The organism is Micromonospora sp. R311, from assembly GCF_056780015.1.
The window spans coordinates 1-57,671 of sequence record NZ_JBSWCE010000022.1 but is presented as its reverse complement, the minus strand read 5'-3'; the positions used below and the strand labels follow the sequence as shown (position 1 = coordinate 57,671).

General features: G+C 68.0%; 42 protein-coding genes and 5 pseudogenes (1 of these 47 running past the window's edge). 20 read left to right on the top strand and 27 right to left on the bottom strand.

Annotated elements, in window-relative coordinates:
• Positions 1 to 792 carry the 5' portion of a DUF2637 domain-containing protein gene (locus AC1WTP_RS19600; protein ID WP_481650704.1) on the bottom strand. 147 nt of this gene lie to the left of the window's left edge, so the window shows 792 of its 939 coding nt (coding positions 1-792); it begins with the start codon at positions 790 to 792; its stop codon lies off the left edge, out of view.
• Entirely contained in the window at positions 789 to 3,803 is a 3,015-nt protein-coding gene (locus AC1WTP_RS19595; protein WP_481650703.1) for a BTAD domain-containing putative transcriptional regulator, read from the bottom strand. Before AC1WTP_RS19595 ends, AC1WTP_RS19600 begins: the two co-directional genes overlap by 4 nt.
• Before the next feature lie 492 nt (positions 3,804 to 4,295).
• Between AC1WTP_RS19595 and AC1WTP_RS19590 the strand changes: the two genes are divergently transcribed.
• From AC1WTP_RS19590 to AC1WTP_RS19580, 3 genes are all read left to right on the top strand, one after another.
• Positions 4,296 to 5,120: a hypothetical protein gene (locus AC1WTP_RS19590; protein ID WP_481650702.1), complete on the top strand. Its 825-nt coding sequence runs from the start codon at positions 4,296 to 4,298 to the stop codon at positions 5,118 to 5,120.
• Positions 5,121 to 5,302: 182 nt separating this feature from the next.
• The gene (locus tag AC1WTP_RS19585) at positions 5,303 to 6,022 is read left to right on the top strand and encodes a hypothetical protein (RefSeq protein ID WP_481650701.1); all 720 of its coding nucleotides are present in this window, start codon (positions 5,303 to 5,305) and stop codon (positions 6,020 to 6,022) included.
• A 141-nt stretch (positions 6,023 to 6,163) separates the two neighbouring features.
• Complete coding sequence (locus AC1WTP_RS19580) at positions 6,164 to 6,475, top strand: hypothetical protein (protein ID WP_481650700.1); 312 nt, start codon at positions 6,164 to 6,166, stop codon at positions 6,473 to 6,475.
• A 393-nt stretch (positions 6,476 to 6,868) separates the two neighbouring features.
• Here the strand turns inward: AC1WTP_RS19580 and AC1WTP_RS19575 are convergent, their stop codons facing one another.
• The 7 genes from AC1WTP_RS19575 to AC1WTP_RS19545 form a co-directional block, all read right to left on the bottom strand.
• On the bottom strand, positions 6,869 to 8,980 hold the full coding sequence (locus tag AC1WTP_RS19575; RefSeq protein WP_481650699.1) for an AfsR/SARP family transcriptional regulator: 2,112 nt from the start codon (positions 8,978 to 8,980) through the stop codon (positions 6,869 to 6,871).
• Position 8,981: 1 nt separating this feature from the next.
• Positions 8,982 to 10,880: an Hsp70 family protein gene (locus tag AC1WTP_RS19570; protein ID WP_481650698.1), complete on the bottom strand. Its 1,899-nt coding sequence runs from the start codon at positions 10,878 to 10,880 to the stop codon at positions 8,982 to 8,984.
• A 330-nt stretch (positions 10,881 to 11,210) separates the two neighbouring features.
• On the bottom strand, positions 11,211 to 11,888 hold the full coding sequence (locus AC1WTP_RS19565; protein WP_481650697.1) for a 4Fe-4S single cluster domain-containing protein: 678 nt from the start codon (positions 11,886 to 11,888) through the stop codon (positions 11,211 to 11,213).
• Between the two features lie 824 nt (positions 11,889 to 12,712).
• On the bottom strand, positions 12,713 to 12,901 hold the full coding sequence (locus AC1WTP_RS19560) for a DUF2997 domain-containing protein (RefSeq protein ID WP_481650696.1): 189 nt from the start codon (positions 12,899 to 12,901) through the stop codon (positions 12,713 to 12,715).
• Between the two features lie 26 nt (positions 12,902 to 12,927).
• Positions 12,928 to 13,383: a hypothetical protein gene (locus tag AC1WTP_RS19555; RefSeq protein ID WP_481650695.1), complete on the bottom strand. Its 456-nt coding sequence runs from the start codon at positions 13,381 to 13,383 to the stop codon at positions 12,928 to 12,930.
• Positions 13,384 to 13,414: 31 nt separating this feature from the next.
• Positions 13,415 to 15,076 (bottom strand): AAA family ATPase, encoded by a 1,662-nt coding sequence (locus AC1WTP_RS19550; RefSeq protein ID WP_435125610.1) that lies wholly within the window; start codon positions 15,074 to 15,076, stop codon positions 13,415 to 13,417.
• A gap of 941 nt (positions 15,077 to 16,017) precedes the next feature.
• Positions 16,018 to 16,497: a hypothetical protein gene (locus tag AC1WTP_RS19545; protein WP_435125607.1), complete on the bottom strand. Its 480-nt coding sequence runs from the start codon at positions 16,495 to 16,497 to the stop codon at positions 16,018 to 16,020.
• A gap of 785 nt (positions 16,498 to 17,282) precedes the next feature.
• On the opposite strand from AC1WTP_RS19545, the gene AC1WTP_RS19540 reads away from it, so the two are divergent.
• Both AC1WTP_RS19540 and ggt read left to right on the top strand, forming a co-directional pair.
• Positions 17,283 to 18,998: a golvesin C-terminal-like domain-containing protein gene (locus tag AC1WTP_RS19540; RefSeq protein ID WP_481650694.1), complete on the top strand. Its 1,716-nt coding sequence runs from the start codon at positions 17,283 to 17,285 to the stop codon at positions 18,996 to 18,998.
• A gap of 107 nt (positions 18,999 to 19,105) precedes the next feature.
• Positions 19,106 to 20,947, top strand: a complete 1,842-nt coding sequence (gene ggt / locus AC1WTP_RS19535; RefSeq protein ID WP_481650693.1) for a gamma-glutamyltransferase — start codon at positions 19,106 to 19,108, stop codon at positions 20,945 to 20,947.
• 155 nt (positions 20,948 to 21,102) lie between these two features.
• On the opposite strand, the gene AC1WTP_RS19530 is transcribed toward ggt, so the two are convergent.
• On the bottom strand, positions 21,103 to 21,627 hold the full coding sequence (locus AC1WTP_RS19530; protein ID WP_481650692.1) for a prolyl oligopeptidase family serine peptidase: 525 nt from the start codon (positions 21,625 to 21,627) through the stop codon (positions 21,103 to 21,105).
• A gap of 187 nt (positions 21,628 to 21,814) precedes the next feature.
• On the opposite strand from AC1WTP_RS19530, the gene AC1WTP_RS19525 reads away from it, so the two are divergent.
• From AC1WTP_RS19525 to AC1WTP_RS19500, 6 genes are all read left to right on the top strand, one after another.
• The gene (locus tag AC1WTP_RS19525) at positions 21,815 to 22,819 is read left to right on the top strand and encodes a hypothetical protein (protein WP_481650691.1); all 1,005 of its coding nucleotides are present in this window, start codon (positions 21,815 to 21,817) and stop codon (positions 22,817 to 22,819) included.
• A gap of 71 nt (positions 22,820 to 22,890) precedes the next feature.
• Positions 22,891 to 23,124 carry a hypothetical protein gene (locus tag AC1WTP_RS19520; RefSeq protein ID WP_435125587.1) on the top strand — a complete coding sequence of 78 codons (234 nt, stop codon included), beginning with the start codon at positions 22,891 to 22,893 and terminating at the stop codon, positions 23,122 to 23,124.
• Positions 23,125 to 23,223: 99 nt separating this feature from the next.
• Complete coding sequence (locus AC1WTP_RS19515; protein WP_481650690.1) at positions 23,224 to 24,669, top strand: serine/threonine-protein kinase; 1,446 nt, start codon at positions 23,224 to 23,226, stop codon at positions 24,667 to 24,669.
• 447 nt (positions 24,670 to 25,116) lie between these two features.
• Positions 25,117 to 25,572 carry a hypothetical protein gene (locus tag AC1WTP_RS19510; protein WP_481650689.1) on the top strand — a complete coding sequence of 152 codons (456 nt, stop codon included), beginning with the start codon at positions 25,117 to 25,119 and terminating at the stop codon, positions 25,570 to 25,572.
• A gap of 1,242 nt (positions 25,573 to 26,814) precedes the next feature.
• Entirely contained in the window at positions 26,815 to 27,333 is a 519-nt protein-coding gene (locus AC1WTP_RS19505) for an ATP-binding protein (protein WP_481650688.1), read from the top strand.
• Positions 27,330 to 27,656, top strand: coding sequence for an STAS domain-containing protein (locus AC1WTP_RS19500; protein WP_481650687.1), 327 nt, complete (start codon positions 27,330 to 27,332; stop codon positions 27,654 to 27,656). The genes AC1WTP_RS19505 and AC1WTP_RS19500 overlap by 4 nt, the downstream gene beginning before the upstream one ends.
• Before the next feature lie 899 nt (positions 27,657 to 28,555).
• On the opposite strand, the gene AC1WTP_RS19495 is transcribed toward AC1WTP_RS19500, so the two are convergent.
• The 3 genes from AC1WTP_RS19495 to AC1WTP_RS19485 all read right to left on the bottom strand — a co-directional run bounded on the left by AC1WTP_RS19495 (position 28,556) and on the right by AC1WTP_RS19485 (position 31,505).
• The gene (locus AC1WTP_RS19495; protein ID WP_481650686.1) at positions 28,556 to 30,109 is read right to left on the bottom strand and encodes a hypothetical protein; all 1,554 of its coding nucleotides are present in this window, start codon (positions 30,107 to 30,109) and stop codon (positions 28,556 to 28,558) included.
• 301 nt (positions 30,110 to 30,410) lie between these two features.
• Complete coding sequence (locus tag AC1WTP_RS19490; protein ID WP_481650685.1) at positions 30,411 to 30,725, bottom strand: hypothetical protein; 315 nt, start codon at positions 30,723 to 30,725, stop codon at positions 30,411 to 30,413.
• Positions 30,726 to 31,352: 627 nt separating this feature from the next.
• Positions 31,353 to 31,505 carry a hypothetical protein gene (locus tag AC1WTP_RS19485; protein WP_481650684.1) on the bottom strand — a complete coding sequence of 51 codons (153 nt, stop codon included), beginning with the start codon at positions 31,503 to 31,505 and terminating at the stop codon, positions 31,353 to 31,355.
• A gap of 327 nt (positions 31,506 to 31,832) precedes the next feature.
• Between AC1WTP_RS19485 and AC1WTP_RS19480 the strand changes: the two genes are divergently transcribed.
• Positions 31,833 to 32,909, top strand: a complete 1,077-nt coding sequence (locus AC1WTP_RS19480) for a glycosyltransferase family 2 protein (RefSeq protein WP_481650683.1) — start codon at positions 31,833 to 31,835, stop codon at positions 32,907 to 32,909.
• Entirely contained in the window at positions 32,894 to 33,097 is a 204-nt protein-coding gene (locus tag AC1WTP_RS19475; protein ID WP_481650682.1) for a hypothetical protein, read from the top strand. The genes AC1WTP_RS19480 and AC1WTP_RS19475 overlap by 16 nt, the downstream gene beginning before the upstream one ends.
• A 116-nt stretch (positions 33,098 to 33,213) precedes the next feature.
• Here the strand turns inward: AC1WTP_RS19475 and AC1WTP_RS19470 are convergent, their stop codons facing one another.
• From AC1WTP_RS19470 to AC1WTP_RS19460, 3 genes and pseudogenes are all read right to left on the bottom strand, one after another.
• Positions 33,214 to 33,342 (bottom strand): hypothetical protein, encoded by a 129-nt coding sequence (locus AC1WTP_RS19470; RefSeq protein WP_481650681.1) that lies wholly within the window; start codon positions 33,340 to 33,342, stop codon positions 33,214 to 33,216.
• A 159-nt stretch (positions 33,343 to 33,501) separates the two neighbouring features.
• Positions 33,502 to 33,696 carry a hypothetical protein gene (locus AC1WTP_RS19465; protein WP_481650680.1) on the bottom strand — a complete coding sequence of 65 codons (195 nt, stop codon included), beginning with the start codon at positions 33,694 to 33,696 and terminating at the stop codon, positions 33,502 to 33,504.
• A 99-nt stretch (positions 33,697 to 33,795) separates the two neighbouring features.
• Positions 33,796 to 33,995 (bottom strand): annotated as a pseudogene (locus AC1WTP_RS19460) (IS982 family transposase); the annotation flags it as partial.
• 149 nt (positions 33,996 to 34,144) lie between these two features.
• On the opposite strand from AC1WTP_RS19460, the pseudogene AC1WTP_RS19455 reads away from it, so the two are divergent.
• The 5 genes and pseudogenes from AC1WTP_RS19455 (at position 34,145) to AC1WTP_RS19435 (ending at position 40,238) form a co-directional block, all read left to right on the top strand.
• Positions 34,145 to 35,437 (top strand): annotated as a pseudogene (locus tag AC1WTP_RS19455) (IS701 family transposase).
• Between the two features lie 173 nt (positions 35,438 to 35,610).
• A pseudogene (locus AC1WTP_RS19450) lies at positions 35,611 to 36,195 on the top strand (IS701 family transposase); the annotation flags it as partial.
• 693 nt (positions 36,196 to 36,888) lie between these two features.
• Positions 36,889 to 37,260, top strand: coding sequence for a hypothetical protein (locus tag AC1WTP_RS19445; RefSeq protein WP_481650679.1), 372 nt, complete (start codon positions 36,889 to 36,891; stop codon positions 37,258 to 37,260).
• A gap of 128 nt (positions 37,261 to 37,388) precedes the next feature.
• Positions 37,389 to 37,656, top strand: a pseudogene (locus AC1WTP_RS19440) (integrase core domain-containing protein); the annotation flags it as partial.
• Positions 37,657 to 37,829: 173 nt separating this feature from the next.
• The gene (locus tag AC1WTP_RS19435; RefSeq protein ID WP_481650678.1) at positions 37,830 to 40,238 is read left to right on the top strand and encodes an ATP-dependent nuclease; all 2,409 of its coding nucleotides are present in this window, start codon (positions 37,830 to 37,832) and stop codon (positions 40,236 to 40,238) included.
• Between the two features lie 430 nt (positions 40,239 to 40,668).
• Here AC1WTP_RS19435 and AC1WTP_RS19430 read toward each other — a convergent pair whose 3' ends face one another.
• The 5 genes and pseudogenes from AC1WTP_RS19430 to AC1WTP_RS19410 form a co-directional block, all read right to left on the bottom strand.
• Entirely contained in the window at positions 40,669 to 43,134 is a 2,466-nt protein-coding gene (locus AC1WTP_RS19430; protein WP_481650677.1) for a caspase family protein, read from the bottom strand.
• Positions 43,135 to 43,142: 8 nt separating this feature from the next.
• Positions 43,143 to 43,556: a hypothetical protein gene (locus AC1WTP_RS19425; RefSeq protein ID WP_481650676.1), complete on the bottom strand. Its 414-nt coding sequence runs from the start codon at positions 43,554 to 43,556 to the stop codon at positions 43,143 to 43,145.
• A 1,299-nt stretch (positions 43,557 to 44,855) separates the two neighbouring features.
• A complete protein-coding gene (locus AC1WTP_RS19420; protein WP_481650675.1) occupies positions 44,856 to 45,320 on the bottom strand; it encodes a DUF4396 domain-containing protein in 465 nt (154 codons plus the stop codon).
• A 338-nt stretch (positions 45,321 to 45,658) separates the two neighbouring features.
• Positions 45,659 to 48,454 carry an AfsR/SARP family transcriptional regulator gene (locus tag AC1WTP_RS19415; protein WP_481650766.1) on the bottom strand — a complete coding sequence of 932 codons (2,796 nt, stop codon included), beginning with the start codon at positions 48,452 to 48,454 and terminating at the stop codon, positions 45,659 to 45,661.
• Positions 48,455 to 48,742: 288 nt separating this feature from the next.
• Positions 48,743 to 48,931 (bottom strand): annotated as a pseudogene (locus AC1WTP_RS19410) (helix-turn-helix domain-containing protein); the annotation flags it as partial.
• Positions 48,932 to 49,190: 259 nt separating this feature from the next.
• Here AC1WTP_RS19410 and AC1WTP_RS19405 point away from each other — a divergent pair.
• Complete coding sequence (locus AC1WTP_RS19405) at positions 49,191 to 50,189, top strand: helix-turn-helix domain-containing protein (RefSeq protein ID WP_481650674.1); 999 nt, start codon at positions 49,191 to 49,193, stop codon at positions 50,187 to 50,189.
• Between the two features lie 212 nt (positions 50,190 to 50,401).
• Here the strand turns inward: AC1WTP_RS19405 and AC1WTP_RS19400 are convergent, their stop codons facing one another.
• From AC1WTP_RS19400 to AC1WTP_RS19375, 6 genes are all read right to left on the bottom strand, one after another.
• Complete coding sequence (locus AC1WTP_RS19400; protein ID WP_088994531.1) at positions 50,402 to 51,130, bottom strand: hypothetical protein; 729 nt, start codon at positions 51,128 to 51,130, stop codon at positions 50,402 to 50,404.
• A gap of 58 nt (positions 51,131 to 51,188) precedes the next feature.
• Positions 51,189 to 52,820: an MFS transporter gene (locus tag AC1WTP_RS19395; protein WP_481650673.1), complete on the bottom strand. Its 1,632-nt coding sequence runs from the start codon at positions 52,818 to 52,820 to the stop codon at positions 51,189 to 51,191.
• Positions 52,817 to 53,344: a DoxX family protein gene (locus AC1WTP_RS19390; RefSeq protein WP_481650672.1), complete on the bottom strand. Its 528-nt coding sequence runs from the start codon at positions 53,342 to 53,344 to the stop codon at positions 52,817 to 52,819. The genes AC1WTP_RS19395 and AC1WTP_RS19390 overlap by 4 nt, the downstream gene beginning before the upstream one ends.
• Before the next feature lie 98 nt (positions 53,345 to 53,442).
• Positions 53,443 to 54,105 (bottom strand): hydrolase, encoded by a 663-nt coding sequence (locus AC1WTP_RS19385; RefSeq protein WP_481650671.1) that lies wholly within the window; start codon positions 54,103 to 54,105, stop codon positions 53,443 to 53,445.
• 41 nt (positions 54,106 to 54,146) lie between these two features.
• A complete protein-coding gene (locus AC1WTP_RS19380) occupies positions 54,147 to 56,021 on the bottom strand; it encodes an amidohydrolase (protein WP_481650765.1) in 1,875 nt (624 codons plus the stop codon).
• Between the two features lie 52 nt (positions 56,022 to 56,073).
• Positions 56,074 to 57,141 carry an alpha/beta hydrolase gene (locus AC1WTP_RS19375; RefSeq protein ID WP_481650670.1) on the bottom strand — a complete coding sequence of 356 codons (1,068 nt, stop codon included), beginning with the start codon at positions 57,139 to 57,141 and terminating at the stop codon, positions 56,074 to 56,076.
• A gap of 209 nt (positions 57,142 to 57,350) precedes the next feature.
• On the opposite strand from AC1WTP_RS19375, the gene AC1WTP_RS19370 reads away from it, so the two are divergent.
• The coding region (locus AC1WTP_RS19370) for an LLM class flavin-dependent oxidoreductase (protein WP_481650669.1) at positions 57,351 to 57,671 on the top strand (321 nt) is incomplete at its 3' end.

The window sequence follows — 57,671 nt, the reverse complement described above, 5'->3', positions numbered from 1 at the left end:
GGTGGGGTCGAGGCGGCGCCAGTAGGACACGGCGGCGGCGGTGCCGGGCGGCACGTCGTCCGTCAACGCGATGTTGGGCCGATCGCCCTGGCTATCGCCGGCCCTGCTCGCCGATGACGGCCGAAAGTCGTCGGTTGGTTGCCGGGGCGGGTACTGCGGAGCCGTGTCGTCGGTGTCGGCGCGGCCTCCGCGGCCGCCAGGTGGGGGTTTCCTGACCGGCTCGGGCGCCTGGGTGCCCGAGCCCGAGCCGTCTAAGGCGACGGCCGCTCGGTGATCGAGGTGTTGACCGGCTGGGTGGGCGGTGGGAGCGGCGGCTGCACAGCGATCGTCTGCCGCCGCGGCTGCCGTGGGTGTGGCGGCACGGATCCGAGCGGTGATCTCGACGAGGCTGACGCTGGCGACGATGACGAGTCCGTCGACGGAGATCGGGAGGAGGTAGGCGGCCCCATAGCTGGTTTCGCCGTAGCGGGCGGCGACGCCGACGAGGTGCCAGTAGGACACCCAGCCGGCGATGACGGCGATGGTGGCGGCCGCGGTGATGCGGATCGCGCCAAGGAGCCAGCGGTGGTGGGGGACGCGGGAGATCAGCTCGACGGTGAGGAGCAGCGCGAGCGGCGGCCACGCGGCGATGATCTGGCTGATCGGGTTCGGGCGGGCGTGCAGGACGTTCGCGGCGACCGAGGCGGCGACGCCGAGGGTGAGGGTGGCGCGCACCGCCCACCGTAGCCGCCGCAGTTGTTTGCCAGCGACGACGACGGAGGGTGTGGCCGGGATTTGGGGTGCCGGGCTCATGCGGACGGTCCGTCGTCGGAGGGTCGTTGGCTGTGGCGCCCGGGTCGGGGTTGGCGCAGGTCGGTGATGAGGCGGTCGGCCAAGGTGAGGGTGTCGTCGTCGGGTTCGGCGTCGATCTCGGCGAGGCGGCGGGTCAGGGTGCGGCGTAGCGCGCGGATGGTGTCGACGTGCCCGAGTCGGGCGTGGGCGCGCATTGCGGCCTGGTAGAGGGTTTCGGCGTACGGGTGGTGCTGCAGGGCGTTCTCACAGACGGCGGCCTGCTGGTCGGGGTGGTCGGCGAGTTCCTCGACGAGGGCGGCGACGGCGTTGAGGGCCTCCTGCTGCACGGCGTGCCGGTGGGGTTCGAGCCATTCGTAGTCGCAGCCCTGTGCGAGGGGCCGGTAGGTGTCGACGGCGCGGCGTAGCGCCGTGATGCGTTCGGTACGTGACGCGGCGGTGTCGGCGGCGCGGATCGCTGCGCGCATGCGCCACAGGTCGATGTCGAAGCGGTCGGGGTTGAGCTGGTAGCGGTGGTGGAGGCGGGTGAGGTAGGTGCCGGGGCCGGCGGTGTGGCGCAGCACCGCGCGCAGGTCCGACACGTAGGTGTGCAGCCGGTGGGTGGCTCTGCTGGTCGGGGCGTCGGGCAGCAGGTCGTCGAGGATCGCATCTGTGGAGGCGTCGCCGTCGCACACGGCCAGATACACCAGCAGTTCCAGGGACTTGGCGCGTGGCTTGCGTTGCAGGTCGGCGTCGACGATGGCGGGCGCGCCGAGCACCGTCACCTCGACCCGGTCGCGGCGCGCCGGCAGCGGCGCCTGGTCGCCGGCGAGGCCGACCGGCTCTGCGTCCGCCACGGGCAGGACGGTGGCGCTGCTGCGGGAGGTGCCGCCGGCTGCCGGGGCGGTGTCGTCTCCGCCGACCGGGACGGGGGTAGCGGTCGCGTCCGGTTCGTTGGCGGCGGTGGGAGTGTCAGCGCTGGTCGTGCCCGCTTCCCGCCCGGGTGCTTCGGTCGCCTTGTCCGGGTCGCGTGCGTCGGCGTCGTGCCCGCTGGCCTCACCGGCCGCCGGCGGCGTTGCCGGCTGTTGTTCTGTGCCTGTGGTTGCGGTAGTCGTCGTGTGGGCTGGCGTGGGCCGGGGGTCAGGTGCGGTGTGGGCGGGTGCGGGCGGCTGGCCGGTGTGGGATTCGGCCAGGGTCACAAGGAGGTCGATGGTTTCGGCGGGGTTGAGCACGGTGAGCCGGCCGATGTCGCCCAGGTGGGAGCCATGCTCGGTGTCGCTGTCGGCGGGGGTGGTGCTGCCATCGGCGGCGACATCGACGGTGCCGCCGTCGGGCCACTCGCCGAGCAGCACGCCGTGGATGTCCAGGCGGTGGCCCTGGGTGAGCAGTGCGGCGAGGCGGGCGCGTTCCCGGCGGCCGGTGGCGTCGGCCAGCAGCATGACCGGTGGGAGGGGCTCCTCGTAGGGGTCGACGGCGCGCAGCTGCGTGACGGTGTCGGCGTCGTGCTGGTGCAGCAGCCGGGCGCGGTGCATCACCTGCGCTTCGCAGATCGTGAGCGCCTCGTCCAGGCTGGCGGTGACGGTCAACCGTGGAGTGAGCGGCAGGTCGACCGCGGTGACGTCCAACAGCGCCGCCGCGGCCGCCGCCGGTATGACGACCTCGGCGCGCGCATCCGGGTGATCCGCGCCGCCTGCGGCGAGTGCGGCGATCACGAATCCGCGCGCGGCGGCTTCCGCGCCAGGGCCGGTCAGGCCCAACCCTGCCGAGGGCCACCGCGACACCAGCGGGTTGTTCAGCGCCGGCACCACCGTAAACGGGCCGCCGGCTTCCGTGTCGCCGACGTCGACCGACGTCTGGTTGTGGTGGTCCGGTTTCTGATCATGGGTTCCACCACCAGTGCGGACGCTGCGCCGGTCCGCGCCGGGGGCGGCGGTGACACGGCGTAGTCCGCGGCGGATCTGAGCCACCACTCGCGGCATGGGGGTCAGGGCCGGGCCGTCACGGCGGGGCCGGGCCGACGAGGTACGGGGGACGTAGCGGCGTTGACGGTGGGCCCAGACCAGCGCGACGGCGACGGCGAGCGCGCAGGCCAGGCCGAGGTCGACCCAGCTGCCGCTGGGCAGCAACACCCCGCGCCAGGCATGTCCGGCCGCCCGGCTGGTGTCGTCTGCCCCGGGGCTGACGGTCTCACCTGGTGCGGTGCCGGTCGAGACAGCGCCGCTGTCGGGGGCCGCGGTGGCGGCGGGCCCGGGGGCGGTTGACTGCTGGGGGTTCACCGGCGCCGGAGATGGGGGTGACGTCTCGGAGGCGTCCGGCGCCGCACGTTCGTCGGGTCTGCTGGTCGGCGGTGGTGCCGTGTCTGCGGGCGGGTGTGGCCGCGGTGGTGGGGTGGCGTCGGCGGGCAGGTGCAGGGTCCAGCCGGGGTAGATCAGGTTCGGGTCGCGCAGGGTGCCACCGACGTGGGGGAAACGGGTGCCCCTGTTGAGGGCGAAGATCTCCGGCCAGCGGTCGGCGTCGCCGAGGGTGCGTTCGGCGATCCGGCAGAGGCTGTCACCTCGCCGCACGGTGTAGGTGGATGTTTGCCCGCTTGGTCGCGGATCCGGCTCGGCCTGGTGCCCGGTGGGCGTGGCGGTGGCTGGTTCGGCGGCGGGCAGGCCGCTGGTGGTGGCTGGGCTGGCGTGCGCGGTGGCGGCCGTGGCGGTGGTGGCGGCCGTCGCGCCGAGCAGCGCGGCGGCGAGGCCCTGGAACGGGCCGGGAAGGCGCAGGGTGGCCGTCCAGCGCAGCCGGCGGGCCACTGCGGTGTAGACGTGGGTGAGCACGGCGGTGAACAGCAGCAGCCACAGCATCACCGCTCCCGCTTGCGCGAGAACGATGACGAAACCGGTGCTCATCGGCTCAGCGATCCACCGCCGGGCGGCGGCCGGTGAGGGGACCTGCGGTGCCCACGCGCCGGTCGCGGCGAAGGCAACCGGTACAGCGGCGGTGGACAGGACGGCGGTGGTCATCGCCGCGATACGTGCTGGTCGGGATGTCACCTGGCCTCCCTTCATCTCACGGCCCCGGATGGCGGTGCTGCTGACGCATAGGGCGGGGCAATGCCGTGACGCTATGACCGTCAACGCCATGGTGGGAGGAGACGGCGGCTGACAGCACCTCACACCGCCTTACACGACCTCACAGCCACAGCTCAGCAGGCGTGACGGGGTAGCTGGCAGCTGGGCACGTACAGCGAGACAACCCGCGCTGCGGGTGAGTGAGCGGGACGTTGTGCGCCATTGGCGCATAGTTCGGGTTCGGCTCTTGCCGTCCACTCGGTCGGGCCAGAGGATCCCGGTGTCGAATGTGGCGCCGCGGTTGGTCCGGTCGATGTCGCCGCTTGGCGCGATGGTTGATGGTGTCCCGCTTCAAGACGCGCGGGCCGGGTGGATGACGACACCCGGCCAGCTCGGCGTGACGCTACGTAACGCGCGGATCGCGGCAGATCCGTGCACATGTGAAGCGCCGCGGACTGACCGGAGGATGTTTGCGTGGATTCAACAACGTTGCACTGGGCATCACGCCGGTATTTGACGAGGCGATATGAGGAACTGCAGAGGGAGTACGGCGGGCTGCCCAACGATGGCCGCCAAGCCGATGGGTACCACTACACCACCGAAGCGAAGGGGATCTTCCCCCGCTACAACGTTGCGGACGCCATCCTCATGGAAGTTGAGCGACTCGATCCCGACCGGCTACCCAGCGTCGACGTAGTGGCCAGCATGATGCTTACGGCTGCCGAGCGTGCGCACTGCCCGTTCACCGAGCCCCCGTACGACGACGTCGAGGCACAGGCCATCGCCGATGAGCGCCGGCTGTTCGCTGCAAAGGTACGGCATTGGACTACGCTGCCGGATTTCCGCACCGATCCCGTCCCGTATCGGCGCGTGCTAACGCCCGAGGAGTCATCAGCCTGGCGGACGTCGCTGCAACAGCGATGGGGGGTGCAGAACGGTTGGTGGCACCCGTTGCTGAGTAGTTCGGTTCCGAACGACGTGCTGGTGCTGACTGGAGAGTCGATGTGGGAGGGCGACGGCGTTGATCAGGTTCGCCGAGTGCTGCGAGAGCTGGGCCGGCCGCGTGTAGTCGAGTTGCGCGAGTATGGGGCCGACTACCTGTTGGATGTCGAGATCATGGCCCCGAGGTACACCGGGCCGGAGGGATTCTGGATCGACGAGCGACACGATTGGATTGCCTACGCATCCCACGAGGGAGCCGTGGCATTCGGCGGTGCACTCTCTGCCGGGCTCGTGGCTACCTGGCCTGAGGTCGACAGTTGGCGATGGCCCGGATGGCAGGAACTCGGCCATGGGTGACCCATGTCATCCTCCACGAAGCCGCAAGGTTCACCCCTCTCTGCAATTCAGGATGCCCGAGCGTCGCGAAGCGCCGACCACCCGCAGTGAGGGGCGACGACGGGCGGCTGACGTGCACGGACGGCGGCAGATGAGGGCGGCTCTCCTTGGAGACCGGTGGTCTCTGCTGCAAGGATGATGATGTGATCATTCCCGGCTATTTGGATGGGTACGAGCCCCCCTTTCTGCAGTCACCGCTGGTCGACGGTTCCGAGATGATGTCGAGCCCGCTGTTCTGGCCAGCGTTTCTTTACACCGTGGGCGGATCCGAGTCAGCACCGAACGCCTTCGGTTCCGATCCAGCCGACCTGAGCGAACTCATCGACACCTTCCTCGAACCGCGCCGATGGCCGGTGTTCTCACTACCGCTCGCAGGTCACGATCACCTTCACGTCGTCATGCGTAACTTCGAGGGTGAAGGCGGCGTCGACTACGTCCTTGCGCCTGGCTCCGGCAGCGAGTCGTTGCCACTCGCAGCCTTGGAAGGACACTTTCGCGGGCCCGCGCTCGCGTGGCCGGAACTTGTCGCCGCTGCGCAGCAGTCGGACGAGGATCATACGCCGGCGGAGCGACTGCTCTTACTGTTGCCTGCCTGCGCCGACAGCGACCGCACCAGCTCAGCCGTCGACATGGTGGCAGCGGCCCTCACCTCCATCGGCGCCCGGTCTGGCGCACGTCAGGTGAGCGCCGAGTTGCTCAATAACCGTCGGTACTGGACACCGTGTCAATGGGCCACGGTTGACGAAGTCCTCGTCTGTCTTGGATCGCACGCATACCGTAGTCCGGGAGGCGAACTATCGCCGACCGACCTCCGCCGCATCGCGGACGCGTTCAGATCGCCGGGTGTCGATCGACGCCGGTAGTCAACTGCAGCGCACTCTTCTCGGCAGATCCGCTCACCTGGCGGGCGCGCGGTCGGCGGCATGAGAGCATGCCGCCGGCTACGTGCTCGCCGGGTTGCCCGCTTTCCATCGGGTGGTTGACGTCTCTGTCATGCTCGGCCGGTGAAGATCACCCGACCCATGGTCGCCGGGGCGGTTGTCGCTCTTGCTGGGCACGGCCTTACTCTCGGGGTCACGCTTGCCGTGGCCATTGCCGCTGGCGGCGGCCCGGATGCAGATCTCGATGCCGGTGGCAGGTTCGGGTTGCTCTTCTTCGCCGTATTCACGTACGGCATTGCGCAGCTGGTGTTGCTGGGGACCTGCGTCGCGCTGTCCGGCCGCCTCGGTCGTGGATCATCGTCAGGCCTCGTGGCAGGCTGGGTGCTGGGACTGGCCGCAAGCCTTTCCTACCTGTGTGGCGGGTTCGGCGCATAACATCCGCTAATCGGCATGGGCGGATGCGTTACCAAGGCGGCTCGCAGCAAGGGCGGGCGTGGTGAGCCTAACGTGATCATGTAAGGCATCAGGTGAGGGCGATCCGTCAAGCATCATGCGAGACCAGGCATGCTGCTACGCGGGAGGCCAGTAGGCGAAAGGCCGAGGCCTGGACACGCAGTCGTGATGTGACGAGCGGTACCGGGCACTGCCATCCGGCGTTCGCGTCTTTCCGAACCGGTCGTCGTGGCACTCGGGTGCGCTGGTCGTCTGCCACGGCTCGGGTCGCAGGTGGCTGCTCTCCCCGAGTGTGGAGTCCGCCTGCGGGGTGCCCTAACCGGAAGCGGCTGGGCCCACTTTCTTTGCTCAGGCCGAGACCAGCGGCGGGTTGGTCTATCGGGAGGTGGTGGCGTCGCTCATGCTTGTGGCGGCGGTGCCGTCGTCGTTGTCGGGATGCAGGCCCGCTTCGGTGAGGCGGCGGGAGTGGCTGGCACGGAGCTCGTTGGCCGCGTGGTGGTCACCGAGAGCGGTGAGGGCGGCGCGGGCGCGGGTGTGCAGGTCGGTGTTGTAGGGGTCGATGCGGATGCTGGCTTGCAGCAGGGTGAGCGCGTGGTGGGGGTTGGGCGTGGCGTCGGCGAGGGCCGCGTAGGCGTCGATGACGTGCCGGCGCGTGCTCTCCCGGATGGGGTCGAGCCAGGGCCAGGTGCGTCCGGCGGCGAGCTCGGCGGGGTAGGCGTCGACGACGGACTGCCAGGCGGTGGTGGTGTTGGTGACAGCGGTGGCAGCGTGCCGGACGGCGGCGTGCAGCCGCCACAGGTCGACGTCGATGTGCGCCGGGTTGAGGCGGTAGCGGTCCTCGGCGTGGTCGATGACGTTGAGCCCGCAGGCGGTCCGGATGGTGCCGCGCAGTTCGCTGAGGGTCGTGTAGAGCCGGCCGGTGAGGGAGTGGCGGGGCAGGCCCGGCCACATCGCGTCGGTCAACTGCGGGGTGTCGGCTCCGTCGGGGTGGGTGGCGAGGAAGACGAGGATCTGGACGGCGGCGCTGCGGCGGATCGCTAGGGGTACGCCGTCGACGGCCAGTGTCGGCTCGCCCAGCACCCGCAGCTGCAGCCGCCGGCCGGAGGCGGCGGGTGGGAGGCGAGGTTCATGGCGGTTGGGCTGCCGCGGCAGCCTCCGCCGGGGTGCCACCGCAGGGTGCAGGGAGGAACTCGGCGGGGCTGGGTTGGGTGGTGTCGGCTCGGGGTGGGCGATCACCGTGAGCAGGTCGATCGCCGCGATCTGGTCGAGCACGCACAACCGTGGCCCGGAACGGTCGGGGTGGTTCGGGTCGTTCAGGTGGCCTGTCGGGTCGGCCCGCCATGTCCGGCCGGTCGGCCATCGGCCCAGCACGACAACTGTCCTGGCGCCTGCGGCCATGGCATCAGCCCAGCGCGTCAGATCGTGTGCCGCGCAGTCGTCCTCGGCTAGGAGGACAACGGTCGAACGGGCGGTGACGATGGCTGGGGCCCGGCGCCGTTCAGCCTCGTCGCCCGTTCGATGGGCGTGGCCTGTGGATTCGGCGAGCCGCGCCGCTTCGTCGGCGCTGTCCGCGACGGTGAGCTGCGGCAGGCGCCGTCCGAGCGTCGCCGCGGTGGGGCCGAGCAGCCTCGTCAGAGCCGCCTTGGTGATGACCAGTGACACCGTCGGGTGGCGTTGCCCGGCCAGCAGCACGGTGACCAGAAGTCCCCGTCCTACGGCCAAGGCGCCCGGCCCGGTGAGCCCCATGCCGGTGGCCGCGAGCGCGCCGATCAGGCCTGGAAACCCACCCGGGGGTGCTGGCGCGGCCGCAGGGTCGGGGAGGTCGGCAGGCGGTGCCCGGTGGTCGGCGAGGGCGGCCTGCACGGCGGCGACCGTCGTGGGCAGCGGGGCCAGGTCCTGCCCATCCCGGCCGTGGGCGTCGGGTGGGCGGGGCTGGTAGGCGCGGCGGCGGCGCAGCCAGACGAGGGCCGCGGCGCCGGCGACCTGTTCGGCGACCTCGCGGGGCAGCCAGCCACCAGGCACGATGATCCCGTCGTCGCTCAGGACCCGGTCTTCGGGATCGGTGGTCGTGGGGTGGCCGGGATCGTCGAGGGTTCCGGCCGCCACCGGGAACGGTGGCTGCGGCGGCGGTGTGGTCACCGTGTGGGTGGTGACGCCGAGAACGGCCGCTCCGGCCATCCCGCTGGCCGTTGCTTGCAGGGGCGTCGGTAGGGGCATGTGGCGCACCCGGGACGCGGTCGCGTGGACGCGGGACAGGACCCGGACGGTGACCGTGTAGGCGAGCACGAGCCACACCAGCCACGCTCCAATGGTCAGCGCTGCGGTGAGAGTCTGGGCGGTCAGGGGCTGCTGCACCCACGCTCGCACCTGCTCCGCGGTCGGCCATCCCGGTGTCGGTGGGCCGACCAGGGACAGCAACACCACCGGCGGACCGGCCAGGAGCGCGAGGACGACCAGCAGCGACATCAGCTGTCGCGGCCACCGCACCTCACCCACCTCCACCCGGCGGCACACCGGCCGGCAGCACTACCGCCGGCTGACCCGCGGTGGGTGGGGTGGGGCGGAGGATGCGCGTCCACAACCGGGCCGCCCACCACACCGCGACTGCGGCGGCGTAGATGACGCCGAGGATGCCGGCGGCCTGCTCACTGACGATCGCCGCCGTGATCACCGCGACGGGGGCGGAAAGGACGAGCCGGAACATCAGCGGCGCCACCAGCGCCATGACCACCCCGACGCCGAGGAGCAGCCCACCGACCCGACCGGCGATGTCGATCCACAGCACCATATCCGGCCACCGGTCGGCGGTCAGCGAATACTGGATCAACGCCATCCCGCCAGCCGCGGCGATGACCGATCCGGTCGGCGCGGCCAGCAGCGCTGACCAGCCGCCGTGCGGGGCCCGCCACTGCCGGGCGGCGACCACCGCCACGCCAACGGCCATCACCACGACCGGGGTGATCGGCCACAACGCCCACCGCAGAAACGGCCCCACCGGCAGGCCGAAGTACTGGCTGGCGACCACCGCATACAGGCTGGCGATCGCCGCGCCGAGGCAGACCGCGGCGAGGATGCCGATGCTGACCTTCCCGCCCTCGGTTCGGGTACCCGGGGTGGAGTCGCGGGCGGCAATCACGGATCCGAGGACGGTTCCCGCGGCGAGGCATGTCAGCAGGGCGAACACGGCGGCCATCGTGAACTCGCCCCAGTTCAGGCTCACCCAACGGTGCACGGTCAGCGCGCTGTGCTGCTGCGCCGTCAGCAGGCACTGCCCGATCATGGCCAGGGACGCGAAGCCGGGCACCGCGATGGCCACGGCCCGACGCACCGGCGGCACCGGCACCTCAATGACCGCCGCGGCGGGGTCGGCGGCGCCGGCGTTCGCGGCGCCTCGGGCCGCGGCGAGTTGGGGTTCGGGCACGACCGTCGGGGTGATGCCTGTGTGCTCGGCGACCGCCGCGGCCAGCTGCGGTAGATGGGCGCTGCCGCCGACGCAGTAGATCCCTGCCAGGTCGGCGGCGGTGAGTTCACTGGCGGCGAGGGCCTCCTGGGTCAGTTGCGCCACCCGCCGCGCCACCGGCCGGGCGGCCTCGTCGAGCATCGCGCTGTTCGCGATGACCGGTGCCTGGCCGGCAAGAGGCACCGTCACCGCCGGATGCGCCCCCAATGCCTCCTTCGCGGCGCGGACGCTCTGCGCCATCGCCCAGCCGCCCGCTCCGTCGTCCAGCACGTCCCGGCTGCCGGTAAGGGCGACGGCCAGGGCACGGTCAACGGCGGTGCCGCCGGCGGCAGGGTCGGCCAGGGTCGCGAGGACCTCAAAGCCCGCGGGGCCACGGCGCAGAACCGTCACCTCCGCGCCCGCGCCAACGTCGCACACGGCGATGAACGACCCGACCAGCAGTTGCACGCCGGTGGCCAGCAGATGCTCCGCGACGGCCACCGGGGCCTCCACCAGACGCGGCTGCGGCACCCCAGCCCGATGCGCGACCTGCCGCATCCAGGTACGCCGCCTCGGTCCCCAGCCCGCCGGCACCACCACCCGCACATCCCGCACCGGCCCACCAGCGACCCGCTCGGCTTCGGCCACAGCCCTGCGCAGCGGCGCCGCCGCCACCTCGAGCGCCTCTACACGAGTTCCGTCAACCGTCAACTCGTCGTCGGCGGGGCGGCGGGGGCTCGGAATGAACCTGGCCGGCTGCTCCCCGGCGGTCTGCCACGCCCGATGCCCCGTCCACACCTGCCCGTCGGCGCCCAGGTACACGCCGGTGGGCAGGTACGGGGCCCCGTCGAACGACAGGGCGGAGGCGCTGCCATCCGCCCACGCCAGGATGGCGACGGTGCTGGCGCTGCCGCAATCGATCGACAGCCGCGCCTCCCCCGCCCGCATACACATAGTCAAACATGAGGATCACGTTCACGTCATCTACCAATCACCGACAGAGAGCAGCGGGTGGGATCATGCTGCTGCCCACTCACTTGATCCACCTGAGGCGACTGATCCGGGCTGAGCTGGAACACCTCGTCGGACCGGGCGTAGTACAGCGTGTGCCCGTCACGGGCGAAGGTGTAGTTGGTGATCCCGGCCGCCACTGTCTGGGGCGCCGATCGAGGCCGATCACAGCCAGATGAAGCACCGGTTGAGACCGATGCGCGGTCTACGGACAAGACGGCAACAAAGTGCTGCCGCTACCCTGCGTCAACCAACCCGCTTCGTACCTTATAGCTGATCGCGAGCGGGAGATCGCGGCCCGGGTCGCCCTACGATGCTGAGTAATTCGTCCAGCAGTTCCAGCTCGGCCCATCCGTTGACCGCAATCTGACCGGAGGCGTCGACGCTTACCTCGATGCGGTCGTGCGCGCGTTGTACATCGTCGAGCAGATGCGGGAAGCGGTCACTTAGCAGGATGAACTCCTGGTTCGTCGATCCGACCCAGGGCCGAACGGTGTCGATCCGGTCACGGAGGAACGGACCGGCGACGAGCAGGTCCGTGGCGCCGAGCAACGCGGCAACGTCATCACGACCCGCCTCGGCGGCCTTTTGCAGCTGCAAGCTGGTGTATCCGGTGAAGGCCATGACCGACCGACCGACCTGCCGTACGGCGCTCGCGACCCTGGCAAGTGCCGCGGCTTGGTCGAAGGGCTCGCCGCCGAGCAGCGTCAACCCCTCGGTGCCCGAGGCGAGGATTCGGGCTGCGAGGTCATCCGGTGGTACCTGCTCCCCGCCGCGGAAGGTCCACATGTGTGGGTTGAAGCAGCCAGCGCATCGGATAGTGCAGCCCTGCACCCAGATCGCCGTGCGGTCGCCCGGTCCTTCAGCGCGCGTTGACGGCAGGAACCTTGCTACTGACACCAGTCCCGAGTCGGTCGGGGGGCGGGGGAGACTGCCATCAGACATCGAGCACGCGGCCGTGCGGTGGTGGCGGCTGGCTAGGCGGCCGCCGCTGCGGAGGTGCGCACGTCACCAGGTTTCTGATGTATGCGAATTCGTGCGGGGCCAGACTCGCCGCTGCGGCGAACTCTTCTACGCTGCCGAAACCCTGGCGTGCCTGCCGCTCGACCAGCACCCGTTGCACACGGTGGGGGTGGAAGTTCGGGAGTGCGGCGAACTGCTCGGGTGTTGCGGCGTTGACGTCGATGGACGCCGGGGCCGGGGCTACCGCTGGCGGAGCTGGGAAGGGCTGTTGCGGTGCTGCCGCTGGTGGCTGATGCGGTGGCATGGGTGCCGCCGCCCGGCCTGGACCGTAGTAGGTGCCGGGGTCCGGGATGATCCCGGCCACCGCAGGCGGCGCGGACGGTGGCATGTAGGACCGCGGCCCGGCCGGCGCCGGTGGGTTGTGTGTCCAGGTAGGCGGTGGTGCCGTCGGTTGTGCGTACCAGGGCACGTGGGTTGCCTGCCAGCGCAGCCACGCCGAGTTGATGAGGCAAGCGTGAAAGATGCTCGCCACCCAGACGGCGAAAAGTGCGCCGGCTGCCCAGCCGCCCGCAGTGGTCTCCTCGCCGGGCTCGTCGAAAAACGGGATGGTGCCAACGCTGATAGCGGTGTAGGCGATGCCTGGGATCCACCAACTCGGGCGTCGGGCGCGAAGCCCGACGTAGAGGAAGCCTGCTCCTCCGAGACAGCCCATGCCGAAGATCGGAAGCAGGAGCCACCAACTGTGCAGGATCCGCCATCGCGGGCTCGCGGCCGGATTGGTGGGAGGTGGGGCGGCCCATGCCCCGTTAGGCACGTTCGACATTGCGATCTTCCTGAAGGTTCTGCGCGTTTACGTTGACCCTGGTGTAGTCGGCGGTATAAGCACTCTCCACGGTGCGCGCCTGGAGTAGCTCTTCCAACATGCTGATGTAGTCGAGGCAGCCGCTCCCAACCACACCCTTCGTCTCGGCGCTCACGACGCCGTCGCTCGTCACGGTCAACACGATTCGTGGCTTCTCCGTCATGATGACCGTCGCTCAACCGCGAAGACCATTCGTACGCTTGCGTCGTCGGCGACGGTCTCTGACTCCAACCGAAGTCCGGCAGCCGGGGCGCGCTCCCGCAGCCGGTCGAGTACGGCGCGCTGTACCTGGCGCCCGTATCCGGCATCGATAGCACGAATGATGTCGACGGCTCGTTGCTCATCGACCTCACCGGTCAGGTGCGCCGACCACACACCGTCCTCGCCACGCCGGAAGTTCGCCTGCACGCGGTCCCAGGCCGCGACGATCCCTTGATCCTCGGCGGAGACGACCGCGTTGGTCTCGCGCAGGGCGGCGGTGAGCAACGTTTCGTCCCGCATCCGTGTCTGCACCTGGCAGATGATGCGGCCACGGTCATCGCGGTCGGCGGTGGCGCCACGAACGGCGACGACGGTGGCCACGGCCAGCGGCACCAGCAACAGTGAGACGCTCAAGGGGCCACTCCTCTCGTTCCCGTTGCCGGCGTCAGAACTCGACCGACCTTCCACCGGCGTTACGTGGTGGCGCATCGCCGGGACGGTTGGCAACGGTGGGCGCATCGGTCGTGCCGGCCCGCCCACGAAGGTCCCAGTCCTCCGCGGCCGTGGCCGCAACCGCCCGTACCTCCGCCCAGGCTCGAATGGCGTTGATCCGCTCCGCCTGGGTCACGCTGAGCGGCACCATGTTCATCACACCATGAACGAGGTCGTCCTTGCGCAAGGGGCGTCGTTCTGAGAACGCGTCGAAGAGGCCGGCGATTACTGCCTGCTCGATCTCCGCTCCCGAATAGCCTTCGCTCAGTCCAGAGAGCTCTTTCAAGAGTGCATCGTCAATGGTGAGATCTCCGGCTACGGCCGGGCGCGTCAGCCTCTTTGAGATGTGGACGGCCCAGATGGCGGCGCGTTCCGCGCTGGTCGGGAGGTCGACGAAGAAGATCTCGTCGAAGCGCCCCTTGCGCAACATCTCCGGCGGAAGGGTCTCGATGTTGTTCGCGGTCGCGATGACGAAGACAGGCTCCGTCTTCTCCTGCAGCCAGGTGAGGAAGGTGCCGAAAACGCGTGACGAGGTGCCGGAGTCGCCGCCGCCGGCACCGCCGCCCGGGAAGCCCTTCTCGATCTCATCGACCCAGAGGACGCACGGCGCAGTTGCCTCCGCTGTCCGAATGGCGTTGCGTAGATTCTGCTCGCTTGATCCGACGAGCCCTGAGAAGACCCGACCGATGTCCAACCGGAGCAGCGGCAGCCCCCAGGCCGCGGCGACGGCTTTCGCGGTCAGCGACTTGCCACAGCCAGGCACGCCCGTGATGAGCACCCCACGTGGCGCCGGAAGCCCGTACTGCGCCGCCTCCGCCAACCAGGAGTTATCCCGCTTGGCGAGCCACCGCTTCAGATTCTCCAGTCCGCCCACGTCGGCCAGCTCCACGTTGACGTCAACGAACTCCAGCAACCCCGACTTGCGTACGGTCTGCCGCTTCTCCTCGTGCACCAGCGCGATGTCTTCGAGGTCAAGCACGCCGTCGTTGACCATCGCGCGGGCGAAGGCGTTCTCCGCCTCCTGCAGCGTGAGTCCAAGCGCGGCCTTTGCCAGCCTCTCCCTGCCGACCTCATCCAGCCCGATGCGGATCCGGCCACTGGCACAGTTAGCGGCGATCATCCCCTCGAGCACCAACCGGATTTCCGCCTCACTGGGAAGCGAGAAGTCGACGATCGTGACGTCCTTCTCCAGCTCTACCGGTATCCGCAACACGGGAGAGACGAGCACGAGCGCGCGAGCGACTGGGCCGGACTTGAAGGCCGATGCCACGTCCCGCAACCGCCGGATCACCCCTGGACTTCCAGGCCGGTCCCCACCGCCGTGCGCCGCGTGCAGGTCCTTGAATATGAGGACGCTGGGCTCATCGATTCGAAGCGCGACGTTGAGCGCATCCTCCGGGTCCGTCGTGCCCTTCCGCGGGCTACCGTCCGGCTGCAGCAGTCCTTCCGTGGCCGACCAAGTCCAGACGGCTCGGGGAGTGCGAACCAGGGCTGCGTCGCGCGCGACAGCTGTCACTTCTCCAACGACCCGATGTTCTTCGTACGACTCGACGTAGAGGATGGGAAAGCGCGCCTTGAGCAGCTGCGACAGTGCTTCACGGAAAGCTCTCGCCATCGCCGTCTCCTCCCCCGACCACCTTGGGCCGGCCGACTTTAGCAGTTCCCATAAATACCCAGATGGACGAGACTGGGTGCAAACTCCACATAAGGGCGAAGCCCTGAAGCGGCGCTACGAGCGCCATGAGCGCCGTCGACGCCAGCAGAGACGGGTGTAGTCGCCCCTCACCCAACGTCTGTCACCATAAGCTTCCACATAGAAGTCGGCGACGCGGAAGGCCTTGATGCTCGAGCTCGTTGGCGGCTAGGTCACATACTCCCGGGTTGAAACGCTCGACACCTTACGCCGGTATGCGCTGTCCACCCGCATGCTTACGCTCAGTAGGCGCTTCCGCGGTGCTTTCACAGCGCACCACGTTTCGGTTTACGCCTACCGCACCTACGACTGCGTGCCGGCATCGACGGGTCCTCGGTTCAGCGATCTTGATCTGTTAGTCAGTGCGGGTCTCAATGCCCGTCCCGACGTGACCGCCCTCGCCGCTCTGCGCAGCTTTGCCGATCGAGCGGCTAGGCACCTAGAGGCCGCCCATACCCTGCAGCCAGACTTCTTGCAGTTGGCTCGGACGGAGCTAGGCGATGACCCACCCGAGCAAAGCGCGGGCTGGCACCTTCGAGAGGCCTGGCGGCAAGGGATGGCGACTCCTTGGCAAGATGTTGCCCGCGTATACAAGACCTTGCACCACAAGCGGCCGAGGCTATCAACCGCACCATCAAGGAACCGGCCGGCCAGACCGGGGGCTGAGCCTCGGTGGCCGGGCCCGTCGAATGGGTTCGACGATCCCTCGACGGGCCTGCTTACTGGGGAGCGTCGAACTTCTCCAGGAATGCGACCTCGCCACGTCCTCCGCCGTCCATCCGGTCACCCTTTACCCATGACTGTGCCCCTCCCGCTGCCCGGTTCGGGCTGCGGGAGGGGTAGCTTCGTCGCGCCTGGGCAGGTCACGCTGCCTCGTGGAATACCTCTCCCCCGAGCACCTCCGCCACCTTCCGGCAGGATGGCTGGTCCGGGCAGCCAACCGTCCAGTTCCGGCCGAGCACTAGGTCGACGTCCGACACACCCTCGAGCAGCTCGGCCATCGCGTTCGGCTGCTCCCGCGCCTGTGAGGGGGACTCGTAGATGCCAATGGTGTATTCCTCGCCCGCGACGTAGCAGCTGCCGCGGGCGAGTGCGCCGGTCGGGTTGGCGACCGCCTCGTAGCCGGTGCAGTCGATGCCGCCCTTGTCGAGGGCCTCGACCAGCAGAAGGGGGCTGGCGTAGGTCCCACCGTCGATGGGTGGTGGCGAGGTCGAGGGCGAAGGGCTCGCGGTCGCAGGAGACGCGGCAGCCGTGGGCGACGGGGCTGCGGCGGGCTCGCTGCCGCAGCCGGCAGCCCCGGCGACCAGTGCGACAGCGGCGGCGAGGCGGATGGCTCGGATCATTCCGGGCAGGCTAGTTGCTGCCGCAAGGGCTGGGATCCACCGTGTGGCGAGTTCTCGTCGGACATCTGGCGTCCGATCCGAAAGGCCTTGTTCGCCCTACCCAGCGAAGCGCCCCTGCTCGGCATTAGTTAGCCGGGGCGGCTATCACGACTCGAGTTGGCCGACAATCCGCCATGTCGTGTCCCGGCTGTCACCGCCGCTTGCCCTGCAGTAGCCGCAGTTGGCTTCGTGCCCGCCCGTCGTGGTCGTCCTCCAACAGACCGTCGTCCTGTCCGAGGCTGCCGCTGCCATGGTCGTGCGACACATGCTCGCTGGCGTCTTGGCCATCGAGTAGGCCTGCTTGGCCACGACGAGCTGCTCGCCGCAGACCGAACACCTAGCCTCGGGCGGTGCAGCTCGGCGCGCAGCTCTGGTGCCTCCGCGACCTGTCCACGCAGATCATCCACCAGGCTCTTGACCTGCACCCTGAAGCGCCTTCAGCTCGATTACCGCCAGATTCTCCGGCCGGCCCACTCGCCGGCTGAACCGGCAGCACCTGGCGTGGCAGAGCCGCTCCGGGACACCTCAAGAGATGCTCAAGCTTCTGACACGTCACAGCTGAGCAGCAATGAATTTACATACGCTCCTCGGATCCCGCCGGCTTCTACGTTCGATCCAAGTCGGCGAGCACGTTCCGCCCTAAACGGAGGTTGTGGTCACGGGTCCGTGGGCGTCGTGGAAGCCCGACAGCTGCCATGGCGCGAAGGCGAGCACGACGTCGCTGCATCTAGAAAGGACGTTCCCGGATGGCACTCATAAAAGGCAGGCTGCGTCGGAGACAGCTCCTGGCGCTGCCGGTCGCGGCGCTTGCCTGCGTTCTGGTAGGTGCCGGTCCCGCTGCCGGACACCGAGCGGAGGCGGAGGCTTTCGTTCCCGGCACCTCGTACTTTGGCGAAAACGACTACATCGAGTACGTGGCCGGCAACCTGCCGGTGATCTTCACTGCCCCGCACGGGGGGCTGCTGGAGCCGGAAGCTATTCCCCAACGTTCCTCGGCCTCGTGTGGACCGGGAACCGTCACCGTGACCGACACGAATACCGAGGATCTCGCCCGCCAGATCCAACAGGCCTTCTTCAGCAGGACTGGCAAGTACCCGCACGTCATCATCAACCGCCTCGACCGCTCGCGCCTGGACGCCAACCGGGACATCGGGCAGGCGGCTTGCGGCAACCCGTTGGCCGAGCAAGCGTGGCGTGAGTATCACGAGTTCATCGATGCCGCCAAGGCGGACGCGCTCGCCGAGTTCGGTCGAGGCTGGTACACGGACCTCCACGGTCACGGACACACCGTCGCGCGCCTGGAGCTTGGCTACCAGTTGACCGCGGAGACGCTCCGCCGCTCTGATGCCGAGCTGGACGCTACCCCGGCCTTCGAGGAGAGCGTCTCCTTCCGGACCTTCTCCGAGGAGTCGCCGCTGTCGTTCTCGACGCTCCTACGCGGCCCGACGGCGCTCGGCACCTACCTCGCCGATGCCGGGTATCCGACAGTGCCGAGCCAGCAGGATCCGGCCCCACAGGTAGGCGAACCCTATTTCACGGCCGAGAATCCTCCCAGCTACAACACCCCGCGGCACGCCTGCTCGGACGGCGGCTACATCTGCGGGGTGCAGATCGAGGCCAACTACGCCGGCGTGCGGAACACGCTGACCAACCGCTCCAACTTCGCGACCGCGATCGCTGACGTCTACTCGGATTTCCTCGCGCAGTTCGGTGTCCGGATCGAGCCCAGGGCGCAGACTCCGCCCATGCCGGGCGACGAGATCATCGTCGACAACCTGAACTCTTTCAACGACCCGGCGAAGGCCCGGTTCGTCACCACGGGTCGCTGGGCCGACGGCAACAACAGCCAGTCTTACGGCCTCAACTTCCAGCTGTCCTCCAGCACGTTGGCGGAAGGTTCTACCGCGGAGTTCCAGTTCTACGTTCCGACGCCGGGATCGTACTCGATCGATGCGTGGTGGCCGGCGCAGTCCGGTCGGTCCGGAAGCGTCGTGTATCAGATCCACGAGACCGACGGCACCGTTCTCGCGGAAGTGGTGCGCGATCAGCGCGTCGACGGTGAGCAGTGGAACCCGTTCGGCGTCCACCACTTCAGCAAGGCGGGCTGGGCCAAGGTGGTGGTGTCGCGATCTCCCGGCTCGACCGGTTCGCTAGCCGCGGACGCCGTCCGGGTGACCCTCGCGCACCTCACACCGTCGGAAGGTGTCGCGGTGCTGTCGGGGCTCGTCGGTGAGCTCCCGGTCGATGCGGGGAACGCGCAGTCGCTGAACGCGAAGCTCGATGCCGCGAGCGCGCAGTTCAGCCGCGGCAACGTCGAGGCGGGCAAGAACCAGCTTGGTGCGTTCATCAACGAGGTGGGGGCCTTCGAGCGGGCCGGAATCCTCTCGACCGAGCAGGCGCGGCTGGTCATCGACTACGCCGAGCGCGTAACCTGCGACGCTGAGCAGCAGGCCGGTCGATGACACCGAACCGTGCGTTCCTCGATGAAGGGAAGGACATGACTCGCTCTCGGAGAGCCCTTGGCTGTGTCCTGCTGGCAGGTCTGCTGGTGGGCGCAAGCCCTGGCTCGATGGCAATCGCCAATGCGGGCAGCAACGATCAGTCGCTTGGCATCCAGTCCACCGTGTCACTACCGGCGCACGCGCAGGGCAACCCGCCGCCGTGGTCGGGCAAGGCGTTCCGTCAGGGTGTCGTGGCGGTGGCCAATCCCTACGCCGCCGAAGCCGGCGCCCAGATCCTCGAAGGCGGTGGCAACGCGGTTGACGCCGCGGTCGCGATCGCCTACGCGCTCAACGTGGTCGAGCCGCAATCGGCCGGCATCGGCGGCGGGGGCTTCATGATGATCCACGAGGCCGAGACCGGCGAGACGGTTGCCATCGACTCCCGCGAGCGCGCGCCGGCCGGTGCGACCCCCGACATGTTCGTGGGCGTGCCGAACCCGTCGCTGCAAGGGGTGGCCGTTGGCGTACCGGGGATGGTGCGCGGCACCGAAATGGCGCTGGCGCGCTACGGCAACCTGTCGCTCGCTCGCACCCTGCAGCCGGCCATCACGCTCGCCGACGGCGGCTTCGCCGCCACGCCGCGCTACTCGGCCGCCAGCTGCAGCAGCCGCGCACGCAACTCGCCCGAGGCCGCGGCGTACTTCTGCCCGGACGGGGTGCCACCGGCGGTCGGGTCGCTGGTGCAGAACAAGCCCCTCGCCGAGACCTTCCGCCTGATCGCCGCCAACGGCGCCGACTGCTTCTACGTGTACATGCCAGAGAAGGGCTGCGACATCGCCAAGGGCATCGTCGAGGGCCAGAAGTTCAACCGCCCGCAGGCGCCGAACGGCAAGGGCGGCAGCATGACCTTCGCCGACCTCGAGAACTATCAGGCGACACTGCGCACCCCAACGCAGAGCACCTACCGCGGCTACCAGATCCGAGCGATGTCATCGCCGTCATCGGGCGGTCTGACGGTGAACCAGATGCTGAAGATGCTCGAGCGCCTTCCGATCGGGGATGAGAGCCAGGGCTTCGGCTTCGGCGCATCGAAAACGGTGAACGTGATGGCCGATGCAATGCGGCTCGCGTTCGCGGACCGGTCGATCTGGATGGGTGACAGCGACTTCGTGCCGGAGCCGAGCCGGGGGCTGCTGCACCCGGAGTACATCGCGCTCCGCGGGGCCGCGATCGTGCCGGGCCAGCGGATCACGCCGAACCCGACACCGGGAGACCCGCGCCCGTACGAGGACCCGGACGTGGAAGCCGGCACGTTGATCCCGACGGCCGAACCGGTCACCGGGCCGGGCGAGACGACCACGCACTTCTCGGTGGTCGACAAGTGGGGCAACCTGGTGTCCTACACCAACACGATCGAGTCGTCGCACGGCATCGGCGTGTTCGCCGGCTACCGCGATAACGGTGCCTCGTTCCGCAACTTCGGCTTCCTGCTGAACAACGAGCTGACCGACTTCAACCTGACGCCGACCGTCAACCCCTACACCGGCGGGCCCGGGTTCAACGATGTGCAGCCGGGCAAGCGACCGCGCAGCAGCATGACGCCGACCCTGATCCTCACGCCCGACGGCAAGCCACTGGTTGCCTTCGGCTCGCCCGGGGGCTCCACGATCATCAACTCGGTGTTCAACGTCGCGCTCAATCTCATCGACCACAAGATGACGATCCAGGACGCGATCGATGCGCCTCGCGTATCGGTGACCAGCGCGGCAAGCTCCGTCTCGCTGGAGAACGGATTCCCGCAGGACACCGTCGACGGTCTGCGCTCGCTCGGCTACACGGTCAGCACCGGCGCCGACATCGGTTCGGTCCAGGCAGTAGTGGTCGATCCGAAGACCGGCAAGCAGTACGGCGGCGCCGACTCCCGCCGCGAAGGCACGGTGATCGGCTTGCCAAGACCACGGTCGTCCTGACCCTAGGTCCGGCGCGGAGCCCCCGCATGACGTGGTCTTCCGACAGATCACCTTCAGAAAAGGGGGCTCCGCGCCGGGGTGAACCAAGCGCCGTTTCGCTGCCATCGCTGTCCCGCCCCACTCGGCGACCTGCACCCGAAGCGCCTTCAGCTCGATCACCGCCAGACTCGACGGCCGGCCCACTCGCCGCCGTCGACCCGCGAGACCTGGCGCGGCAGGGCTGCGTGTCCGCCCAGCTTCCGCCACAGGAACTCACAGCTCAGCGCCCAGACGAAGGCGCGCTGCTCGTTGTTCGCCGCCGCGCCGTGACCGCCGTCGACGTTTTCGTAGTACGCGACCTCGTGGCCGTGTTCGCGTATCCGGGCCGCCATCTTCCGGGCGTGCGCCGGATGCACACGGTCGTCGCGGGTCGAGGTGATGAACAGGACCGGCGGGTACGGCTGGCCGCTGCGCACGTTGTGGTAAGGCGAGTACTGGCGCAGGCGATCCGGATCCGCTCGCCCGCCCTGGTCAGCAGGTAGTCCTCGCTGCGGAAGAAGTCCAAGCTGCGACCGACGAAGTCGCGCTCGTACCCGGGGGTCTATACCAGGCCGCCAGCCTGCTACCGGGCCACCTGGTACCTGCCCGGGGCGGGACTTGCGCCAGCGGGCGACGTGGCCACAACCTGCGATGAACGACACAGGCACCTCGCGTGCGCTGGGTCGCGGGCAAGGCCGACCTTAGACTGCCGCCGCTCATGATCCATGGTCCGTCGGGTGCGGTAGAACCTGCTGGTGGGGGCGGCACTGGCACAAGTCGCGGTGGACCAGGTTCGGAATAGCTGTGAACCGGCCGGAGCCGGAAGCGACGGTAAGCAAGGAGAACGGCATGGACGGCGAACTCGTGTATGAGATTGCGCGTTACAGCCCCCGAGGCGAGGAAGAGCGCTTGCTCGAGCGAGCGCAGGTGTTCCGGAGAGGGGAGATGCTGTGGCGGTGCAACGCCGATGGGCTGGAGGTCCCTTGTCCTGGTGGTGATGTAGCCGCACTCATCAGCGCTGACCCGACGCTCAGTGAGGTGCGCCCGGACGAGGTCACCCGGGTCCAGGCAGACCAGGAGGCGCTGCGGAACCTGCCGCTGGTGCTTTCTGCCCCCGGTGGCGGGGAACTCGTTGATCGAAGCCTGTGGTCTGACGGCTTGTGGGAGAAGCACATCGAAGGGGCCGAGAGTGCGCAGGAGCGGGGGGTGCACCGTGTGTTGTACGTCAACGGCGCTCGCTGGCCGGTGTTCTCCACCTCTGAAGGTGAACGGTTCCTGCCCGAGGACCCCGGCTCGTGGGGAACGGAGCCGCTCCTGTCCCCCAAGTGGGGCGAGTTGAGGTTCACCGAAACAGGCAGTATGACGTCCGGCGTCGATCAGACGGCGATCGGGCTAGTTACGTCCGGTGTCGTGGCCTGCACCACCGATTTTGACGAATCCGAGCCCGAGGACGTCATTCTCGCGCGACGCGGTGACGACGCTGCGGCGTTCGTCGACTGGCTTCTGGACGGCTCCCTATCAACAGAGTTCTTTGACAACCCGGTTGGGAAGGAACTGCTGGCGCAACTGTTCGTCGAAGCGAGTACAGGGGGCCGCAACGGCGAGGCCGTTCCGGGGAGCCGGCTCGTCGAGGTTGACCAGCAGAATTCGATCTTCGGCTGCTACGACAGCAGCGAGTGGACGCTGCGACTGGCGCTGGAACCGCTGATGGTGGATGCCATCCTCGACGTGCTCGCCGACCGTAGCCCTCGAATCGGGGAAATCGGGGAGGCTGCCCGGAATCCCGACTCACCTGCCGGCCTTGCAAGGAAAGCCTGGCTGGAGCAGTGGGAGCGAGATCGCGAAGCGGTATAGCGGACCTGCGCTTGCCGAAGGCCTCGTCCCTGCAGGTCACACCTAGCATCAGCAGTTGATCAGGAGGCTGCATGGACACGGCAGTGATCTGGATACCCGCAGACATCGACCCCGTCGAACCTGCCGTGGCGAAGTGCCTGGACCACAGCCGACGGCGAGGCTACCGGTTAGAGGGCATCGTCCGTGGACCGTGGGAGTCGGTGAGCTGGATGGTCAGGAACCGCGAGGTCGATGTGGTCATCATCTCCGACCAGGCGTACGTGCCGCTGGTCTCGGCATTCCGGATCGAGGTTGCCGGCGACTAGGAACCTCGCGCGTGTGGGGAACAATGTCCCGTTCGCCGGGCGGAAACTGGGCACGGGCGGTTGGAGGCCGGTCCGGCCGGCGAGGCAGACTGGATGCCTATGTCGCCGTTCAGTCCCAGCCTCCGGCTGCACGACCGGTACGTCCTGCGCGAGCGCATCGGCCTCGGCGGGATGTCCGAGGTGTGGCGCGCCGACGACGACGTGCTCGGGCGCCCGGTCGCCGTGAAGGCGCTCGCCGGCGAACTGGCGGCCGACCCGCAGCTGCGGGCCACCATCCAGCGCGAGGCCCGCGCCGCCGCCCGGCTCACCCACCCGCACGTCACCCAGGTGTACGACTACGGCGAGGCGACCCTGGCCGGCGGCACGGTGGTGCCGTACCTGGTGATGGAGCTGGTCGAGGGGCGCAACCTCGCCGACCGGCTCACCACCGGCCCGCTCGCCTGGCCCGACGCGGTGCGGATGGCCGGCCAGGTCGCCGCCGCGCTCGCCGCCGCCCACCGCATCGGCGTGGTGCACCGCGACATCAAGCCGGGCAACGTGATGCTCACCGACACCGGCGCCAAGGTGCTCGACTTCGGCATCGCCGCCCTCGCCGGCCCGCGCGCCGGGCAGACCGGCGAGCTGCTGATGGGCACGCCGGCGTACTTCGCGCCGGAGCGGATGACCTCCGCGGCGCCGGACCCGGCCAGCGACGTCTACGCCCTCGGCGCGCTGCTCTACCGCACCCTCACCGGTCGGGCCCCGCTGCCCGTGCAGACCTGGGAGGACGCGATGGAGGTGCACGCCCGGCACACGCCGGTGCCACCGCTGCGGATCCCCGGCCTGCCCGCCGACATCGCCGAGCTGACCCTGGCCTGCCTCGCCGCCGACCCGGCCCGCCGCCCCACCGCGGCGCAACTGGCCAACCGGTTCGCCACCGGCCAGCCGGCCGACCCGCCCACCGCCATCCTGCCGACCGTTCCCGCCGGCACCGCCCGCCCGCCGGCCGGGCACCCACCAACTCTGATCGACCGGTCCCTGGTGACGCCGCTGGTGCCCCCAACGTCGCCGGCCAGCCCGTCGGGCTACTCGAAGCGGCTGTTTACCGTGCTCATCGCGGCCGGCCTCGCTCTCGTCGTCGGGCTGGTCGGAACACTCGCCCTCGGCGACGAGCCCGACACTCGGCCCGTCGCGGAGCCGGTCGTCGCCGCACCCATCGACCAGCCGGCGTCGGCCGCGTCGGGCACGTCGTCGGGTCCGGCTAGCAGCCCGCCAACGAAGCTCACTCCGGTCAGCCTTCGGCAGTTGGCCACCGAGCTGGCGGCGATAATCGACAACGCGGAGAGCCGAAACGAGATCGACCCAGAGACGGCCGACGACCTGCGGGACAAGCTCGCCGGCCTCAACCGGGGCAAGCCCAAGGACCGGGCCAAGCGGATTCGGGAACTGCGCGAGCGGGTCGCCGAGGCGGCCGAGCGGGGCCGGATCAGCGCCGACACCGCGACCCGCCTGCAGGACCTGCTGGCTAGCTACTCGCAGGGACGCGGTGAGGAAGAGGACGACTGACAGCTCAGGCGCAGGCTGATGCGGTTGGTTATCCGAGGTAGGCGACGACGACCGCTATCCGACGGTCGGTTAAGGTTTCGCCGCGCCGCGGTCGGTGATTCCGGCTGGCGCCGGGCCAACATCCGTCACAGAGGCGCCGAGGTCGGCGGGAGAATCGCCCCTTCCGTTCCAATCTGGCCGGACGTCCGACGGCCAGCCAGAATTGCTGCACGAGCGATCACACCTCGGTCATCCGTACGACCGCTGGTCCCTGTTGTCGCGAAGTCATAGATTGCTGACTCTCCGCTCATCTCGAAAGACGGGAAGGGCATCGGCATCCAGAGGGACCGAACAATGGTGCATGAATCCGCCACGCCTCCGCCGCCGGACCAACCGCCGTCCGTGGGTGGACCCGTCCCCGGGCCCGCAGGGGTGCCTGCCGCATCGCGACCGATCCGTGAATGGATCGTGCTGGGCGCTGGCCTCGCCGCCATCATTGGCTCGTTCATGCCTTGGGCCAAGGTGAGCGCTCCGATCCTGGGGACGATGACCGTGTCGGGTGTCGACGGTTCGGACGGCTGGATCACGGCTGGACTCGGTCTCGCGATTGCCGTCTACGCCGGGTTGGCCCTGCGGGGTCAACGGATGCCTCTCGTCGTGCCGGTCCTTGCCGGTCTCGCCGCCCTCGGATTGCTCGGACTCGGCGGCTGGAAGATCGTCGATCTTCAGTCGGCAGAGGCGGACATGCGGGCAAGCATGTCCGGTGAGGACGATCCCCTGGGCATCGGCAAGGCGATGAGCGCCGCCACCCAGATGAGCGTGGGATCCGGGCTCTGGTTGCTGACGCTCGCGGGACTGGCCGGCGCCGCAACCATCGCCGTGGTTGTGGTCAGCCGCTACCGCTCCTCCACTGCTGGAGACTGAGGCACCACTGCCTGCCCGTTCACTCATCTGCGGGCACGTCGTGGAGGGCGCCCTGCGGAGTGGCCCGTCGTAGTCTCGCCGCCGCTGCCGCTTGTCTGCGGCAGCGGCCGCACGGATTCCGCGTCAGTTCACCTCCCGCGCCGTGGCCACCTTCGGTGGACCACCGACCGCCGCAGCGCAGTGACTTCACGGTTGGGTGTTGCTGGCCTGCGACCAGGTCGGGGCGGATCCTGCCAGCGAACGGCGCCGGCGCACAGGATCGATGTAACGGCTGTCGCGGTCGTGACGCCTGCATTGGTGGCAGTGCAGAGGTCGGCTCGGGACGTCACAACAGTCCACGTCGGGCCGGCAGCATCTCGCCCGAGTCCGGTCCGAGGCTGTATTGATAGCTGGTGTGCCGGTCTGCCTGGGCTGAAGGGCATTTGTGTGCTTGACCTGTCCGCCATTGCGCGTGAACGTGTAGTGCTAGCGACCGTTGCTGACCTGATCGTGGCGGCGACGGCCGGTAAGGGCTTGCGGGTGGTGGTAACTTGCCCGGCCTCGCGCGTCACTGTCGTTGGGCGCCTGGTTCGCGCATTGCACGCGCGTGGTCGGCCATGCCACTACTGGGTTTCCAGATCGGGCCGCCCCGACTTTGCCCGCCTAGAGTCAACCGATAGCGAAGCGAGCGAACCGACGGTCATGGTGATCGCAGGTATGACGGCGCCGGCCAGCGGACGCGAGGCTCAGCTCATCAACCTTCGCGTGGCGACGCACGCCCCGACCGCTTTGGCAACGAGCGCCGCTGACCGTCAGGCGAGCGCTGTGCCCTTGGGTGCCAGCCGTCACTTGGACATTCTGCTTGACTATCACGACCCGGGTTGGCCGAGAGTCCGCCATGTCGTGTCCCGACTGTCACCGCCGCTTGCCATGCAGTAGCCGGGGTTGGCTTCGTGCCCGCCGTCGTGGCCGTCCGCCAACAGACCGTCATCCTGCCTGGGGCTGCCGCTGCCGTGGTCGTGCGGCACATGCACACCGACGCCGTCGCCACCAAGCTGGCCGGTTCGGCCACGACAGTCTGCTCGCCGAGCAGGCCGGAAGACCCAGTGGGTGGAGATGTGAGAGACGGGTGGTGGCGTGGCCGCTGCCGGGACGGCGAGTATCAGTTTCGCAGTCGGGTGATCACCGGCGGGTGCAGTGAGCTGGGGATACTTGTCGGCGAGCAAGGGTCGCGGAACGTGCAGGGATAGGTAGCCTGCCAGCATGAGTGCGGACGTGTGGGGGCCCGAGCCGGCGGACCCGGCACGGCCACACCGTGGCGCGGTCACGACCCTGATGTCACAGCACTTCACCAGCGGGACTGTTACCGCGCTCCGACACGCGCTCGCCGCGAAGGTCTGCGCCGCGGGACTCGCCGGCGACCCCGGCTTCGACTTCGTTCTCGCCGCGCACGAACTGATCACCAACGCCGTCCGCCATGGCGGCGGCCACGGGCGCATCGAGTTACGCCGTGAAGAAGACACCCTGATCTGCGAGATCACCGACCAGGGCGAGACGACTGACATTCTGCCCGTGCGGCCACCGACGGCCGATGTGCCCGGCGGGCGGGGACTGTGGCTAGCCCACCAACTGACCGACGGGCTCATCCTCACCCACCGCCCCGACGGAGTGACCGCCACGGTCACCGTATGCTTGCAGCCATCGATCGGCCCCGACATCAGCGCCGCATCGGGCGCACGACACAACGACGATCTCAGCACCCCTGGGGAGGGCACCACATGATGAACCCCCAGCCAAGCTGGCAGCACCACGTTCATGTCGAGCCGGACCGCAGGATCGTCCTGCTCAGAGGAGAAATCGACGTCAACGGAGCGGCCCACCTCCTGGACCTCCTCACCCACACGATCAACGCAGCGCAGCGGGTCGACGTCGACATGGCAGCGGTCCAGTTCATCGACTCGACTGTCATCGGCGCACTGATCACCGCCCGCAACACCGCGACAGCGAGCGGGAGACAACTCGTCGTCACCAACCCCAGCAGAACCGCCCGTCGAGTCCTGGATATCACCGGCGTGCTCGACGCCCTCTCGCCCACCAGCACCTGACGGAACCTCACACCCGCACCGAGTAAACCCTCGATTCAGCGCCTGGTCGTCGCTACGAGTCGTCAGCGACGAGTGAGCTGTCACGCGGCTAGGTGCCCCAGTCACGGGTCTGGTGGCCGCCCCACGTCAACTGACGAGACCCCTCAGGCCGTCCCCGGCTATCCCAGATGGCTCTCACCAGCTCACCCAATGCCCCGGACGGCCACTTCCACTCGCTGGCGGGCCTCTTGAAGATCCATGGGTTAGTAACGCGGCAGCCTGCGGCAGCACCCCAAATGGGGGTAAGCCGGGCGGCTTACGTATCAGGCGGTCGCTTACGCGACGCTTGCCGCCTGGCGCCTATCGCTGCGAAGCGCTCGGGATAGCCAGATCCGAACTGCACCGCTTGAACGCGTCACCACCTGGCCGTCACCGCCCATGTCGGCGTATAGGTGAACGCGCCCAGCCGCATACGACCGAACGAGGCCAGCCCCCCGTACCCGCCCACGCCCCTCACGATCAGGAAGACTTCGACATTGCTCAGTTGATGCAGGGCCGTCATCGGGCCCGGCCAGGACACCAAGCTCGCGCTCACCCGACCCGCCGGAGTCGACACAGCTCTCAACGAACGCTGCGGTAGTGGGTCGAGACCAAGCCGACCCGCACCGCAGCCGCGCAGCGGCGAGGAGCGGAAGCGGCGCGGTAGGGGGGGCTGTCCGGCTGCCTTCACGGCAACGACGTCCGCCAGGCAGGGCCTGGGCCGTGGGTAGAAGGCTGGCCCCGTTCATCCGTACCTACCTGGTCACCTTCACCCGTACGCCGACAGCCCGTCCGGGAACAACCTGCAGACGGAAGGGACGGACCTGTTTGGTTGGCGCGGACGACTTCGGTCACCGTGAGCGTGTGGTCAGGCCGGCCCGTCAGGCCGGTGAGTCTGGCGGTGAAGACAACAGCCACTGTGCGGTCCGTCGGACGGCATCCGGCAGGTCGCCGCGTTGCCGCAGTTCCGCCAGCAGTTCGTAGTGTCGGTCTGTGCCGATTCCGTAGGCGATGCCATGCAGGATAGATTCGCCCGTGGCCGAGGGCCTCCGCAACCACGCCCCATGTTGCTCGGCGAGTATCCGACGCCAGACGTGGAGCGGATATACGCCAGCGCAATGGGGTGTGGCCCAGGCTGCGGCGTGGCGAAGGTCCGCGCTGGAACCGTCATGGATCAGTAGAGTCCGCATGAGCGGCCGGTGGATGTCGACACCGAACGTGGTCAACGTGCTCAACGCCGACGGAGCAATCTCCTCGACCCGGCGCGACAGGTCGCTGTGAAGCTGGGCCAGCAGTGCGGCGGCCACGGCGTCGCGGTATGGGGTCGCGGCTATGAGCATGGTGGCAGTCAGCCGCACATCTGGATTGGCATCGAACAGCGCCTTGCCGACGAGTTCCGCCAGCACGGCGTCTCGGCCGTGGCGATCGTCGGCCAGGCGGCACTGTGCCAGGTCGGCGATGCGCTGACTTACCGAGTGCGCACCCGGCGGATACTCCACCGCCCCGATGGCGGTCAGTGCGTCCGAGTGCGGCACCCAGCGGCGTCGCGGAAACGCTGACTGCCCAGCCATGCGGCGGTCGAGTAACGCCGCCACCTGGCTGAGTAGCGGCGCTGTCGCCGCATCAAGCGCCGGGTCGGCCACTGCCTGTTGGACGACACGGGCGAGCCAAAACTGCTCGTCGCTCGTGAAGTGACCATGGCGTACCTTGCGCACCGCAGCCAGCAGGCCGGCGTAGCGCGCGCGATCGCTGCTCGGATTCTCGATCTGTTGGAGGACGTACCTGTTTCCGTCCTTGTGCGCTACCACGTCGAGGAGCGAAACGGGCTCGATGACAGCCGGAGAAGAGCGGTCTTCGGCCAGGGCAACGCATGTCGCTACAACGTGGGAACGAGCGATCGGGTGCTCCAACAGGCGGCTGAGTGCCTCCTGCCGTTGCAGCCATGCGTTGTTCTCCGAGACCACGAGTTCACTCAGTACCTGCTCGGCGATCGCACACCACAGCCGCGGTGGATAGAGCACCAGTGCCGGTTGCCCGGCAATCAGCTCCGTCAGCCTGGCCCAGTCAGCTCCCGCCATCTCGCCGGGAGCAAGGACTCGGTCCAGGTATTGGTAGAGCAAGCGCTGGTCGTCGGACCGGCCGTCCGTGACTTCGAGGGGCCCGGCTGCTTCGCTGCGACGTATCGTGTCAGCAAGAACGACGAGGGACTGAGGAGACGCTTCCAGGAGCTGCTCGTATCGGCGGACTACTTCCCGGCTGGCGGTCGTGGTGCCCTGCTCCCACCGGGTGATCTGTGACGGCGCAAGTCCGGGCTCCGCGTCTGTTCGGAAAGCACGAGCGAAGTTTCGTGCCACCTGAAACTCGGAGTTCACCGCGAGCCGCCGGTTGGTCCGCAACAACCAGCCCACGTAGCGTGATCCGTTGGCGAAGGACACGTCCACACGGTGCACGACGACATTGATCGAATCAATATTTTGATTACTTCACTACAGGGAGCGTCGCTAATCCCGATCCTGAGCGCTTCGATCATCTTCGGGTCGGACCGTTCAAAGCTGCACCGGTGGGCTGTCACATCCTCCTGACAGCCCACCGGCCGGCTCGCGCGAAAGCGGCTATCCCTGCGTTTGCCGATCGCGAAGAGGTCCGAGGCCCTTCTGATCCCATGACACTGCGTCGATGGATCGGAACTGCCGCCAGCTCAGCGGTAAGGGATCCGCCTGGCCTCCGCCGGACCTGTCAGTTGTAGTACACGATGTACGAGTAGCTCGCGGACTGCGGCCAGGGGCAGGTCGTGTCGACGTGACCCGGCCCGGTGATGATTCCACTGGAAGCGGTGCTTCCCCAGGAGCAGGCGGTCTTCAACTGCCACTTCCGGGGGCCGGGAACCGAGTTCTCCGTGCAGTCACCCCAGCCGTGGTTGCCACCCCACGTACCAGCAGAGCAGACCACCTTCGCTTCCCCGGCGGAGCCGAGCCCGAGTACGGAGGTGGCCGTCGTTGCAGCGGCGATCGTCAGGACGCTCAGAGCACGCCGCATTGAGAAGTTCGACATGTGGGATCCTTTCAACGTGGGATTTGCTTGGCGGGCGATTGCGCCTAGATCGGCAGAGGTCAACTCACAGGGCCGAGTCATGTGTGGTTCTCATCTTTGGAACTCCTCGCATGCGGAGGAGCCCGCAGCGAGCAGAAGCCGCTTGTACGGTCTGCCGAGATATCAGTCACAGCCGCCCCTCCCTATCTCTCCGATAGCGCCCGCACCTTCATCACGTCACAACGTAAGGATTGGGGCGGGCAGGTAGGGCACTGGTTGCAGCGAAATCGGGGGATGCAAATTCCCTCACCTGGATCGGCCAGCGAAACCCCACCCGCGCGGCCAACTCGCCCGGCCGCCGGCCGAAGGACTCGCCCGCCAGTAACAGGAGGGCTGGGCCAACGACGGGCACCAAACGGATCGTGTTTCCGGCCGTAAGAGCCTGTCTCAGGTGGCGGTGGGCTGACCTTGGTGGTAGATCGTCTCTACTGTGGACGAGCGTTTGGTTCACCAGTGGGTGTCTGGAGTTGTGGGAGCTGGTCGCCCCGTTGATCCCGCCGCCGCCTCGACGTCCGCAGGGTGGTGGCACACCGCCGTGTACGCGTTGACCTGCCGGCTGCGCGATCGCCGCCTCGACAGTGGCGTCGATCATCTCGTCTCACCCTGCTCGGCCGCGCTGTCGGTGGCGAACTGACCCAGCAGTGCGGAGAGTTTTCCCTGGACCTCGATCACCTTGCGGGCCTTGTTCAGCTCGGCCCGTAGCCGCTCGTTCTCGGCCCGCAGCCGGGCGGCCTCCCGCACGGCCTGCAGTCTGACTGAGACCTGAACGCTCTGTCGCCGGAAACTGAGTAAGGTGCCGCCGCCCTGTCGACTGATTGAGTGTTCCGAAATTCCGCCGTTCGGTCATTTCTGCCGGCCCTCCGTGCGCCTGAAAGGACTGAACTGGATGTGATCGAGGCTCACTCGCGAACGAGGGTCACTTTCGTCATTGTGTCTCGTTAATGCGAACGGGACAGCGTTGCTCGTTCGCTTCTTGCGGCCGCACCGACCCCACAACCGACGTGACATGTTCAGCGACAGAAACGGGACTTGCTCGGAGATGCCGACGACTTCACGGGCGGACGCCGCATGAGCATCTACTGGCGCACCCGGGTGGTCGTGGTGGTGCCCGCCTACAACGAGGCGGCCACCATCGCCAACACCATCCACGCCCTCCTCGCGCAGACCCGTCCCGTGGACCGGCTGATCGTCGTACCGAACAACTGCTCTGACGACACCGCCAAGGTCGCATGGGCGGCCGGGGCCGAGGTGTGGGAGATGCCCGGCCCGAATCCGCACAAGAAGGCGGGCGCCCTGAACTGGGCCATCAACCTGTTGCTGCCGCAGTTGGACGACCGTGACATGCTGCTGGTGACGGACGCGGACAGCATCCTGGCCCCCGGTGCCGTCACCGCCGGGATCCGCGAGCTCGGGCGCCGCGGCGTCGGCGCGGTTTGCGCCGACTACCGACTGGACCGGCAGCCGCGGCTGTTGGACATTCTCCAGGGCAACGAGTACGCCCGGTTCTCCCGCTGGATCTGGCGCAAGGGCGGCAAGGCAATCGTCCTGTCCGGGGTGGCCACCCTGTTCCCCGTCCCGGTGGTCCGGCGGATCATGGCCGCTCGCGCCAGCGGTGACCTGCCCGGCTACCCGGGCGAGTTCTACCACCGCGATCCGGCTACTGAGGACATCGAGATGACCTTCGCAGTCCAGTCCATGGGCTACCGGCCCCGGGTCGCGCCCGGATTCGACGCGATCACCGACTCCATGCCCACCGTCCGAGCCCTCATCACCCAGCGGGTGCGCTGGCAGCGCGGCATGCTCGACTCGCTACGCCTGTACGGCCTTCGCTGGTGGAACGTCGGCAACTGGCTGCGCCAGTTCGGTATCTACACCAGCTCGCTACTCGTCCCGCTCTACCTGATCACCCTGATCGTGAGCTGGTTTCTGATCGGTTTCGTCGCGTGGGACCCCCGCTGGCTCCCGATCACCGCCGTGTTCGTGCTGGAGCGGGTCGTCACCGTTCGCCGGCAGGGCTGGTGGGCACTCCTCACCGCAGCCGCGCTGCTCCCCGAGTGGTGCTACGAGCAAGTCCGGTCGTTCGCCTACTGGCGAGCCCTTGCCCAGACCGTGCGCGGAACCGACCGCGTATGGATCAACTCCTGAGAAGAAAGGCACTCATCATGTACAACCGCGGATGCGCCGCTGCCGCCGCCGGCTGCTCGGCCACCCTGCCCACTACCGGTGTGAGCATTACCTGGTCGCTCGTGGCCGGCGTGACGCTCCTGATCGCCGGCATGGCCCTGCTCCGGCTCGCCCCGCGCATCGGGCGCCGCCGACTCGAGGCCCGCTGATTCCCTATCGGGGGATCGGTTGTCAGCCGCGTGCTGGCTTGACGCTCCGTGACGGTGTCGCGGAGGATCGGTGTGGGGAAGCTCGCCTCGTTGCTGCGCTTCGAGCGCTTCGTTGATCATGTCCCGCGAGGACTTGGCGAGGGGCCTTCCCCGCCCTGCTCTTGTTGCTGCGCCGCCAGCGCGTCGACCGCGGCCACGTGGTGGTGGGTCTTGTCGATGTCCACGCCGATCCACAGCATCGCCACCGTCGCGCTCCCCTTCGTCTGATCGGTTTTCTCGGATGGCCCTCGTCTGCGGGTCCGGGATTGCCGGCACCTTCAAGCGATGCGATCAAGGTCGCAGATCTCCGTCAGCGGTCTACCGAATTTCCCAGACGATGAAGCGGCGGGTGGCATCTCCTACCGTCAGCCAACCCATCTCGGCGAAACACACGCAGCTTGGTGGATCAGGCCCGCCTCGACGGGCCGGCCGTCGCGGTCGCGGCGCCACAGGCCCATGTCGAGGGCGTCCAGGACGAGGGTGGTGTGTTTGGTGGTGGCCGCGGACCAGCCGACGATCGCCCGGGAGCAGACGTCGACGACGAACGCCACGTAGACCACGCCGGCGAACGTGGCACGTGGGTGAAGTCCGCGACCCGACAGCGGTTCGGCCTGCGCGGTGAAGGCGCGTTGCACTAGACGAGTAAGTCCTAACCCTGATCAGTGGTCGTAGGCGATCAAGGACCTGGTCAGGGGTTGTCCGGTGGTCGGTTGTGCCAGATGGCGGCGGTCAGGGCCAGGAGGCGTTGCGCGACGCGGGCGGCGACGCCTTCGATGCTGCGGCCGCCGTGTAGCTCGAGGTCGAGTTGGCCCTTGAGCGTGTCGTTGACCGATTCGATGAGTTGCCGGATCGCTTTGAGGAGGTGCTCGTCAGGGCGTGGGGTGCGGTTGCGGTAGGAAGGCCTAGTACTCCAACGTCACTTGGCTTCGGCGTTGGGCGTGGCGCGGGCATGAAGACGGCCACCGCGTTGATCATCGATGGTTTGTGAGGACAACCGAAGATCGTGCGGTGGCCGCGTGCCACAGCGTAGACCTTGACCGGTGGCGGGTCACCCTCGATGAGGCGGTGGCGCGTGTCGCTGGCCGGTTCGTGCGGGCAGAGCCGCGCCGGACCGCCGGGCAGTTCGTGGAAGGGCTGCTGTCGGGTGTGGAACGTAAGACCTGCTGGTCGCTTGCCGAACGGGCGGGTCACGACGATCCGCAGGCGATGCAGCGGTTGCTGCGCACAGCGGTGTGGGACGCCGACGCCGTCCGCGATGACGTGCGAGAGTGGCTGGTCGAGCAGCTCGGCCACCCTGATGCCGTGCTGGCCACCGACGAGACCGGGTTCCTGAAGAAGGGCGTGTGCTCAGTCGGGGTGCAGCGGCAGTACACCGGCACCGCTGGTCGGGTCGAGAACAGTCAGGTCGGTGTCTTCCTGGCCTACGTCACTCCGCACGGGCGGGCGCTGATCGACCGCCGGCTCTACCTGCCCGAGGCGACGTGGTGCGCCCAGCCCGAGCGTCTCGCCGCCGCCGGCGTTCCGGACGAGGTCGAGTTCGCCACGAAGCCGGCCCTGGCCCGGCAGATGATCGCCGCCGCGATCGAGGCTGGTGTCCCGTTCGGGTGGGTGACCGGCGACGAGGTCTACGGCGCCGACCCCGGCCTACGCGGCGACCTCGAACAGCGTCAGATCGGCTACGTCCTGGCCGTCAGCTGCGACCGACGCGTTGCCGTCAACGACGGCCGCACGTACGCGTCGATGACCTCGCCAAGCGGATCCCCACCCGCCAGTGGCAGCAGCACAGCTGCGGCCCCGGGGCGAAAGGCCCCCGCGAGTACCTGTGGGCCTGGATCACCACCGCCACCCGGCTCGGTGAGCACCGATGGCTGCTGATCCGCCGCAACCGCAGCACCGCCGAGCTGGCCTTCTACCTGTGCTGGTCACCCCGACCGGTTCCGCTGCACACCCTCGTGCGTGTCGCCGGTTCCCGCTGGAGCATCGAAGAACTGTTCCAGACCGGCAAGGGACAGGTCGGCCTGGACCACTACCAGGTCCGCGGCTGGACCGGCTGGCACCGCCACGTCACCCTGGCCATGCTCGCCCTCGCCGTCCTGACCATCCTCGCCGCCACCACGCAGCAAACCCACTCCGACGCGGAGATCATCGCGCTGACCATCGCCGAAATCCGCCGACTCCTCAACGCCTTCGTCCTCGCCGCACCGCTCCCGCCAGAAACACATCCTGCACTGGTCGATCTGGCGACGAACATCCCAAGCCCGAGCCCGCCGATCCCACTACCAGCGCAGACAGGCCAAGTGACGTTGGAGTACTAGTACTCCAACGTCACTTGGTTTCGGCGTTCTGCGTGGCGTGGGCATGAGGACGGCCACCGTGTTGATCATCGATGGTTTGTGAGGACAACCGAAGATCGTGCGGGGGCCGTGGGCCACAGCCTAGACCTTGATCGGTGGCGGGTCATCCTGGACGAGGCGGTGACGCGGGTCGCTGACCGGTTCGTCCGGGCGGAGCCACGCCGAACCGCCGGGCAGTTCGTGGAGGGGCTGCTGTCGGGCGTGGAACGCAAGACCTGCTGGTCTCTCGCGGAGCGGGGTGGTCACGCTGATCCGCAGGCGATGCAGCGGCTGCTGCGGACGGCGGTGTGGGACGCCGACGCCGTCCGTGATGACGTGCGTTCCTGGCTGGTCGAGCAACTCGGCCACCCCGACGCCGTGCTGGCCACCGACGAGACGGGGTTCCTGAAGAAGGGCGTGTGCTCCGTCGGGGTGCAGCGGCAGTACACCGGCACCGCCGGTCGTGTGGAGAACAGTCAGGTGGGTGTGTTCCTGGCCTACGTCTCGCCCCTGGGGCGGGCGCTGATCGACCGCCGCCTCTACCTACCTGAGGCGACCTGGTGCGAGCAGCCCGAGCGTCTCGCCGCCGCCGGCGTGCCGGACGACGTCGGGTTCGCTACGAAGCCGGCCCTGGCCCGGCAGATGATCGCCGCCGCGTTGGACGCCGGTGTCCCGGTCGCTGCCCGGCCCAGCGACGCCGGCCGGGCAGGTCATCCTCACGTGCGGACTGATCGTCTTCCTGCTCACCGACCGCCTCGACATCTGCACTTCGACCCCACCGACATGCGTGCTGGCCCGCCGGGCTGCGGACAGGGGAACGCCGGCGCTACACAGCTTCTCGGCACCGGGACATGCCGAATCTTCGACGGCCCGGACGGCGCGTTGATCAAGCACCAGTAGGCGGCTACATGCCCTCGGGGCGATGAGCTGGCTGGCCCTGGCGAAGCCAGTCTGCTGTTGTAACCGATGACGTCAATACGGAAGGTCGGCCAGCCGACATCAGCTCAAACAATCGGTTGATTGACGTGATGTGAACTGGGCAGGAAAGATTCAGCATGGACCACACGGTCGAGCATTCGTGAAGGACTAACCCATCAAGGCGCACGGTAGGACTGGATAGCCTCATCGCGGGATGGAGGAAATGTGGCAGCTGACTGTGAGATTGCCGGTTGCGGCATCCAGGCAGTAGCACGATGCATCAATCCCGCCTGCGAGGTCAGCGGTGGCGCCGCTTATTGCATATCTCACGGGCCACTGCCTGCGGGCTGGTGCGCGCTCTGTCGTGCAAGGCAAGCGGTCGCCAAGGAAGCCGCGGCTCAGGCAATCCAAGATGTACGTGAGCGAGTCGTAGACCTGGCACGCGCACTGGTTGCGGCCGGTGTACGACCTCCTGATCGCTACTCATCAGGACGGAGAACAGTGAAGTCGTTGTTCGGGCGGCTCAAAGAGGTTGCCGACCCATCACGAGACCTTTACGGATGGTACGTTGGGGAGTACTACTGGCAAACCTCGAAAGAGTCAAGCGCCTGGGACACCGGCAATAAGATTCGCAGAATGCGCACTTTTATCACCACTGAGGGCGCTCCAATCGCTGATGGGTGGCGCCAGGTCGGAACCGCTTACTTGTATACGGAGTCGGACGCCGACGGGTTTGGCGGAAGCTACGGCGGGTTCGATAGTCTTGCGCTGGCGGTCGGCAGGCCGGGTCGGATTCCCACAACGCTCGATGTATGGAAAGAGATCCTCGAACGAATGGAGGCTATAGCTCGGTCATCCGGTGTTGAACTTTGAGTGAATCGCCGAGCCCTTCACCCACGTGCCCGGCGCGTAGATCAGCAGGTTCACGCTGTCCGGCCACCGGCCGGGGCGGTGGTGCCACCGAAGCCGGCGCCGCCCGCGTCCACGTAGCCGTCGTGGTCGATGCCGGCATCGACGCCTCGATCGGCAGCGTCGGCGATGCCCTGGACAACGCGCTGATGGAGTCCACGATTGGCCTGTACAAGACCGAACTGATCAAACCGCGCCGCCCGTGGCGCAGCCTCGCCCAGGTCGAACTGGCCACCGCCGAGTGGGTCGACTGGTACAACACGCCTGCACTCCGCCATCGGGCACGTCCCACCGACCGAATACGAATCGATGTTCTACGCTCAACACCAGCCCCGTGAGGTGGTTGGAGCCAACAGTTGAGGTCTCCACAGAACCCGGGGCGGTTCACGACCACGGTGGACCCTTCAGCCCGCGTATTGATCCGGTGGGGGCCCGAGACGGGCAGCTCTGCCCTTCTGTCGTACGCCCCGGCTAGGTTTCTCGTACGTGGCTGGCGTGTGGTGCCAGGCGACATGGGATGCCGAGGAGGGCCGGTGCGCCTCACGCGGGTGTACGTCAGGTTTTTCAAGTCCTTCAACTTCGACTATGAGCGCCGCGCGAACGAGAAGGCTCAGCGTGCGACGTGGGAGATCCTGCCGGAGGGCTGGTATCCCCATGTGCGCCTCGACGTCGACCCCCAGATCACCGCGATCGTGGGGGCGAACGAGTCGGGCAAGAGCCACTTGCTGGACGCCATCGAGTGCGTCATGGGTGAGCGCGAGGTGACGCGTAGCGACTTTTGTCGCTACTCGCAGCTGTTCTCGGTCGAGACCGACGAGGTCCGGATACCCGACGTGGGCGCCGTCTTCATGGTCACCCGGCAAGCGGAGTCCGACTTGCTGGCGACACTCGACGTGACCAGGGCGGCGGGCGAGACGTTCCTTTTCATGCGGCCCGGGGAAGGGTCTCCGTTCATCGTGGCGGACGAGACCGTCGTCGAGCTTGACGACCCGGCCGAGGTGAAGGCGCTCGAAGGCATCTTGCCGCAGGTACTGCGGTTCTCCACCAGCATCGCGGTTCCCGACAGCGTGCCGATCGCGTCGCTGTGGGGTGGCCGGCTGGGCAACCTCGCTGACCGCCGCCTCCGTGGTGAGTTCCTGGAAGCCGCCGAGCAAATCGATGCCGACGACGACGCCGACACGACGGCGTGGGGCCGGCGGTTGTGGGCGTTCTTCCGTCGCCCGACCTCGACGGCGGACAGCCGCGAGCAAGCACTTCAACGTAACGCGCAAGCCCTAGCCAAGAAACTGCTCGTCGATGTCGCCCGCATCGACGAGAGCATCTTCAAGGAGCTCCAGAAGGCCATCAACGATGGGAAGGAGGGCGAAGTCAGTGGCCTTGAGGGCAAGATCAATGAGAGCTTGGCGCGGCACCTCAACCTCTCACGCTGGTGGAGCCAGGACAACGACTTCAAACTCCGCGTTACCACCCGAGAGCGGGAGCTCGTGTTCACCATCCGCGACCGCACCGGCGCGGAGTACTCCTTCGGCGAACGCAGCCGGGGCCTGACGCATTTCCTCGCCTACTTCGTTCAGCTCCGGGCCCACCGGCCGGCCGAGGACCGCGACGAGATCCTGCTTATGGATGAACCCGACGCCTACCTGTCGAACTCCGGCCAGCAGGACCTCCTGCGCGTGCTGGAGAACTTCGCGATTCCCGACGACCGGCGCCGGACGGACCAGGTCATCTATGTCACCCACTCACCGTTTCTGATCAACAAGAACGCCGCGGATCGGCTGCGGGTCCTCGACAAGGGCACTCAAGAAGAAGGCACCCGCGTAGTCAGGGACGTCGCCCGCACCCACTACGAGCCGCTGCGCTCCTCCCTGGGCAGCTACGTCGCCGAGACCGCCTTCATCGGTGGCAAGAACCTCATCGTCGAAGGATCCGCCGACCAGGTGATGCTGGCCGGGATGTCCAATGCACTGCGCGTCCGGCGGCCCGAAGTCGCCCGGATGCTGGACCTCAACGAAGTCACGATCGTGCCCGCCGGCAGCGCCGACAGCGTCCCCTACATCGCCTACCTCGCCCGAGGACGCGACCCGATCAAGCCCCCGTGCGTCGCGCTCCTCGACGGTGACGAAGCCGGTCGAAGGGCCGTCGGCAAACTGAGGCGCAGCGAGGCGAACCGCAAGCCGGTTCTCGACGGGAAGTTCGTCGTTTGCCTCGACACCTGGGCTGCCAATCGCGCAGCAACGGCACCCGATGACATCAAGGTGGCCGCTTCGACCAAGTCCGGGGACGTCACCGAGATCGAGGATCTCATCCCTGCACGCATTGCGGTCTACGCCGCGCGGAACTACGCCACCCGTCTGCTAGGACTCGGTGACGAGGACGCCGCCAAACTGAAGGAAACGGGCCTCAAGACACGACTCGACTCAGGTCGCCCGTTGTGGGATTGCCTCACGGAGAGCTTCGCCGAGGCCTTCGAGGCGAGTATCGACAAGGTCGGCTTCGCCCGCGAAGTTGTCAGTCATCTCAACTACGTCCCTCGTGACGGCCGACGCCCAGCAGAGGTTAAGACGCTGGAGGACAACTTCATCGCGCTCTTGAGCGACCTGACCGACCTGCTCGAAGACGCCGCGGTCAGCGAAACCCAACGCCGTCGCGAGAAGCGGATGGGACGTATCGTCCGCGGATTTCTCGACGACTATCAAGACGGCGCAAGTCGCACTGTCGCCGACAGCCGCCTGCGCGAGATCGAGAGCAGCCTCGACGACTCCGCCGCCCACGATGACCTCAGAATCAAGATCGCAGCGCTACGGCGAGACTTCTCACTCCGAACTGACCCGACGAGGACCATCAGCGATTTCCCGACTTTCCGGCAACGGCTCGAAGGCCTCACTCGCCAGGAACGCCTCGCCAACCAGGACCCCGACATTGACACCGGCCCCGGCTACTAGCCCCAATGCCGCTCAGTTAGCTGCCTGAGTCGGCCATTACCACCCGACAAGCGCAGTCAAGCTCGCCACGCTGTTGGCCCGAGCTCTTGCGGCACCGTAAACTGACCCGGCGCGGCAACTTCACGGAATCTCGGCAAGGGACGCATAGCACGACCGAAGCAGGCACTGAGCAGGACTTACGACTCTTCTGCCGATCTTCGGTAGGCGAGCACAGCAACGCCCGCGTGCCACCTACTAACGTGAACATAGAATCGGAAACCGCAGGTAGTAAGCGCCTGGATACAGATAGGAAGTCGACTTAGAACAAAGCGGATGGAGCTAAGGCGGCAGTGGCACGGCTAAGCGAATTTAGCCCACCTTCAATTGTAAGCTCGATCCATCGGCGGTAATTACGAACGCTCGCCCCGCTTAACGGACCGGCGATTCCGATTCAAAGTTGACCGTCGAGCGAAGGCCGCCGAGGAGGCGGGCACCACTCGGGAAGAGGAGAAGCCAAGGCTACGATGCTTTGCCTAAGGGTGCGCAATTGTTCCGCGTTGAGCCGGCACGGCCCCGCAGAGAAGCTCTCTTCACTCTTTGAGTGGGCGCGGTAGGTAGTCACCGTCTCCACGCGGATCTGTCCGTCGGGCATAAGATAGCGACTGCACGAGGTAGACCGATCGTCAGATGACGTTTCGGAAACGTGGTCGAATTTCCAGCCAGCGTCTACCGTTCGCTCCTTGCCGAGCAGGGAGCGTTGACGCCGGCCGTTCTTGACAACATACAGTCTTGGTATAAGCACGTCTGCTTCGAAGAGCAGTAGAGCTAGTTCGTCGGTGGTGATCGAACCGAGGCGTTCGTCATGCTCGGCGGGGATAGCCCCCGTTAGCCATGCAGCCAGCGTCGTCCGGCTCATCACAGGCCTTCTGAAGTAGTTGCGCCGCTGCTCTTCGTAGCCGGACCCATCGCTCAACCGCTCCCTCGGCTCCCAGGCGGGAACGACGTAGCCAATGACGCCGTTACCGTCGCGTACCACAGAGAAGGAGCAGAGGAATGGCATCGGCACGAGAGTCGCACGGACGACTGGAGGCAGCAGCTTGTCCTCGATCCGGACGATGGTCGCTACTGCCTCGCCTGCCGCTGAATTATCTTCGCCGCTTGATGTCAACGTTGTTGCGATGAAGCGGCCGTGAGCAGCAGCTAGATGTTCGGCCCTGGTGACGGTCAGAGCGTGGCTGGCCACTGCTGCCGCGAGGTTGGAGGAGTCCTTCGGCGTATTCACCGCGAGCGCAGGAACCTTCAGTCCAGCTTGCCTCGCGTAATCGCGGAAGGCGCTCCAGGATGCCGCAAGATCTCGCGCTCTTCGGCCAAGGGCCTGGCAGGCCGCGGGCGCAGCCTCCGTCAACGTCGCCGACCACCGCCCTGGGGAGCGGGAGGCGACAGCGACAGCCGCAGCTGCCGGGTCGGCTGTGAGGGCCTCTGCCAACTTAACCGGATCCCCTGCTCGGCAGGCGTCCAGAATCCGCAGCTCAGTGCTCAGCACGGCAAGGTCAGGGCTGAGAAGGTCCCGGTGAGGCTCGTCTCCTGCTAGGGCGTACGACGCCATCGCGAGCAAGACAGCACCGGCCCTGATGCTGCGCGACGTTTCAGGGATGTAGCGCATCTGTGTTGCGGTAGCTGCGCCTACATCGCCGTCCGTGACGCTGGCGTACCGGGCCGCCTTCGTAAAGGCTTCGGCGGCACGACGGTGTGCGCCGGTGGCCGCGTGACACAGGCCGGTTCCCCACCATCCGCTGACTTGCATGGGACGTTCGCGGACCATCATGGCGAAGTGGGTCTGCGCGTCCTCCCACCAGCCCTGTAGCACGGCGGCCCAGCCGTCCGGCGGACTGGGTTGGCTCGGGCGCCGAGGCGCACTGGCGAGGGTCTCCCGAGCGTTGGCGACCGCTCCGGCGATCACCGCGGGCAACACCTCTGGGCACCAGGGAAGGAGCCCCGCTGCGGCGCCTGGGACGCCCCCGAACAACTCGGTCGGCCACAGGCGGAGATCCCCGTCGGCGATTGCCCCGTCCAAGCCCGCCGCAATCGCAGCGACTGCCTGCGGCCACTCTCGGATCGTCGTCGTTGGGCTGGCGTAGGCCGGTGTGGCGTCCTGCCAGCCGGCTCTCGCGGGCCGCGCGCTGCCGTTGCGACTGGTCGAACGGGACGCCCGGGCTAGGATGATCTTTCCGTCGACCCCGGCGGCCATATACTGCGGGGTCTGTGCCTGACGGGCGCGAACACGCGGGACGGCGTAGTCAAAGAGGTCGCTGGTAGACACGAAGCCGTCGTCATCGCCGTCGGCCGCACCGCTACTAAGTCCTTCAACCAGGACGTCGGTGAACGCGGAGCGCTGGTCGCGAGACTCTTCGAAGGCGGCACCGAGCGCGTCCGATGCCGTGATGACGACGTATCCGCCGCCCCTGAAATCCTGCAAGGGCGAGGACTGGGATTTTGTGCTGAAACCGTCGGCGAAGCGGCCGCTGAAGCAGCAGTCAAGCAGCAGAACCCGGGAGCGCGCCAATGCCAGGTTGATCTGTTCGTTCACATACCGGGCCGGCAGGGAGGTGCTTGCCAGGAGGTCAAATTGCGTGTTGGGGGCAGCGAAGTGGAGACCGTAGCTGCCACCTTGTCGCTGATCGACCACACCGTGGCAGGACACATAGATCAGCATGAGATCATCGGGATCGCACCGACGGGAGAAGCCTTCCACGGCGGCGAGAAGTTCGTGGGAGGGCCGGTTGAGCAGCACCTCGACCGAATCGAAGTGCCCGATTTCCGGGTCCCGCAACAACGCCGCAAGTCTCTCCACGTCCACCATGGGCGCGGACAGCGGCGTCAGCTCGGGATCCTCGTACGAATCGGTCCCGATGAGCAAGGCCCGCCTCACGTCGTACCTGCTGCATCAGTCGCTGTGTTGCTGCTTTGAAGGGCGGCTGCAGCCGTGCCGTTTTCGCAGAGTTGCATGAACGACTCCACCGCAGCGTGCGCGTCCTTGCGGGATATGCCGGTGACATCAATCTCTCGGTCGCCGCAGCGCATCATCAGCCTTCGGACGGCGCCCCTCTGCACGAAACCGACGATCACCGTGGCCGCTGCAGTGACCGCAGAAGCGGACAGGCCGCCCGTCAGGATCAGTTCTGTGAGGCTATGGGCGCTGCCTTTCTCGCCGGCAGTCGATGTCGACGGTAGCGGACGTGCGGCAACTCGCGCCAATGCCAGCTCATTCAAAATTTGGCGAATAAGCTGTGTAGACGTGTGCGGTGTCGCGCCTTCTAAGTGATCAATGAGGATTAGCATCGCTCATCCCTGGCGTCGGCCTGCAATCGTGGGCCATGCTACGTGGCATATTCCGCGGCAAGTTGTCAGCTTGCCGACATTCACGAGGAGTTGCCTCGATGACACGGCTGACGCCAGCGGCGTGCGCAGTTGGGCTCGGTTGCCCACCCCGCGGTGTCGCGAGGCATGTGTGCGAGCGCCGTGCCGGAAGTCCCACTCCTTCCTGCCTGCCTTTGCTACTGCGGGCCGTTCGGCCAGGATGGGAGGTCACTGCCGGGGCCAGCGGCTCAGCCAAGAGCCATCCATGCCCTGGCCACCGCGCTCGTCGGCGCGATCCTCTCCGGCGACGGCTGGCGCCGCACCGATCTCGTCGTCCAGGGTGAGCTCGTCCTCGGGGTCCGACGTCGCTGACTGTGGCCGGTCGCCGATGTGGCGCTGGCATTACCACCCGGCACGCGCAGCCAAACTCGCCACGCTGCTGGCCCAAGCTCTCGCGGCACCGTTAAACTGACGCGGCGCGGCAACTTCGCCGGATTGCGGCAAGAACGCATCGAACCGATCGAAGCACAGCGTGAGCAGGACTTATGCCTGTTCTGCTGATTTTCAGCAAGCGAGCACAGCAACGCGCGTCTGCGACCCGCTAACGTGAAAACAAAATAGGAACCCGCAGGTAGCGAGCCCATGGGTACAGATAGAGCGTCGTCTTAGGAAACCGTTGCTCTATCCCCTGAGCTACGAGGGCGCGAGGGCCCAGTCTAGCGACCTGCGGGTTCACCTGGGGTGGCAGGGAGTGGCCCACGTTCACCCACGTCACCCGGACCCCTGTTCGCCCAGCCCAGGAGCACACCTGGAGCACACGAACCCCGGTTTGCGACCGGCGATCGGTACCTGGGTAACGGTCCAGTCCTCGGCGAGCGTGCCGCTGCCGGTGGCGAGCAGATGGAACGGGACGTAATGAAGTGGCCCGTCGGCTCAGACACACAGGTGCCGGCGGCCTTCCGCGTGCCAGTGCGGCACACGGTCGAGGAAGCCGGCGAGGACGTGTCAGGCCGTTCGGCCAGAGTCTGCTGGGCGTCGCGGGTTACGACGCGGTGCAGTGGATCAGCGGTGATGGCGCGGCGAAGGTCGGCGACGCGCAACGCGACGTCCTGGCCGCCCAACGCCGCGAACGCGCCCGTATCCGCAGCGAAAGACAACGACTGCTGGGCCCCACCCACCACCCACGCAGCATGAGCCCAACACCGTGAACACTCGTGGGTCAGAGCACTGGCGTTTCCTGAACGGCCGGGACGGCGGTGGCGCGGTCGGCGGCGACCTGGGTCAGTGGTGGTGCGGTGTATAGGCATGGCCTCGGCCGCGCGCGATCAGCCACTGGTTAACCGGAAGCGTGACGGTGAACGCCACTACCAGCGCGCTGCCCAGCGAGAGCCAGAAGAGGGGACTTCCGAGTCCGGCACTGACCGCACCGGGTATGAGGACCAGGACGACGTTCTCCACGGACACCATCACGGTGATCGAGACCGTCTCGGCGGCAAGTGCGACCCGGGTCGCCTGGCCGAGAGTGAGGCCGGCCTTCATCACCCGGCGGGCTGCCAGCGCGTACCCGAAGAGGACCGCCAGCGCGACCGACAGCACGATCCGCGGTGTGTCGTCCAAGTCGATCAACGTTCCGATCGCCATACCAAGGATCTCGCCGATGGCACAGCCGGTGAGGCAGTGCAGGGTGGCGGCGAGCGCCATCTGCCACCCGGCGTGCGCTGCCGCGTGACCAACAGGTTCGTTCACAATCGTTCCGTTCTTGCGTGGTTGAGGGGGACCGGACGCGGGTGGGTGTCGCTGCGGATGGCGGCCGCACGGGCCCTGGTGTGGTCAGAGGTCGCCGAGGTCACCGCCATACGGACGTCCTTCCCCACGAGGTGGTCGTGACGGAACTCGGCCTTCGCCAAGATCCAGCCCGACCGTATGCCGCGCGCCGTGCTCAATCAGTGCGCAGACTGTGACTGAGCCCGCGATCGCCCGACGAAACGGGACAGACGCGCGCGACCGAATACAGCGCGGATCCGCCGACTCGTTTCTGGGACCGGCGCCTCGCGGTCACCCCGGCAGCCGAGGGCGTCTCCACTTCACGAGAGCTTGGCTCCAACCGCTTCCGCGTCGGGATGCTCGAGGTCGGTGAGGATCTCCAGGGCCGACCGCCAGGCGTGACGCGCTGCCAGGAGGTCACCCGAGGCGTGCTGGACGTCTCCGAGCCGATTGAGGCTGACCGCCTCGGGATAGCGGTCGCCGGTCTCTCGCCGCAGCCGGATCGCCTCTTGGTAGGCGACGATGGACTCCTGGTGAAGCCCGAGCCGGTGCAGCGCGAGACCGATGGTGTCCCGGGTGGCGGCCTCGCTACGCGCGTCGCCCGACACGTTCAGCAGATCAAGAGCCTCCTCGGCACGGGCCAGACCACCGGCGGCGTCCCCGAGCAGCAGGCAGGTCCAGCCGATCTCGTTCAGGCAGTTCGCTTCCCCGACACGGTCACCGACCGACCGGTAGAGCTCCAGCGCCTGGCGTTTCAGGGCACGTGACTCCTCGTGCCGGCCACACCGGTTCAACTCGTAGCTGAGGCTCCGCAGCGTCGTCGCCTTGCTCACCTGGTCGCCGAGCTCCGCGTACACCTCGATCGCTCGGTTCAGGTGCGCATGCGCCTCGTCATGCCGGTCCAACCTGCTCGCGGCAATCCCCACCAGCCGATGGCTCAACGCCTGCGCCGCCCGGTCGCCAAGCCGCTCGGCGGCGGCCAACGCAGCAGACTGCGTGTCAAACCACTCCTGCCAACGGCCCTGCCGGTCGAGGAACTCGCCCACCGACAGCGCCAGCGGCAAGGCGTGCGCGTCGAACCCAGCGCGTCGCGCGGCCGCGACGGCCGCGTGCAGGGCCGGGCGTTCCCCGGCCAGCCAGGCGACTGCGGCCGCCGCGCTGTCAAGCGGCGTCTCCGGTACGCCGGGCAGCGGCGTGGGCAAGGTCAACTCGTACCGGCGGGGCGGTGCCAGCAGCCTATACGCGGTGTGGCAGGTCTGCAGGTAGTAGTCGAGCAGCCGGTGCAGGGCCGCCCGGCGGTCCTCCTCGGACTCAGTCACTTCGGCGAGTTCCGCCGCGTACGCGTGCAGCAGGTCGTGCAAGACGTAGCGGCCCGGCGCGGGCTGTAGAACGAGGTTGGCGCGGTGTAGGCCCGCCAGCGCAACCTGAACACCCCTGACGGGTCGGCCGGCAAGCGCCGCGATCGCCCCCACTCCCACGTCCGTGCCACCGCCCGGATGCAACGCGAGCAAGCGGAACAGCCGCGCGGCATCGTCGCTGAGCGCACGATACGACCAGGAGAAGGCCGCTCGGGCATCGGTGGCGGCGGCCGGACCGGCGAACGCCTCCAGGCTTCCCCGTGCTCGCCGTAACTCGTTGGCGATGGCGGAAAGCGGAAACGCTCGGTTCACGGCAGCCTGTGCGGCGACTGTGGCCAGTGCCAGTGGCAACCGCGCCGACCGCGCGACGATTTCGTCGACCGCCTCCGGTTCGGCAGCCATCCGATCGGCGCCGACTCGACGCGCCAGCATGTCTCGAGCGTCCTCGGCCGACAGCAGGTCGAGGGTGAGCGGATGAGCGCCCTGAGCAGCGACGAGTTCGCCCAGGTGGTTCCGGCTGGTGACGAGTACCAGTGAACCGGGAGTCCCGGGGAGCAGCGGGATGACCTGCTCCGGATCCCGCGCGTTGTCGAGCAGGATCAGCATCCGACGGCCGGCCAGATGGCTTCGGTACAGCGCGGCAGCCTCGTGCAGGTCGGCCGGGACGCGCGCGGCGGGCACTCCCAGGGCGTCCAGGAAATTGCGCAGGGCATCACCGGGAGCGACCGTCGACCCGATCGGACCGAATCCCCGCAGGTTCGCATAAAGCTGTCCGTCGGGGAATCGGACGGCGAGTTGATGGGCCAGGTGCACCGCCAGCGTCGTCTTGCCGATTCCCGCCATGCCGGAGATCACGTGGATCACCGGCGACGGGAACGCCGTCGACTCGGCGGCGGTGAGCACCCCCAAGAGCTCGGCGATCGCTGCCCGTCGGCCGGTGAAGGTGGGCAGGTCGGCGGGGAGTTGTGCGGGAGCGGGGCGGTCCCGGCCCGACCATCGCCGCAGCGGCTCCGCCAGCGCTGCACCGTCGTGACCGCGCAGCACGGAGGTGTGCGCGGCGGCCAACTCGGGGCCGGGTTCGACGCCCAACTCCTCGGCCAAACGGATGCGCACCGACTGAAAGGCGCTGAGGGCCTCGGCCTGACGGCCGGACGCCGCCAGCACGAGCATCAACCGTGCCAGTACCGACTCGTCGAGCGGATGAGCGTCCGCAGCCCTCCGCAGCAGCGGCTCCATCGGCTCGGGTAGGTGGACGGCGAGCGCGACGTCGGTGCCGCGCCGTACGGTGTGCAGTACCTCGCGGTCCAGCGCCGCGAACAGTGGTCGGCTCCGCACCTCAGCCTCAATGCCGGCGGCGGCCGGGCCCTGCCACAGGTGCAACGCCTCGACGAACAGAGCAAGCTTCAGTTCCGGTTGCTTCTCGCCCTCAGCCTGCGCCACCAGCTCCCGAAAGCACAGCAGGTCCAGGCTCGCCGCGTCGGTGGCGAGCCGGTAGCCTCTGCCGGCCCTCACCAGGAGTTGCCCTGTTGAACCCTCGGGCCGGTCAGGTTGCAGTACCCGCCGAAGTCGCCCGATGTGCCGCTGGACAATGTTCACCGCGCTAGCTGGCGGCGCATCGGCCCACAAGGCGTCGGCCATCTCGCTCAGGCTCACCGGCCGGCCCGCGTACGCCAGCAGCACGGCGAAGAGGGCGCGCTGCTGTGGTGGCCCCAGGTCCAGCTCCGTGTCGTTCCGCCAAGCCCGCACCGGGCCAAGCACGGTGAAACGGTTCGTTCCCCGGTGCACGTGCCCTGAAGGCCCCGACCCGTCCCTGCCGTTCCGCAGGGAAGGCCAAGGGAACGCCGTTCCTTCCCCCGCCCTCTCACCCACCATCACCTGCGCTGGAGGGTCAGCGGACCCGGCCAGCCCGTGCCGGCGGAGCACCTCCGACTCCCGCAGCCGACCGACAAAGCCACTAACCCCACGCGGCAGCTCACCCACCCGGGGGCGCCCGCCCCTGTTCTCCAACCGCCCCGAACGCGCCAGCTCGACGAGAACAGCACGGTCACCGTCACCCAGCCGCAGCGCGTCAGCCAGCGCCGCCAACGTCTGCGCCTGTGGGGCACGACTGCGCCCCCGCTCCATGTCACTGATCGCCCGCCCACTCACCCCGGACGCCTCGGACAGTTCCTCGATCGTCATGCCCGCCGAGCGCCGCAACGTCCGCAACCGCCGGCCGAACGACAAACCAGTCACCACACCTCCCCGACAGCACCGACCGCAGTCCACGCCAGGTCGGCGCGGTTGAAAGCGAGTCACCGGTGACCGTGATCCCCTCCGGCGGTAGAGCGCTCCCAGAACGGTAGTAGCGGCGGTCGGCTCCTGTCATGTACCTGCGCGCACAGAAGCTTGGTCAAGCCGGCATGGCCTGATGAACAACCGGCCGGTCATTGTCTCCGGGAGCACCGCGTGCCACCGTTGCAGCACCGAACGACAAGCGCGGTGGTGATGAGGCATGACGTCCCAACAACTGGCAACAGCGATCAGTACGGCGGAGCTGCCACCCCGGCACCGCGCCGAGGCTGTTCGCGCCCTGGTCTGGGAATCCGTCATCCAGGTCGAGATCGACCACCATCTCCCGCCGGAACGCATCGGCGTCAATCTGCGTCTCGGCAGCCTGGGTTCACTGGGTGTCTGCTCGGTGCGGGCGACATCGACCACTGTACGACGCACGGAGCGGTTGGCGCGCCGCGACGACGACCCGGCGATCTTCCTCGGGCTGCAGATGTCGGGGACCAGCCTGGTTGTACAGGACGGGCGGGAAGCGCTGCTCCGGCCGGGCGACTTCGCCATCTACGACACGGCCAGCGCCTACAGCCTGCTGTTCCTCGACGGCATGGACGCGGTCTTCTTCCGCATCCCCCGTACCACGCTGGGAATTTCTGCGCGCCGGTTGCGCGACGCCACTGCGGTCACACTCGGCTCGGGCAACGCTGTGGCCGAGGTGACCTCGGCATACCTGACCCGGCTCGCCGTCACCGAGGCCTTGCCGTACAGCCGGCACCTGGTTCTGATGGCCGAGCCGACGATCGATCTGATCCGCGCGTCCGTCGCCGCCCGTCTGGACGACCGTGACCTGTTCGGTGAGGCGGCCACCGGCACCTTGCCGCACCAGATCATGAGTTACCTGAGGGCGAACCTGGCCGACCGGGAGTTGACCCCGGCGGCCGTAGCCGCAGCGCATCACATCTCTGTGCGTTACCTCTATCAAATCCTAGGCCGGCAGGGTGTCCGGTTCGGCGAGTGGGTGCGCCACAACCGGCTTGAGGAAGCCCGCAAGGACCTGGCGAACCCGGCCTATCGGTCGTTGACTATCTCAGCGATCGGCCGCCGGTGGGGCTTCACCGACTCCACCCACTTCAGCAAAGCGTTCAAGCAGGAGTACGGGATGTCGCCGCGCGACTGGCGGGCGCACCACTACGAGTCTCTCCAGCCTGGTGAGGTTCCCCGGTAGCTCGTAGGCCGCCCGCGGCAGTTGGGTGTGCATCACGAGGCGTTGCGACCTGGATCCGCCAGGACGAGGCTGACCGGGGCCAGCGTGACGACCGGCTCCCCACCTCGGGAGCAGGGCTTTCGCGGCAGCGTGCGGACGTTGCGTCGCGAGCGTCGACATCGGGCGGTGCGGCCGGACGGGTCACCATGCGCGACACGGGACTGCCGCGGCCGTCACAGGGTTCGCCGTACCCCCGCCCTCCGTTCCAGATTGCGGAGCTGCACCGCGAGGTTGCCCTCGACGGCGGCGTGGGCGGGTCCGGTGCGACCGATCGGCAGGATCTGTTCGTCCTTCATGTCCTCGAGCATCAGTGCGTACGCGGCGTAGAGGCAGAAGCCTGCGAGCAGGAGCCCAAGCGCTCCCGCGACGTGGCCGAGCCAGGCCACGCCGGTCAGCCCGTAGATTCCGGCCACCAGATGGCGGGGCGTGGCGATCAGCAGTACGAACCAGAGCGCACGTTTCGGCATGGTGACCGTCACCATGAGACCGGCGAAGGCGGCTAGAGAGAGATTGAGGACGCCCAGGACCTTCATCCCGCCGGATGCGTCCGTGGCCAGGACGAGAGAGGTGGCGAGCCAACTGCCGGCGAAGACGGCCATCAGGGTGGCCGCGACCACATCCCGGGCGCCGAAGGCGAGGACGCTCACGACCAGTTGAAGTGCGAACGCAGGTAGGATCGTGAGGGCAACCGCGCGCTCGTCGGTGGCGTCGAACAAACCCAGCTGCAGAAGGCTGGCGATCGCGGAGGCGATCGCGATCGTGTAGAAGCCGAGCGGCATGGGAGAAGCGATCGGCCTGAGGTTGATCCGCGTCATGGGTCGTAGATCGGGCTCGAAGTGGCGTGCCACGGCCGGTCTCTTGCCGTCTTCCGCGGTCTGGGCATCACTGGATGTGGAACTCATCTGTTGCAACCTCCAGAGTTGGATCGGCGACGTGTCGGGCCGGTGCGCCGCGGCGGCGTCAGGTGGCCGTCATGGCGTCGAAAGCGTGGGCCACCGTCGGCTTCGTGCCCTCCTTGAGCAGCGCGCGGGCCACCTGCTCCGCGCGGCGGTCGTCCGCGGTGAGCCGGTCGCGGTGCTGGGCGAGGTGGTCGTTCCAGGTGACGACCACGTAGTGTTCGATGAGCCGTTCCGGATCGGAGCTGTCGCGGTAGAGCCCCCAGGTGATGGCGCCGGTGCGGCGTCGCGACCGGGCGACGGCCGTCATGGCGGCGATGAAGCGATCGATGTCGCCCGTGGCGACGCGGTACTCGACGGTGACGAGGACCGGGCCGCCGTGGGGCTGCGGATCGAGGACGGACACCGGCTCTGGCCAGTGGCTGGAGGGGTTCGTGTCGGCGCTGCCACCCGGTAGGGGCCACCAGCGGACGCTGGCGGCGCCGAGCAGGAGCGCCCCGCTGGATGTGAGCAGGGCGGGAGCGAGGCCCCACCGGTCGGCGAGCAGACCCCACACGGGCGCGGCGAGCGCCATTCCGCCCTGGAAGACGACCAGGTACACGGCCAGGCCTCTCGCCCGCACCCATGCCGGCAGCCGTGTCTGCATGGCGGCGCTGAGCAGCGACACCACGAGGATCCAGGCGAGTCCCGCCGCCGGTAAAAGCAGGACGGCCGCCCCGACGGTGCGCGTGAGGGTGAGCAGGGTAAGGACGGACGCAGCGGCGAGGCCGGCGAACGCCAGTGATCGGCCCGCTCCCCACACACGGCGCATCGACGGCAGCAACACCGCACCGACCACCGCCCCCGCACCCACCGCACCGAGCAGCAATCCGTAGCCCGACGCGCCGAGGCCCAACGAACGACTCGCGACGAGTGGCAGGAGAGCCCACAGGGCGGACGCCGCGGGGACGAACAGCAGGCAGCGCCACAGCACCCTTCGGATGTCCGGGGAGTGCCACACGTAGCGGCGACCCGCGTCCAGGGCGGTCAACAGCCGCTGGTCGCCGGACGGGGTCTCCCGGGGGCCCAGCGGCCGATGCCAGGCGGTGAGCACGGCCACGGTACCGAGGTAGGACAGGGCGTTGATCGTGAAGACCCATCCGGTTCCGGTGAGGGACAGCAGCAGGCCGCCGAGTGCGGGACCGACCGCGCGCGCAAGGTTCATGCTGACCGCGCCCAGGGCGGCGGCCTGCGGCAGGGACGGGCGATCGACCAGTTCCGGCTGGATGGCCTGCCAGGCCGGTCCCATGAGGGCGGAGCCGCAGCCGGTCAGGAACAACAGGGTCAGCAGGGAGGCCGGTTGTAGCACGTCGGCGAAGGCGAGGCCCGCAAGCACCGCGGAGCACCCGAGCATGGCGTACTGCGCGGTGATGAGCAGCCGTCTGCGGTCCAGTTGATCCGCCAGCACTCCGGCCGGAAAGGCGAGCAGGAGCAGCGGCAGACTGGCCGAAGTCTGGACGAGGGCGACGAGCACCGGCGATCGGCCGACCAGTTCCCACTGGGCGGCGACTGTCATCATCCAGGTGCCGATGTTGGACACGAACTGGGCGATCCACAGGGCGCGGAAGACCGGTGCGGCGAAGGGCTTCCAGGCCTCCCCGCGTCCCTCGTGGGCGCCGCGACGGGACGTCGTGCGCGAGGGCGCAGTCTCCGTCACCAGTGTCTCCAGGACCGGGAGCGGTGATCTTCCCGGCCAGGGCGCCCCGAGGACAACACGAGACGGGCGAGCAGACCGCTACCAAGCCCCAGCGTGACCGCCGCGAGGGCACTCCACGCCGGCCAGGGGGTGAGGCCGGCCACCTCGTCAAGCGCCCACTCACCCGGTCCGGTGAAGGCCAGGGCGGCGGCGGCGATAACGAGGACGAGCGGATACTCGTAGCCGTCGTTCTGTACCCACAGTCCGTGCGGCCATTTCACGCTGACCGCAACGGTCATGACCCCCACCGCGCCCGCCACCGCGAGGGGCGTGACCAGCCCGGCAGCCAGCAGCAGCCCGGACCCGATCTGGGTCGCTCCGGCGAGCACCGCCGTGGCCGTGCCGCCTTGGAAGCCATCGCGCCGGAACTCCTCGGTGCCTGCGTCCAGCCCGCGCCCGCCGAGCCACGGGCTGACCTTCTGCACGCCGTGTGCCGCTATCAGCAGCCCGGTCACGACCCGCAGCAGCATCAGGCCGGTGTCCACGCTTCTTCTCCTCACGTCAGGGGATCGAGGGACCGCGGTGCCCCTGGCGGGCCGGGCGCGATGCGACACCGTGCCCGGCCCACCGAGGGCTGTTCGTCTCAGCCGGCGGCGTTCGCGCCGATGAAGTGCTTGGCGTAGACCACGCCGAGGCCGTATGCGCCGGCGTGCGCCTTGACGATGTCCATCACGCCGTCGTAGGTTCCGCCGCGCGCCCAGTCCCGCTGGAGCTCCAGCAGCACCTGGACCCAGGTGACGGGCACGGCACCTGCGCGGATCATGCGGTCGAGGGCGTGCTCGTGGGCGGCCGGGGTGACGCCACCAGAGGCATCCGCGACGACGTACACCTCGTAGCCCTGATGAAGCGCGGACAGAACGGGCAGCACCAGGCACACCTCCGTCCACAGACCCGAGATGATGATCTTCGTGCGGCCGGTGGCCTTCACCGCGTCTACGAGGGACGGGTCCTCCCAGGCGTTCATCGTCGTGCGGTCGATGAGCTTGTGGTCCGGGAAAACCTCCACGAGCTGAGGCATCGCCGGGCCGGAGAACGACTCGGCGGCGACGGTGGTGATGACCGTCGGCACGTCGAACAGCTGCGCCGCCTTCGCGAGGCCGACGGTCGCGTTGATGATCGACGTGCGGTCGCCGCTTCCCGTGCCGAAGAACATCTGCGGCTGGTGGTCGACGAAGAGCATCATGGCGTTGCCGGAAGTGAGCAGATCCGGGCTGGGCGCGGCCTGGACGTTCGCGAGGTTGGTCATGCGGGTTCCCTTTCTGTGCGCGGAGAAATCGGGTGAATTGATCAGAGGTCGAAGCAGGGGTCGAGAGGCATCGACTGCTGTTCGGGGATGAATCTGCGGGCGACGCGCCACTGCCGGTGCCGCTCGGACTCCGCGACCGCTTCCGCGATCAGGTCTGCCTGGCGGGCGCCGCTGGGCTTCGGCGTCGCGTGGTAGCCGCCGAACCGGGCGACGGGGCTCCACTCAGGCCTCAGCGCAGGCAGAGTCTCGTCCAGGCCCTCGTACTCGGCTGCGGCGTAGACGATGCGTCCGCCGACGACGGTGAGCACGGATTCGATGTGCGGGATGTCCTCATCGGTGACGGTGAAGTAGTCGTCGGACAGCACCGTGAGGTCCCCGAAGTACCCCTCCCTCAGGATGCCCTTCAGGTGTTCCTCTCCGGTCAGGCGCGCCCCACCGACGGTGTAGAGCTCCAGGGCCTTCTCGCGGGAGAGCCGGTTCGCCGGCGGATACAGCAGCAGGTCTCCGACGGTACGGCCGGTGACGAGCCAGTGCAGCGCCACCCACGGGTTGTACGACGACACCCTGGTGGCATCCGTGCCCGCCGCGACCGTGATCCCCTTGTCGAGCATGCGGCGCACCGGTGGCGTACGGGCCGCCACGTCCGCGCCGTACCGCTCGACGAATGCCCTGCCCTGGAAGGACATCCGGTTCTGCACCGACACCGCGCCGCCGAGCGCCGCGATGCGGTCCAGACTCGCGTCGCTCACCGTCTCGGCGTGGTCGAACAGCCAACGGTTGCCGGCCGGAAACAGGCCGTCGGCGGCAAGCTTCTCGAAGACCGCCAGGTCCCGCCGGATCGTCTCGTCGTACGTGGCATGCAGGCGGAAGCCCCAGCCGTTCTCCATAAGCAGCCGGACGGCCTTCTCGAATTCGGCTTCGTAATCCCCGAGTTCGGGACGCGGCTCGCTGAAGTTCTCGAAGTCAGCCGCCGCCCAGGTGAGGTTCTCGCCCGCGCCGCGCAGCCGCAACCACTCATCCCCGTCCGCCGGGCTCACCGTGTCGATCCACCGGGTCAGATCGGCGATCTCCTGCCCGGCCGTCTGCGGAAACAGGTGGTACGCGATGCGCAGCGACAACTCGCCGGTGCGGGCCAGGTCGATGACCGTCCGGTAGTTGTCCGGGAAGTTCTGGAAACCGCCCGCCGCGTCGATCGCCGACGTCAGGCCGAAGCGGTTGAGCTCCCTGAGGAAGTGCCGGGTAGAGGTTCGCCGGTCGTCCTCGCCGAGCACCGGGGCCTTGGCAAGCGTCGAGTACAGGATGAGTGCGCTTGGCGCGGCGAGGAGAACACCGGTCGGCTCTCCGTCCCGCCCGCGCACGATCTGGCCGCCGCGGGGGTCCGGCGTATCGCGGGCGAACCCGGCCGCCCGGACCGCGGCGCGGTTCATCAGCGCCGACTGGTACAGGTGCAGGACGAAGACCGGGGTGTCCGGGGCGGCGGCGTTGAGCTCCGACACCGTCGGCATGCGTCGCTCGGCGAACTGGTCCGCCGTCCACCCCCCGACGACCCTGATCCACTGTCCTGCGGGGGTTCGGCCGGCCTGATCCCTGAGCATGGCCAGGGCCCGAGCGAGCGAGGGCACGCCATCCCAGCGCAGCTCCAACACGTAGTTCAGGCCGCCCCGGATGACATGCAGGTGCGAATCGTTGAGCCCGGGCAGCACACGCCGACCCAGGGCGTCCACGACTCTGGTCTCGGTCCCCACGTACGGGGCGACGGCACGATCGTCGCCGAGCGCCACGATGTTGCCGCCGTGCACGGCGACCGCCTGGGCCTCGGGCCGCCGTGGATCACCGGTGAAGACCTTGGCGTTCCGGACGAGTAGATCGGCAGGCTTGACAGTTCCGTCGGCCGGTGTCATACCGCCGACCGGCATGCTGGTCACGCTGTTCTCCTCTCTTCGGATCGACGCGACGCTGCAGGCCGGGTCAGATGCTGTAGAAGGCGGTGACCAAACTGTCGATCGCCGTCTTGATCGCAACGTCGGCGCCCCGGGTGGCCCGCATGCTGTTGACCATTACGAAGTCGTGGATAACGCCCTGAACGCGCAGCGCGGTGACCGGTACGCCAGCGGCGCGCAGCTTGTTGGCGTACGCCTCGCCCTCGTCCCGCAGCACGTCCGCCTCGGCCGTGATCACCAAGGCCGGCGGCAGATCCGCCAACTGCTCGACAGTCGCCCGAAGCGGCGACGCCGTGATCTCCGCTCGCTGCGCTTCGTCGGTGGTGTACTGGTCCCAGAACCACTTCATCCCGTCGCGGCGCAGGAAGTAACCCTCCGCGAACTGGTGGTACGACGGCGTGTCGAACGCCGCGTCGGTCACCGGGTAGAACAGCACCTGAGCGACCAGATCGAGGTCACCGCGCTCCTTGGCCATGAGCGTGAGCGCGGCGGACATGTTGCCGCCCACGGAGTCGCCTGCGACCGCCACCCGCGTGGGGTCGAGGCCGTAGGCCGCGCCCTCTCGCGCCACCCACTGGGCGACCAGATAGTTCTGCTCGATGGCCACCGGGTACCGCGCCTCGGGCGACAGGTCGTACTCGGGGAAGACGACAGCCGCGCGGGCACCGACAGCAAGTTCGCGCACCAGTCGGTCGTGCGTGTGCGCGTTACCGAACACCCAACCCGCGCCGTGGATGTAGATGAGGACCGGCAGCTGATCGGGCGAGCCGGCGGGCCGCACGATACGGGCGCGGACACTGCCCGTCGAACCCCCGTCCAGCGTCATCCACATCTCGTCGACGTCGGGCTTGGCGATCGGTTCGGACTGGACCTCGTCCACCGCCTTGCGCCCCTCGGACACCGGAAGCTCGTACAGGAACGGGTGATCCGCGGTCGCGGCGGCGAACGCCGCGGCCTCAGGCTCCAAGACCGGCTCCGTGAAACGTGACTCAGACATGTCACCCTCCTCTTCAACAAACCCCAGACGACGCCCGACGACGCCGCGCACCACGAACGTATGGATCGAGCGACGATCACGTGTTTGCTGAGCACGCACACCCCATGCCTGAGAAGGAACAGCAGGACCGAGGGGTGTCCGGCGGGAGCGAGCACGGCGGAAGTCGGCGCCTCCGCAAGTCGGGGTGATGATTCCGGGAGCCGAGCGTTGAGCGCTGGGAGGCGGTTCCTATGCACCGGCAGTCAGATCGGCCGTGCCGCTGGCACCTACCGTTCCAGGACACGGAGTTGTCAGGAAAGAGGAGCCGCATGCAGTTCGGAGTCTTCACCGTCAGCGACATCACCACCGACCCCACCACCGGCCGCGCTCCCGGCGAGGTCGAACGGATCAAGGCGATCGTCAGGATCGCCGAGAAGGCGGAGGAGGTCGGGCTGGATGTCTTCGCCCTCGGCGAGCACCACAATCCGCCGTTCTTCTCCTCCTCCCCCACTACGACGCTCGGCTTCGTCGCGGCTCGGACGTCTCGGCTGTTGCTGTCGACGGCTACTACGTTGATCACCACGAACGATCCGGTGAAGATCGCCGAGGACTACGCGATGCTGCAGCACCTGGCCGACGGCCGGGTGGAC

Coding starts and splice junctions, on each gene's coding strand:
- AC1WTP_RS19570 (WP_481650698.1), bottom strand. CDS start 10,880: ATGCGGGCGGGGGAGGCGCGGCTGTCGATCGATTGCGGCAGCGCCAGC.
- AC1WTP_RS19565 (WP_481650697.1), bottom strand. CDS start 11,888: ATGTCTGATGGCAGTCTCCCCCGCCCCCCGACCGACTCGGGACTGGTG.
- AC1WTP_RS19550 (WP_435125610.1), bottom strand. CDS start 15,076: ATGGCGAGAGCTTTCCGTGAAGCACTGTCGCAGCTGCTCAAGGCGCGC.
- AC1WTP_RS19545 (WP_435125607.1), bottom strand. CDS start 16,497: ATGATCCGAGCCATCCGCCTCGCCGCCGCTGTCGCACTGGTCGCCGGG.
- AC1WTP_RS19540 (WP_481650694.1), top strand. CDS start 17,283: ATGGCACTCATAAAAGGCAGGCTGCGTCGGAGACAGCTCCTGGCGCTG.
- ggt (WP_481650693.1), top strand. CDS start 19,106: ATGGCAATCGCCAATGCGGGCAGCAACGATCAGTCGCTTGGCATCCAG.
- AC1WTP_RS19525 (WP_481650691.1), top strand. CDS start 21,815: ATGGACGGCGAACTCGTGTATGAGATTGCGCGTTACAGCCCCCGAGGC.
- AC1WTP_RS19520 (WP_435125587.1), top strand. CDS start 22,891: ATGGACACGGCAGTGATCTGGATACCCGCAGACATCGACCCCGTCGAA.
- AC1WTP_RS19515 (WP_481650690.1), top strand. CDS start 23,224: ATGTCGCCGTTCAGTCCCAGCCTCCGGCTGCACGACCGGTACGTCCTG.
- AC1WTP_RS19505 (WP_481650688.1), top strand. CDS start 26,815: ATGAGTGCGGACGTGTGGGGGCCCGAGCCGGCGGACCCGGCACGGCCA.
- AC1WTP_RS19500 (WP_481650687.1), top strand. CDS start 27,330: ATGATGAACCCCCAGCCAAGCTGGCAGCACCACGTTCATGTCGAGCCG.
- AC1WTP_RS19490 (WP_481650685.1), bottom strand. CDS start 30,725: ATGTCGAACTTCTCAATGCGGCGTGCTCTGAGCGTCCTGACGATCGCC.
- AC1WTP_RS19480 (WP_481650683.1), top strand. CDS start 31,833: ATGAGCATCTACTGGCGCACCCGGGTGGTCGTGGTGGTGCCCGCCTAC.
- AC1WTP_RS19475 (WP_481650682.1), top strand. CDS start 32,894: ATGGATCAACTCCTGAGAAGAAAGGCACTCATCATGTACAACCGCGGA.
- AC1WTP_RS19425 (WP_481650676.1), bottom strand. CDS start 43,556: ATGCTAATCCTCATTGATCACTTAGAAGGCGCGACACCGCACACGTCT.
- AC1WTP_RS19405 (WP_481650674.1), top strand. CDS start 49,191: ATGACGTCCCAACAACTGGCAACAGCGATCAGTACGGCGGAGCTGCCA.
- AC1WTP_RS19400 (WP_088994531.1), bottom strand. CDS start 51,130: ATGAGTTCCACATCCAGTGATGCCCAGACCGCGGAAGACGGCAAGAGA.
- AC1WTP_RS19385 (WP_481650671.1), bottom strand. CDS start 54,105: ATGACCAACCTCGCGAACGTCCAGGCCGCGCCCAGCCCGGATCTGCTC.
- AC1WTP_RS19380 (WP_481650765.1), bottom strand. CDS start 56,021: ATGCCGGTCGGCGGTATGACACCGGCCGACGGAACTGTCAAGCCTGCC.